Consider the following 55784-nt stretch of genomic DNA (forward strand, 5'->3'; position numbering starts at 1 on the left):
TAAGCCTCGTCCGCAAAAAGATGTATTTACAATATTGATTATAAAAATCCAGCGTGCTACATTATAGGTGCATTTTACTTACATCTTTAAGAATGTCCATGAAAACATGCAATGAATTGACTTCGCCGCAGGAAATCGCGGTGCGCGAGGCGCTGAAAAAAGTCATCGACCCCGAAATCGGCGAAAACATCGTCGACCTCGGCCTGATCTACGGCATCGAGGCGTCGGATGTCGAAGTCGGCATCCGGATGACGATGACCTCGCCGGCCTGCCCGATGGGCGAAATGCTGCTGGACGAAGTGCATGCGGAACTGGTGCACGCGTTTCCAGATGCCGAAATCGATATCCAGATGGTGTGGGAACCGGTCTGGAGCCCCGACATGATATCCGCCGAAACGAAAAAAAGCCTCGGCTGGAAATGATTCTTCACTCGCCGGAACCAGGAGAACATCAACATGAGCACCCCCACTATCAAAGCCACCGTGGACGTCCGCAACATCATCCCGCGCGAGCGCCATCCGCTGATTTTCGATACCTTCAAGCAGCTGACGCCGGGCGAGGCCATGCTGCTGATCAATGACCACGACCCCAAACCCCTGTTTTATCAATTCCAGGCGGAATTGGGCGATTTCTTTTCGTGGGATTACATCGAGCAAGGCCCGGAAGTGTGGCAAGTGCGCATCGGCAGAACCGCCCCCTGCTGCGCCTGATTGAATCATGAACCACGACGTTCCGGTGCCGTACCGCATCCCGCTGCTGATTGCAGGCTTCCTGAGCCTCGCGTTCGGCATCGGCACCGGGCTGTTGCGGCTGGGCTGGAATTTCCCTTTGCCCGCACCGGACCTTGCCGCCTGGCACGGTCCGTTGATGGTATGCGGCTTTCTCGGCACCGTGATCGCGCTGGAGCGCGCGGTTGCCATTGGGCGGCGCTGGGCGTACCTGGGGCCGCTGTTCGCGGCGCTGGGCGGCCTGGCTTTGCCGGCCGGCTTCAACTGGATGATCGGCGCGGGATTGCTTGCGCTGGCAAGCGCCATTCTCGTGCTCGCTTCGTTGAATGTTTTTCTGCGCCAGCGCGCGCTGTTCACGCTGACCTTGCTGCTGGGCAGCGCGTGCTGGCTGATCGGTAACCTGTTATGGCTGCAAGGGCTGGCGCTTCTCCAGGTGGTGCCGTGGTGGGCGGGTTTTCTGGTGCTCACCATCGCCGGCGAGCGGCTGGAGCTGTCGCGCATGCTGCCGCCTTCCCCGGCTGGCCGGATGGCCTTCATCGTCATCGTTGCCGTATTTCTGCTCGGCGCCACCATTGCCACGCTAACGGTACCGAGCAACGTAGCCGTGCTCTCGGCGTCGCTGCTGGCGCTCGCCTTGTGGCTGCTGCGCCAGGACATTGCGAAGAAGACCATCCGGCAACGGGGACTGACCCGGTTCATCGCCGCCTGTCTGCTGTCCGGCTATGCCTGGCTGCTGATCGGTGGTCTGGTCGGGCTGTGGTCGCCCATCCTTCAGCCAGGGTCGAGCTACGACGCTTTCCTGCATGCCATCTTCGTCGGTTTCGTGTTTTCGATGATTTTCGGCCATGCGCCGGTCATCTTTCCGGCGGTGGCGCGGGTCAAAATCCCTTACCACCCTACGTTTTACCTGCCATTGATCGTACTCCACGCCTCGCTGATTGCCCGCGTTGCCGGTGATGTGCTGGCTATCGCGCACTGCCGCAGCGCGGGCGGCGCACTCAACGCGGTGGCGCTTGCGTTGTTTGTCCTGAGCACGGTCGCGGCGGTCATTCGCGGCAAACGCCATTCTTGAACCACCTTTTCCAACCTCGCAAAATGAAAGGAAATACCATGTCCCAACCCCATGCTCACCTCCATCTGCAACCGGACCAGATCTATCCCTTCGACGCACGCGGCATCGCCAAGCGCTTCCGTCACGCGGCCATTTTCGGCGCACTCGACGCATTGACTTCCGGTGAAACCATGCGCTTCGTCAACGACCACGACCCCATCCCGCTGCTTAACCAGCTCACGCAACGCTATGGCGAGGCTGTTTCCATCCAGTACCTGCAGCGCGAGCCCGGCCAGATCGTGATCGATTTCGTGCGTACCTGATGCCGCTGCCCTTACAGGTTGCCATCTCCCTGCTGGCGTTCGTCGCTGCCGCATGCCTGTTGCTGACAGGCAAGGTTGCGGCGATTGCCGGCTATCACATCGTTTTCGCCGTCGGCATCCTGCCGCTGATCCTCGCTGCGATGGCGCATTTCGTGCCCGTGCTGACGCGAAGCGGCACTCCGCATCGTGCCGTTCGTTTCATTCCGCTGGCCGCCTTGGCGGGTGGATTCCTGGCCGTCCAGTATTTCGTCTTTCCCCAGATGGCTCCCGTCGGGCATTACCTCGGCGCCATCGTGGCAGGCAGCGCTGCCGCCACATTTGCCCTGTGGGCCTTGCATCTTCGCCGTAAATCCATAGGCACGCCCCATCCATGCCTGGACTGGTACTTTGCCGCGCTCGCCTGCCTGCTCATCGGGCTGTGCGCCATTCTTGCCGGATACTGGCTACCCGGCCAGCGCGCCGCGCTGCGCCTGTTGCATCTTCACATGAATACCCTCGGATTCATCGGCATCACCGCGCTCGGCACGCTGCAAGTATTGCTGCCGACCGCCGCGCAAAAACCCGATCCGGATGTCGGCATACGCATGCGCCTGCATTTGAAATGGGTCGTTGCCGGAACGCTGCTGACCGCCGTCACCGTCGCCTGGCAGCCCAAGCTCGCCTGGATCGGGCTGGCTGTTCTTGCACTTCCGCTGGCCGCTATTTTCGAAGCCTGGCTGCGACTGTATCGCCCTCGCATCTTCGCGCTCCATGGCGCCATACCTTCGCTGGCCGCCGCGCTGTTCGGCTATCTCATGGTGCTGTCGCTGGGCGCCGCGAATGGCTACTTTCATAGCGGATTCAATCTGATTGCGGCATTTATCGTCGCTTTTCTGATGCCGCTGGTGACCGGGGCGGTCAGTTATCTGTTGCCGCTATGGCTACGACCGGGGAAGCAGACCGAATGGCATCTGGCCATGCGCAGGAATATGGGGTTTGCCAGCAGCGCGCGTGCGCTGATATTGCTTGCCGGAGGGCTGATGGCCGGCCTGGGCGTCGAGGCCGGCTGGGCGCTGGCGCTATTCGCCCTTGGGACATTTGTTGCCCAGATCATTCTGGCGCTGGCCTCGGCCCCGCAGGTTGCAAAGTAGCGCGAAAATTGGGAGCGAACTCGCGCCGTTCCCGGCAGTCAAAGCGAGCGGAAGGTATTCGGACGGCCCGGGAAACAGGGGCGCTCCATCCCACCGGCACCACGGTCATGTGAACATACCCTTTCCCCGGATGGCAACGATCCCGGTTTTCCCTTGAGGCCGTACGACGACCGCTTTTTTCGTGGAGGGAACAACCATGTCACTATCAATCAAGCATTGGCAAGACCCGCTGAATCTCATCCTCGGCCTGTGGCTGATCGCATCGCCCTGGGTGCTGCCGTATTCAGCAGAAACCTACCCCACCTGGAACGCCGTCATCATCGGCAGTCTTGTCGTCCTGCTCGCGGTTTCCGAATTTTTCAGGCTCATGGCCTGGGAAGAATGGACGGATGTCGCACTGGGCGTGTGGTTGATGATATCCCCATGGGTTCTCGGCTTCAGCGACATCGCGATGCCCATGTGGAACGCCGTGGCCGTAGGCCTCGCCGTCGCAGTACTCGCACTCTGGGTGCTCAGCACCGACAAGCAGATTGGCGGCGGATGGTGGCATCCTGTAACGTAACAGGAAAAATTTGAAGGGCAGGCCACGCGTAATAGACATAGTTGCGTGGCCTGCCCTTCCGTCATTTGCCATCCCGACTGAGATGGCCCGAAGCTGTCATCAATAGCCTGAAAACTCTTCCGTGCGGATATTGCCCTTTTCGACACCCGCTTCGCTCAGCAATTGGCGCATGGCCTTGACCATCGCGGGCGGGCCGTCGACGTAATAGATGGGAAGCGTCAGGTCACTCATGAATTTCAGCAGCATGGCTTTATCGATGAACCCGGTCTCTCCATGCCACTCACGCTTGGACTTTTCCATCTCCGTCATCGTACCAATGAAGGTGTAGTTTGGATTTGAGTTCTGGCATTCCATCAACTCGTCCAGAAACGCCGCATCTTCCGGTCCGCGATTGGAATAAAAAACAAGAATCCGGTGAGGAAGATCGTCGTGCATCGCTTGCAGGACAATGCTTCTCACAGGCGTGACGCCAATTCCTCCGGTAAGGAAAACCGCTGGGAAGCACATATCTTCATGAAGCGTGAACGAGCCATGCGGAGCGTTCAGGGAAATCTCCGTACCAGGCTCCATTGCTTTCAATACCCGCTTGAACGCAGTATCGCGCATGCGCGTCGCAACCATAAGCTCGTTTTCGTAAGGCGCGCTCGCGAAGGAAAATAGTCGCGTGTTGCCTTCGGCGTCGGTCTCGGCGGGGTTGATCAGGGTGCACTCCGCGAATTGCCCGGCCTTATAGACAAAACCCTCGGGCTTTTCAAAATGAAACGCCATCGTTCCTTCAGCGACTTCCCGTTTTTCCGTTAATTTGACTTTGTAGACTGACATGGCGATTCTCCCTCCTGTTTTTGTTGACGATGCGGTTACGGCTTATTGCAAACATGGCTGAACTGCCGCCTTGGCTCACTCATCCGCCCTGGAATCGGTCGATATGCTTACCAGCCTGTCATTCCCCGATTCCGCCCCCCACACTTCTTTGGCCCGTCCCGCCAATTGCCGCACCCGGGCTCCTTCGCGATCCGAAGGAAAACTCTTGAATGTTTCGCTCACCGGATCGAACCGTATCAATGCGTTGCTAACAAAATCGGTGAGCCATACCTTATCTTGCTCATCGACCCAGACGGCATAGGCTTGCGCTTTTCCCGGCAGCTTCCATTCGCGCCATGCGCGGGTGGCAGGGTCGTATCTTCCGACCTGGCCGGTATTCCAGTAGCTGACCCAGAGCTTTCCCTTGGAGTCGGACCAGATGCGCCGGGCGCCCTGGCGGGCAGTGGGCGGTTCGATGACGGTGGCGGCACCGGTTTCAAGATTGACATGCGCAATGTGATTGCCGGCGAGCGAGGCGTAATAGATTTCTCCGGCGGGCGTCGTCGTGATGCCGTAAGGCCCGACGCCGCGAGGGGCTTTCCAGACTTTCATCATTCCGGTGGCGGGCTCCAGCCGTCCGTAAAAACCGCTTTGCCCGGTAAACCATACCCGTCCGCGTTGATCGAAAGTGAGCGTATTCAGATTGGCGTCGGCGGCCTCCTTCGGAAGCGCCCACGTTCTTACCGATCGGCTGCCGGCATCGACACGGACAATGGCGTTGAGCCCGCTGTCGGTCATCCAGACGGCATTGTCGGGGCCGATGATCACGCCGTGAGGGGCGGAATCGTCGCCGAGGGGGATTTCGTCAACCTTGCCGGACTTGGGGTCCAGCATTCCCAGCTTGCCGGTTTTCTGCGCGGTGTAATAGATGGGGCCATTTGCGGGTGCCGCCGCCACATCGTGCGGATGCGAGCCGCTCGTCACCGCAAAATAGCTGGGATCGGCAGCGATGGCGCCGGGGGCCTGAGTGAGAAAAGCGAGAGCAAACAACAGGAACGTCAGGTTGCGGATAGCCATGGCTGTCTCCTAGTTCAGTGCTCAATCATTTGTTGAGTCCCGCCTGCCATGTTGGAAGTTCCCATGGCGGGCAGCAAACATATGCTCGAAATAGTTCGAACTCACCTGGTTCATGGTGGTCCATCAAAATGTGCAGGTACCCTGGGGATGATCCAGGTAGAAACGACACTTGATCCATGTTTGTTGTAAGTGGATTCTGATCGCTCATTCCTTTCTTGCATATGGGCAATATTTCGTTGGCCTCACAAATTCTGCATTCCTGTGCGTGACTACACCGAGTGCGCAATTTCTACCGATATTCCGCTTGAATTCATGACACGCGCTCCTGATTTTTATCTTTGCAGGCACCCATGCATACGCACAGCTGAATCTATCTTTTAATTCTTCAGCAAGGAGAACCAAGATGAACCAGGCATATGCTTTTACAAACACGCCATTAAAGGCATCGGACATGATCGACACAGACGTGGTCAGTCCGCAAGGCGACAGTCTCGGAGAGGTCAGGGAAGTCGTTATCGACCCCAATAGCGGCCGCGTCGCTTATGCCGTGATATCGTTCGGCGGTTTTCTCGGCGTAGGAGAAAAACTCTTCGCAATTCCTTTCAAGGCGCTCACATACAACTGGACCGAAAACGAATATGTTCTTGATATTCCCAAGGAACGATTGGAGGAGGCACCCGGATTCGACGAGGATGACTGGCCTACGATGTCCGAGCAGTGGAACCGCGATGTGCACAAGTATTACGAGCTTCCGCCGTATTGGGAATAGCCAAACTTCCGGTCACGCACCAGGAAAGCTGGATATAGAAAATATTTTTAAACCTGTGCTCTTGCAAGCCTTCCTCGGTGATTAAGGGCCATTCACAAAAAATACTTGCGACAAACCCGAAGTACTATCTTGTTGAGTGGCCTTGCGTTTCGGCCTCATTCGCTTTCGTGCTGGGTGGCGCGGTTGCCGTGCCGGCCGGGGAATGCGCTTCCGAGGCTTCGAGCGGCTGGGATGACGCCGGGATGATCGGCGACACATACGGCCCGGGGTCGGCGCAAGGCGCAGTGGTTTCCGGCTGCGGGACTGCCTTTCCAGCCGTCTTGAGGCGTTCGTGATATTTGGCGGCCGTCCGGTCCATCGCCAGGCAAAGCTGATAGGCGCCGACCTTGTTGGTCCATGCATTCTTTGCTGCAATTTCAGCGGCCTTTGCCTTGTCTTCCTTTGTCGGTGGCGGCAATTGCGCGAAAGCAGTCGGGGTGAACAGGATGACGATCAGGGCAGCAGCAAAACGCATGACAGCTCCTTCGCACGATTGATCTCGATCCGAGAATACTAGCTTATCGCTTTCCGGCGTTCTGTGGGAAAGCGCGCCTCTTCCCTATCAGCGATATCCGACGCTGTTCGCAAGCAATTGCGCATTGATGCTTTTCACCAGCCCCGGCCCCGACTGCACCATGCCCGTATAAACCTGCAGCAGCGCCGCGCCCGCATCCAGCCTTTCCTGCGCATCCCGGGCAGTATGTATGCCGCCCACCGAGATCACCGGTATCTCATCCCACAAGGCGTTCGCAAATCGTTCCAGTGCGGCAAGCCTTGCCGATTTATCGCCCTTGCCCTCTCCGCTCAATATCAAGCCGTCGAAACCGTGTTCGCGCACGCAATCGATCAAGTCTGCGGTATGGCCCCGCCCCTGATCGATTTTTACGGCTATCGGTACACGGCGCCCGTCCATCGAGGCCAGCGCCCACCGCTCACGCTTGATCGCGGAAAAAACAACGTGAAGCAGGGCACGGTTTTCAGGCAGGTGCAGGTCGGGGCCCGCGCGCACGCCGAGGTTGAGGGTGATGTAATCCGCATATCGCCATAGCTTTTGCAGGCAATCCAGATAATCCATGGGAATCTGCTTCAGCGGGGTTGCGCGATTCATGCTGATACTGACGCCCAGCGGGATCGGACGCGGTGCGCGATAGCTTGCCAGACGCTGCATGACCGCCATGAGCCCGGGGCTGCGGCCGGGCTCCGGGCGGGGAATGACCGATCCGATCTCGGCAAAGCCGAAACCCAGGCCGGGCAATGCGGGGTACAGTGTTCCGCGTTTGTCGAAACCGGCCGCCAGACCTACCGGCGAAGGAAACGACAAGCCCATGACGGTGCGGCGCAGCCCGGGCGGAGGCGATGCGGATTCAAATGCTCCCGCCATGCGGATGGATGCAGCGGCCAGCTTGCGTGCATAAGGCGCGCCGAATCTGCCCGCCAGCGTGGAGAACGTTTCATACATACGCGGCATGCTCCATTGCAAATACGTCCATGAAAGCCGCGAGCGCGACTACGCCTTCGTCCGGCATCGCGTTGTAGAGGCTGGCGCGAATGCCGCCGATCATCGAATGTCCCTTGAGGTTAATCAGCCCGCGTTTCGCCGCCTCTTCAAGGAATCGCGGCGTAAGCGACTCATCGGAGAGCGTGAAACAGACATTGACCCGCGAACGATGCTCGGACTCGACCGGGCAGCGGTAAAAGCCTTCGCTCTTTTCGATAGCCCGATAAACCAGCCGGCTGCGGCGCAGGCTGTTCTGCTCCATCGCGGCTATCCCGCCTTGCTCTTCCACCCAGCCGAACACCAGCTCGGCCAGGTAAATCGAAAACGTCACCGGTGTATTGAGCAACGAATTGGCGTCGTTCTGCATGCGGTAGTCGAATACCATTGGCGTGGCCGGACGCGCCCGCCCGAGCAAATCTTCGCGCACGATCACCACGGTAAAACCTGCCGGGCCGATATTCTTCTGCGAGCTGGCATAGATCACCCCATAGCGGCTGACATCCAGCGGGCGACTGAGAAAATCCGAGGTCATATCGACGACCAGCGGCACCTTGCCGGTCTCCGGCACATAATGAAACTGCACGCCGTTGGCGGTTTCGTTGCTGGTGTAGTGGCAATAGGCAGTTTTGGAATAGACCTGCAACTCATGCTGCATCGGCATGCGGTTGAAATCGCTGCCGCGGCTGCTGCCGGCGACATTCACCAGGCAGTAGCGGCGGCCCTCGGTAATGGCGCGGCGCGACCAGTGGCCCGTTTCCAGATAGTCGGCACGCCGGTTGTCGCCGAGCAGGTTCAGCGGCACCAATGAAAACTGCGCCGAAGCGCCGCCGTGCATGAAAAGGATGCGGTAGTTGTCGGGCACGTCGAGCAGTTTGCGCAACCTGTCCTGCGCGCGTTGCTGTATGGCCTTGAAGTCGTCGCCGGTAAACGGCATTTCAAGCAGCGAAAACCCGTGTCCCTTCCAGTCGAGGAATTCGCGCTGCGCCTGTTCCAGCACTTGGGCCGGCATCATGCCCGGACCGGCGGCGAAGTTGTAGACGCCGGACATCAGCCGAACAGCGCCGAGCCGTGCGAGCTAGCAGCCATGAAGAACAGCAGCGGGATCGACAGCATGGTGTTGGTGCGCGACGACAAGTGCGTGATGCGCGAGCAGCGCACGCGCTCCTCTACCGTCGCGGGGACGAAACCGAGCAGCTTTTGCTGGTGAGGCCAGAGCACCAGCCACAAATTGGCCAGCATCAGCGTGCCGATCCAGAAGCCGGTGCCGATCACCGCGAAATAGCCGTTGAGCGCGAGCGCATCCACCAGCCAGCCGCGCTGCCACAGCATCATCACGCCTGTCACCCAGGCGATGATAGAGGCATAGCGGAACGTGCCGTGTTCGCGGTTGAGTACGGCCATGAAGGCGCTGCTTTCCGTGCTGACCAGATCGTCCCGGGTCAAGGGACGATAAGTCGGCCGTTGCACCACGCTGGCGTAGTTGTGGCCGACCCAGATCAACGCGGCGATGAAATGCGCCCAGCGCATCGTGAAATCGAAGGCGTGTTCCATCTCACCCTCCGGTCACGAGCTGCCGTACGAGCAGATACAGCACCAGCGTCAGCAGCAGACCGCAGACGATGGTGCCGGTCGCGGTATCGAAAGGCACTTTCATCGCCCGACTCCCGCAGCCGCACCTGCCAGGCGCGGAATCAACGGCTTGGGCTCATGCGGCTTGCTGGCGCGGCTGATCGCCATCTCGATCACGTGATGGTGTGGCGACTTGGCGCAGGCCGGATCGGTGTTGGCCGCATCACCGGTCAAAAGGAAGGCCTGGCAGCGGCAGCCGCCGAAGTCTTTTTCCTTCTCGTCGCAGGTGCGGCAGGGTTCGGCCATCCACGTGTCGCCGCGAAATTTCTGGAACAGCGGCGATTCGTCCCACAGCCATTGCAGGCTGTGCTCGCGCACCGTGGGAAATTCCAGCCCCTCGATCACGCGCACTTCCTGGCACGGCAACGCCGCGCCATCGGGCGCGATGGTGAGGTGGATCGTGCCCCAGCCGTTCATGCAGGCCTTGGGGCGCGTCTCGAAGTAATCCGGGATCACAAAGTAAATCGTCATCTTGCCGCCGAGGCGTTCGCGCGCCCGGTTGACCGCGGCTTCGGCGCGCTCCAGCTGCTCGCGCGTCGGCAGCAGTTCGTCGCGATTGAGCAGCGCCCAGTTGTAATACTGGATGTTGGCGAATTCGAGGTAATCCACACCGATGTCTTCCGCCAGCGCGAGGATTTCCTCCACCTGGTCGATGTTCTGCCGGAACACCGGCACATTGAGCACCATGGGGAAACCTTCCGCCTTGATGCGCTTCGCCACCTCCAGCTTGAGATCGTGCGCGCGGGCACCGACCAATCTGTCGGTGAGTGCGCGCTCGGCGGATTGCAGGCTGAGCTGAATCTGCTTCAGCCCGACTTCTTTCAGTTTTTTCAGGCGTTCCGGTGTCAGGCCGACGCCCGAGGTAATCAGGTTGGTGTAGTAACCCAGGCGTTCGGCCTCTTCGACCAGTTCTTCGATATCGTCGCGCAGCATGGGCTCGCCGCCGGAGAATCCCAGTTGCAGCGCACCCAGCTCGCGGCCGTCGCGCAATACCTGTTTCCACTCCTCGGTACTGAGTTCCTTGTCCGCGTATGTGTCGAAATCCAGCGGGTTATTGCACCACACGCACTTGAGCGGGCAGCGATAAGTGAGCTCCAGCACCAGCCACATCGGCTTGCCCTGCCCGTCGAGGCTAACGACTTCTGATCCATCCTTTGGCATGTGCCGTCTCCAGAAATTTATTGATACCGGTTTCGATTTCACCCGCGCCGACGTCAACGAACAGCGCCTTCAATTCGTCCACCATGCCGGCTACCGTGGTCTCGCCGTTACAGCGCTTGAGGATTTCCGCCGCGCTGCCGTTCAGCTTGATCACGCCCTCGGGATACAGCAGCACATGCGCGTCCTGTGTTTTTTCCCAGCGCAACAGGAACATCGGGCTAAGCGCAGGCTTATCCTGGGGCTGGAAGGTCAATTGTTCAGACATGAGCGTTCTCCATGCGGGCGCGACACGGGGCCGCGCCCGGTATTGCTTAGCGTACGTAAACGTAGGCGGTGACTTCAAAACCCAGACGTACGTCGCAGAATGCCGGCTCGGACCATTTCATTGTTGCTCTCCTTTTAAATTGAAAATTGACCATCGTTGGCGAGAATCGCCATAACAGGTGCAATTCTCATCAACACGAAACGGCAACTGCCGAATTCGCAGCGTCACTATGCGCCATGGCGGGCAATCGCCGGATCAGGGAAATACTGATAGAGCGATACGAAAATCGCTGATTCTCTATTAAGTAAATTCATGTTTTTTGAATATCTTGGACTTTCTTGACATGGATCAATTAAATTTAAAATAAAACATGCTAATAGGCTGATAAATATAGTTATTTATTAATTACAACCATTGTAGTCGATTTGCTCTCTCCGCAATATAGGATATGATAGTCTTATTTTTAAGTCGCACAGCGCCGCACAGGAAATGACCCAGAAAAACATCGATGTCACGCTCGCACACCGGCTGAACAGCTATGGGCAGGATTTGCTCAAACGTTACGGCGAGCGCGTGCACAAGATTGCGCTGGACGCGGGGTTCACCTGTCCCAATCGCGACGGAACCAAGGGCACCGGCGGCTGTACGTTCTGTAATAACGTGTCGTTCAGCCCGGCGGCGGATACGCGGCAAGCCGTCGTCGAGCAGATCGCACAGGCCAAGGCCAGGATTCACCGCCGCACGCGGGCCGATAAATTCATCGCCTACTTCCAGGCCTATACCAATACTTATGCCGATGTCGCTGAACTGGAAACCATGTACCGCGACGCGCTCCAACAGCCCGGCATCATCGGCATTTCGGTCGGCACCCGGCCGGATTGCGTATCGGCCGAAGTGCTGGATCTGCTCAACCGCTTGCGTGGCGAAGGCCACGAGGTGTGGCTGGAGCTGGGATTGCAATCCGCCTTCGACGAATCGCTGGAGCGCGTGAACCGGGGCCATACCTTCGCCGAATACCGCACCACGGCAATCGCGGCCCGGCAGCATGGCATTCCGCTGTGCACGCATCTCATCATCGGCCTGCCGGGCGAAACCGAACGGCATTACCACGCCACGCTGGATGCGGTGCTGGATGTCGGCGTTGACGGCCTCAAGCTGCATCCGCTGCACGTGGTCAAGCACACCATGCTCGCCTACCAGTGGCGGCGCGGCGGCTACCAGCCGCTCACCAAGACGGACTATATCCGCATCGCCGCCGACCTGATCGAGCGCACGCCGCAAGACGTGATTTTTCATCGCGTCACCGCCACCGCCTCGCGCGACATTCTGCTGGCGCCGATGTGGTGCGCGGAAAAATGGAACGTGCTGAACGGCATCGAGCAGGAGCTTCGCCGACGCGGCACCCGGCAAGGCAGCCGGACAGGATTGTCTTTTGAAATGATCGAGGAATTACATGTCGCTTGAACTGGTCTGTCCTGCCGGCAACCTGCCGGCCCTGAAAACCGCGATCGACCACGGCGCGGACGCCGTCTACATGGGCTTTCGCGACAACACGAACGCGCGCGCCTTTCCCGGTCTCAATTTCGACTTTGCGGCGGCACAGGAAGGCGTGCGCTACGCCCACGCCAAGGGCAAAAAAATACTGCTCGCGCTGAACACCTTTCCGCAAACCGCGACCTGGTCGCGCTGGCAGCAGGCAGTAGATATGGCGGCCGAAGTCGGCGTGGATGCCGTCATCCTGGCCGACCCCGGCCTGATGCGTTATGCCAGCCGCACCTGGCCGCAACTCCGTTTGCATCTCTCGGTGCAAGGCTCGGCCACCAATTACGAGGCCATCAACTATTACCACGAGCATTTCGGCATCCAGCGTGCGGTGCTGCCGCGGGTGCTGTCGCTGGCGCAAGTAGAACAAGTGGTGAAACACACGCCGGTGGAAATCGAGCTGTTCGGCTTCGGCGGGTTGTGCGTGATGGTGGAAGGTCGCTGCGTGCTGTCTTCCTATGCCACCGGCGAATCGCCGAACACCGCCGGGGTATGTTCGCCGGCCAAGGCGGTGCGCTGGGAACAAACGGGCAATGGACTGGAGTCGCGCCTCAACAATGTGCTGCTGGACCGCTACGAAGCCAATGAAAAAGCCGGTTACCCGACGCTATGCAAGGGCCGTTTCGAAGTGGAGGACGAAACCTATTACGCGATCGAGGAACCGACCAGCCTGAATACGCTGGAATTGCTGCCGGAAATGATCGCCATGGGTATCGCCGCCATCAAGATCGAAGGCCGCCAGCGCAGCCCGGCTTACGTGGAGCAAGTCACCCGGGTCTGGCGCACGGCAATCGACGCCGCCCGGCGGAATGCCGAAACCTATGCCGTGCAGCCCATCTGGGCCGCGCAGCTCGGCAAGCTGTCCGAAGGGCAGCAGCACACGCTGGGTGCCTATCACCGGCCATGGAAATAAGGATAGTCATGAAACTCTCACTCGGACCTCTCCTCTACTACTGGCCGCGCGACACGATGCTGGACTTTTACGCCCAGGCCGCGCGCTGGCCGGTGGATATCGTCTACCTCGGCGAAACCGTGTGTTCGCGCAGGCACGAGTTTCGCACCGACGACTGGCTGAAAACCGCGGAAATGCTCGCCGATGCGGGCAAGGAAGTAGTGCTCTCGACTCAGGCGCTGATCGAATCGGAATCCGACCTGAAAATGCTGCGACGCCTCGCCGACAATGGGCGCTTTCTTATCGAAGCCAACGACATGGGCGCAGTCGGGCTGATGGCCGGGCGGCCGTTCGTCGCCGGGCCGCACATCAATACCTACAACCCGCAAACACTGCAAATCCTTGCCGAAGCCGGTGCCGCGCGCTGGGTCATGCCGCTGGAAATGTCGCGCGACATGCTGGCGGAACTGCTGGCGCAAGATACCAGCGGCCTCGAAACCGAAGTTTTCGCCTATGGCCGCATGCCGCTGGCATTTTCTGCACGCTGCTTCACTGCGCGCCGCCATAATCTGCCCAAGGACAACTGCCAGTTCCGCTGCATCGAAAACCCCTACGGCATGACGCTGAAAACACGCGAAGGCCAGTCTTTCCTCGCGCTCAACGGCACGCAGACCCAATCCGCCAGCGTCTACAGCCTGCTCGCGGCACTCGAAAGCATGTCTGGATTGGTCGACGTGTTGCGCATCAGCCCGCAGCCCGACAATACCGGCGAGGTGGTGGCGCTGTTCCGCGCCGCACTGGACGGCGCTTCGGCGCCGCAGCAGGCCGCGCATGAACTTGCGCCGCTTCTGCCCGAACCCCCTTGCGACGGCTACTGGCACGGCCGGGCCGGCATCGAACAGACCGTCGCTTATTAAGGCGTGTTCACACTAAAGGAAATGACCATGCAACTGCCCATCTTTCATTTTCCCGCGCCGCTCGCCGCCGTGGTGTCGCGCCTGCCAACCTTGCCGCCTTCCTTCGTGCTGGCACGCATCCTCAACCTGGCGCTGCGGCGCTCCATCGACCGGCAGGATTTCCTGCCGCTCCATGGCAAGCGGATCGCGATACGCGTCAGCGACATCGGCGTCACATGCCATTTCACGGTGGGCGACGACGGGTTTCAGGCCATCGCGGACACGGAGCAGCCGGACCTTGCCATCGCCGCGACCGCGCATGATTTTTACCTGCTCGCATCGCGGCAGGAAGACCCGGACGCGCTGTTCTTCAGCCGCCGCCTGCTGGTCGAAGGCAATACCGAGCTGGGGCTGATCGCCAAGAACACGCTGGATGGACTGAATCTGCCCGAATGGCTGCAGGCATTGTTGTCGCCCGGAAGCCTGCTGGCCAGGTTGCGGCTGTAATCAGCACGCGTTGCGGCATTGCAGACCCTCTTCCCCTATTTTTTGATCCAGATCAAGGAAACAACGTTAATCCATATTCATAATTGTTTCACACAGAACAACAAGACGCAGATTTCGCTGCGATGCAATGAGGAGATGTTTTTTGGGTACCAGTCAGCTGGAAACCGGCAGAAATCTATTCTTTACAGAGTCTTGCTCAAGGATAGTCCTTGAGCTGATAGTGAAGCATCGGAAAGGAGTGATGATGGCACAACGCCAGGAGTACAAAAACCTGCCGCTCGTGTATTCCTGCTCCGGCTGTTCGAGCGCCGCGCAAACCGCCAATTACATCGCGCTCAAGCTGGATCGCGACGGCGAAGCCGAGATGTCCTGCATTTCAGGTGTGGGCGGCAATGTTCCGCATCTCGTCAATATTGCCCGCTCCGGCCGTCCGATCGTCGCGCTGGATGGCTGCCCGCTTGCCTGTACGCTACATTGCCTCGAGCAGCGCGGAATTTCGGCCGACTATCATCTGCTCCTGCATGAACAGGGCGTTAAGAAAAAATATCACGCGGATTTCGATCGCGAACAGGCCGACCGCATAGCGGATAAAGTGGCCATCGAGGCGCGTCGTTTACGAGGCGAAAATCCGCCGGAAATGCCCGACGCGCCGCCGAAGAAAATCAAATCCCAGTAAAAAAGGATATTTCCGACCTAATCATCCTATTTCTTGACCTTGATCAAGAAATCCTCCTATTCTGGCTGCTACAATGCCTCACGGTGCGACAAACGGTCGCATATTCGACCAAGAGTCAATGCATAGGAGAAGACAATGGACACCCGCGAACAGGACATTAACAACAACCAGCCGCATGTGCAGGATGAGAGCCGAAGGAAGTTCCTGGGCACGACGGCCATGGCCACGATTGCCGGCGCCGGCATGGCAATGGGCCTTGCAGCTTGCAAGAAATCCGACCCTGCCGCACCTGCTGGCACCGCCGCTGAAGCGCATGGCGATGCCAGCCGCTCGGTTGCCCCGGGGGAATTCGAAATTCACCCCGGCAAGCTCGACGAATACTATATTTTCTCCAGCGCCGGACACAATGGTGAGATGCGCATTTACGGCCTGCCCTCCGGCCGCACCTTGAAGCGCATCCCCGTATTTAATATCGACCCGATGGTAGGCTGGGGCATCACCAACGAGTCAAAGAAGGTCATTGGCACCAAGCCCGACGGCAGCCTCAAGTACATGACCGGCGACACGCATCACGTGCACGGTTCCTACAAAGATGGCACCTACGATGGCAAATATTTGTGGACCAACGATAAGCTCAATTCCCGCATCGCGCGCATCCGCATGGATCACATGGAGTGCGACAAGATCACGGAGCTCCCCAACGTGCAGGGCTTCCACGGCATTTTCCCGGATAAGTGCGACCCGGTCGATCCCAATATCAACTACACAACGCGTGTGTTCTGCGGTGCAGAGTTCCATATTCCTCAAGTCAATGATGGTCGTGACGTAGACGATCCTAGCAAGTGGTACGCCCTGTTTACCTGTGTCGATGCAGAAAGTATGGAAGTGCGCTGGCAGGTCAAGCTCGACGGCAACATGGAACTACTTGCCAGCTCCTACGACGGTAAACTTGCAGCCGCTACCCAGTACAATACCGAGGGGGGTGCAGTGCTGGCCGATATGATGTCTGCTGAGCATGACGCTTGCGTTTTTCTTAACATTGAACGCATCGAGTCCGCCGTCAAGGCCGGAAAAAGCTTCACTATCGGCGATTCCAAGGTGCCCGTTGTGGATGGTACCAAGGCGGCCAACCAGGATCCCAAGACTGCACTCACCTGCTACGTCCCGGTGCCGAAGAACCCGCACGGCGTGAACCTGTCCCCGGACGGCAAGTATTTTGTCTGCTCCGGCAAGCTGTCGCCGACCGCCACCGTGATCGCCACCGAGCTGGTGCACAAGTACTTTGCCGGCGAACTGAAGAATCCGCGCGACGCCGTGGTCGCCGAGCCGGAAATTGGCCTGGGTCCGCTGCACACCGCCTTCGACGGCAAGGGCAACGCCTACACTTCGCTGTTCCTCGATAGCCAGATCGTGAAATGGAACGTGGACGCATCGATTGCGCACTTCAAGGGCGACAAGAATGCCAAGCCAGTGCTGGATCGCATCGACGTACACTATCAGCCCGGCCACACCTACGCCTCCATGGGCGAGACCAAGGAAGCCGACGGCAAGTACCTCAACGCCGGCAACAAGTTCTCCAAGGACCGCTTCCTGCCGGTCGGCCCGCTGCACGTCGAGACCGAGCAACTGATCGACATCCGCGGCGACAAGATGCGCCTGATCCACGACCATACCGCGTATCCGGAACCGCATGATGCGATCATCGTCCGCGCCGACGTGGTCAAAACCAAGCAGATCTACAACATGGACGACTTCCCCAATGCGGTTAAATCGTTCGGTGACAGCCGCGTCGAGCGCCACGGCAAGAAGGTGAACGTGTACATGACCTCGCAGGCCCCGAACTACAGCCTGCAGGAAATCCGCGTCAAGCTGGGCGACGAGGTCACCATCACGCTGACCAACCATGACAAGGTGGAAGACTTGGCCCACGGATTCGGCCTCGAAAAACATAACATCAACTTCATCGTCAACCCGCAGGAGACGCACTCGGTCACCTTCGTAGCGGACAAGCCGGGCCTCTTCTGGTTCTACTGCACGCACTTCTGCCACGCACTGCACCTGGAAATGCGCAGCCGTTTCATTGTCGAGAAGTAATCGTAATTCCCTAGAGCGGCAATGGGGCGGGCCGCCAGGCCAGCCCCTTTTTTTTCGGGAGTCGCTCCAGCTCAAGGACTATAATCATGCACTACGACCATATCATCCAGCGGAGTTACAGCATGGTTCAGCGGCTGCATGAAAATGGGCCAGATCGTCCCTCCAGGGCAATGACGCAGGTGTTCGCAGTGCTGCTGTTCGGCTTCGCGCTCTTCCTTTCCGGCCTGGCCCTGGCGGATTCCGACGAAGGCGACAAGCCTGAACACCATGAGACCAGGCACGCGGGCTCCTACGAAGCTCCGCTGCCGGTCGAGCTTTCCACCGACCCGGATCTGTGCGCCTACGCCCCTTGCGAAGACGCCTTCCCCGGCGCCGAAAGCTTTTCGCTGCGCAAGGGCCGCCCATCCTACGTCGAAGCCTATGCGGACGATGACGGCAAGAAACTGCTGGGCTACGTGTTCCTCTCTACCGACATCGTCGACATCCCCGCCTATTCCGGCAAGCCGGTGGTTACGCTGATCGGCATGGACACTCTGGGCAAGATCGTTGGCATCCGCATCCTCAAGCACAGCGAACCCATCCTGCTGGTGGGCATCCCCGAAAGAGAACTCACCAAGTTCATCAAGCAGTTCCTCGGCAAGAACGCCGCAGACAAGATCGAGATCGGCAAGGCACGGGCCGAGGGCGGCTACATCGGCATCGACGCGATCAGCGGCGCCACCGTGACGGTAATTGCGGAAAACCAGGTGGTGATGCGCAGCGCACTGGAAGTCGCCAAGCAGGTCGGCATCATCAAGTCCAAGCCGCGCCCGCAGGCCGACTTCACTCCTGCCACGGGAAAGAAAAGCTGGGACGCGTTGCTGGATGAAGGCAGTTTGCAGCGCCTCACCATCTCCGCCGAAGATGTCGGCATCGAGGGCAACGGCCAGCCGTACCTCGATGCGTATTTCGGTTACCTGAATGCTCCTGACATCGGCCGCAGCATCCTCGGAGACCGTGTCTACGAGCGCCTGATGGGCGAACTCAAGCCCAACGAGCATGCAATCTTCATCGTCGCCAACGGCAGCGCCTCGTTCAAGGGCTCCGGCTTCGTGCGCGGCGGCATTTATGACCGCGTGCAGGTGTCGCAGGACATGGACACCTTCACCTTCCGCGACACCGACTATCTCAACCTGTACAACGTCGAGGCCGCAGGGGCACCGTCCTACAACGAATCCGCGATCTTCATCATACGCAGCCCGAGCTTCAGCGCGGCTTACCCCTGGAGCCTGGTGTTCCTTGGCAACAAGATCGACAAACAGACCGGCAACAAGACCTTCGCCAACTTCGACCATGAATACTGGACGCCCGAGCACATGCTGCAAGGCGGCCGTCCGGAAGTAATCAAGCCGGACCCGACCTGGCTCAAGATCTGGAAGGATAAAAAAGTCGGCATCGTGCTGTTCACGCTGCTGCTGGTCATCACCGCCCTCGTGCACGTGTTCCGCGACCACCTGGTACGGCGCGCCAATCACAAGGACAAGCGCTGGGTGTCGATCCCCAAGTACGCCATCTGGATCATCAGCATCGGCGTACTCGGCTTCGGGCTGATGGCACAGCCCAGCGTCACCCACATTCTCACCTGGGTCCATTCGCTGCTCTTCCAGTGGAAATGGGAGTTGTTCCTGTCCGATCCGTACATCTTCGTGTTCTGGTGGTTCATCATCATCACCGTCTTCATCTGGGGCCGTGGGCTGTTCTGCGGCTGGCTCTGCCCTTACGGCTCGATGTCGGAACTGCTGTACAAGATCACCAGTGCCACGCCGCTCCGCCGCTTCCAGTTCATGCTGCCAAAAACGCTGCACGACAAGCTGAAATGGCTGAAATACGCGATCTTCCTCACGCTGCTGGCAACATCGTTCTATTCGATGGGCATCGCAGAGAAAATGGCCGAAGTGGAGCCGTTCAAGACTACCTTCCTGGTCGGCGTATGGAACCGTTCATGGCCATTCGTCGCCTTCTGGCTGGCGCTGTTCGGGCTGTCGATGTTCACCGAACGGCCGTTCTGCAAGTACCTGTGCCCGCTGGGCGCCGGGCTGGCGATTCCCAGCCAGTTCCGCGGCATCGCGCTGAAGCGCAAATCGGAATGCACCAGTTGCCACGCCTGCGCCGCCGGCTGCGGCTCGCTGGCCATCGACGAAAAAGGCAAGATCGACCAGCGCGAATGCCTGCTGTGCCTCGACTGCATGGTGATGTATTACGACGACCACGCCTGCCCGCCGCTTTCCAAGGAACGCAAGCAACGTGCAAAGAACGGCCTGCCGCTGACGCCCATCAACGCGCAGGGCTATTTCATCCCGGTGGAAAGCATCGGCCGCCCGCCGAAAAAGGAAGCCAAACCGGCATGAGACATCCGGCCATCAGCTTCGGCCTGTCGGCAGCGTTGGCGGCGAATATCGCCTGCGCCGCAGAGTTAACGGTGCAGCCGGGGCAGTCGATTGCCACGTCCATTGCCGACGCGGTACCGGGCGATACAATATTGGTCGAGCGCGGCCACTACCGCGAGCGCCTGCTGATCGACAAGCCGCTGACGCTCAAAGGGGTGAACCGTCCAACGCTGGACGGCGGCAATGAGGGCGACGTGATCCGCATCAAATCGCCGGACGTGATCATCGAAGGCTTCATCGTGCGCAACAGCGGGCACAACCTCACCAAACAAAATGCCGGCATCTATCTCGAACCCGGCAGCGACCGCGCAGTGATTCGCAACAACGTGATCAACTACACGCTGTTCGGCCTGTGGATTGAAAAAGTGAAAAACGTGCAGGTGATCGCCAACAACATCACCGGCATGCGCGGCCTCGCCTCGGCCCAGCGCGGCAACGGCATCCAGCTCTACAATTCGCAGCATGCAGCCATCATCGACAATCACGTCAGCTTCACCCGCGACGGGATCTACGTCGACGTTTCCGACCATGCACTGTTTCGCGGCAACCGCCTGCACCACCTGCGCTACGGCACGCACTACATGAACTCCAACTTCAACGTGTGGGAGAACAACCAGAGCTTCAAGAATCGCGGCGGGCTGGCGCTGATGGAAGTGCGCAACCAGACCGTGCGCAACAACCAGGCCTGGGATAACTCCGACCACGGCATCATGCTGCGCACCATCCAGGACTCGGTGGTTGAAAACAACGTCGTCGCCGGCAACAGCCGCGGCTTTTTCATTTACGATGCCGAATACAACACATTGCGTAATAACCTGGTGATCGGCAATCGCGTGGGCATGCATGTATGGGCAGGCTCGATCAACAACACAGTCGAAGGCAACGACCTGATCCACAACCGCGAACAGATTCGCTACGTCGCCAGCCGCGATGAGCAATGGGGCGGCAAGACCGGCAACTACTGGAGCAATTACCTGGGCTGGGACCGTGACGGCGACGGCACGGGCGACATAGCCTACGAGGCCAGCGATATCGTGGACCGCCTCACCTGGAAATATCCGGCGGTCAAGCTGCTGCTGAACAGCCCCGCGGTGCAAACGCTGCGCATGGTGGCGCGGCAATTTCCGCTGCTGCGCGCGACCAGCATCGTCGATCAACATCCGCGCATGCGGCCGTTTCATTCGGACTGGAGGCCTTGGCTTGCCAAACAACGTCATTGAAATCCGCCACGTCTCACGCCACTTCGGCCCCGTGCACGCGGTCAACGGCGTCAGCCTGGATATTTTCGAAGGCGAGACCGTCGGCCTCATCGGTCATAACGGCGCCGGCAAGAGCACGCTGTTCAAGATGATGCTGGGCTTGATTCCGCCCTCTGCCGGCAGCATCCGCATCCACGGCACGCCGGTACATGGCAGCGCCTTCCGCGAGTTGCGTCGGGCCATCGGCTACCTGCCGGAGAATCTCGCCTTCTACGACAATCTCACCGGGTTGGAAACGCTGCAGTTTTTCGCTTCGCTCAAGGGCTGCGACCGCGACTCATGCCCTGCCCTCCTGAAAAAAGTCGGGCTCGGCCATGCCAGCCACCGGCGCGTGGACGGCTACTCCAAGGGCATGCGTCAGCGGCTGGGGTTCGCCCAGGCACTGCTCGGCAGCCCGCGCATCCTGTTCCTCGACGAGCCGACCAACGGCCTCGACCCGGAAGGCATACGCGAGTTCTACCAGATGCTGAACGAGCTCAATCAGACAGGCGTCACGGTGGTGATCACCTCGCACATCCTCTCCGAAATCCAGGAACGCGTGCAGCGTCTCGCGGTAATGAAATCCGGCAAGCTGCATGCGCTGGGCACGGTGCAGGAACTGCGCGAAGGCGTGAACCTGCCGCTCACCATCCGGCTGCGGCTGCAATGCACACCGCAGGCATTGAAAGAAGCATTGAACGGTACCGTCATCGAGTCGATGGACACGCAGGACGACACCACCGTCATCCGCTGCCAGCGCGCCCATAAAATGGAACTCCTGCGCCGCATCAATACGCTGGGCGAAAACGTCCACGACATCGTGGTGCGCGAACCGTCGCTGGAAGACGTGTTTCTCGGATATGCAAAGCCATGATCGAATTCGCACAGATTCGCACCATCGCCGCCAAGGAATTCCGCGACCGCATCCGCAATCGCTGGGTGATCGCCGTGGCCGCCATCTTCACGCTGTTCGCGCTCGCCATTACCTACTTCGGCGCGGCGCAGCAGGGCGAAGTAGGCTTCCGCAACATCGAGTTCACCATCGCCAGCCTGGTCAGCCTGGTCATCTACCTGATCCCGCTAATCGCGCTGATCCTGGGCTATGACGCCATCGTCGGCGAGCGCGAACGCGGCTCGCTCGATCTGCTGCTCTCCATGCCGATTACACGGCTGGAACTGCTGCTGGGCAAGTTTGCCGGCCTGTCGCTGGCGCTCGCCTCGTCCACGCTGGCCGGTTTCGGGTTGGTCGGGCTGTTGCTCGCCCGCCAGACGGACAGCACTGCGCTGTATCACTACGCCGGCTTCATGCTGAGCGCGATCCTGCTCGGCATGGTGTTTCTCAGCCTCGCGGTGATGGTGTCGGTGATCGCAAAGGACCGCGCCCGTGCCAGCGGCGCCGCGATCGCGGTGTGGTTCCTGTTCGTGCTGGTTTACGATCTGGGCCTGCTCGGCGTGCTGGTGCTGTCCGGCGGCACATTCGGCGAAGCGCTGTTTCCCGTCCTGCTGCTGCTCAATCCGGCGGACATTTTCCGCCTGCTCAATATCTTCAACATGCAAGACCTGAAGAATTTCTACGGACTGGCCACGGTGTTCCCGGCCAGCCTGTCCAACCCCTGGCTACTCGGGAGCATGATGGTCGGCTGGATTATCGCGCCCCTCGCCGTTGCTCAATGGAGATTCAAATGACGTTTACCCGCCTTGCCCTCGCGCTTTCCCTGGCCGCCGCGCTGGCCGCCTGCAGCAAACCCGAAGCCGCCGTCCAGCCGCTCGTCATCCAGACCGGCACGGCCTGCTCAATGGACGGCATGATCCTCGCCGATTTTCCCGGCCCCAAGGGGCAGATTCACTATGCGAGCGGCGAGCCGGATTTCTTCTGCGACACGACGGAAATGTTCTCCATCTACCTGCAGCCGGAACAGCAGAAGCGCATCACCGGCATCTTCACCCAGGACATGGCAAAAGCGGACTGGGAAAAGCCCGAAGACAACTGGATCGATGCAAAAAAGGCATGGTTCGTGGTTGGCAGCAACAAAAATGGTTCGATGGGCCCGACCATCGCCACGTTTGCCGAGCAGCAGGCAGCAACAGGCTTTGCCGGCCAGTATGGCGGAAAAGTGCTGAAATTCGAGGAAGTCACGCCTGAAATGGTGGATCTCACCGGCGGCGCGGGACACGACGAACACATGTAAGCCATCGGCCGCGCGCTCAGGGCGATTGCATCTGTAGCGCGCGACTCAGCCGACGGATTCCGGTCGCCAGTTCGCCCTGGTCCAGGCTGCCGTAACCGAGCCGGATTGCCGGAATGGAGCGGCCGGGGTCGGAAAACTCCGCGCCGGACAGGATGCGCACGTTCAGGCTCGCTGCGTCGCGTACCAGCCGGTCGATATCGTAGCGTTCGTCGAGGCGCAGCCACAGGGCGAGCCCGCCATCCGGCGGGTCGAATGTCACCGCGCGCCCCAGTTCTTTCGCGACCAGCTCGCCCGCGACAACCCTGCGTTCGCTATAAGTCTTCAGCGTACGGCGGACATGGCGCCGCACCTCACCCGAACTCAGCAGCTCCGCTGCCGCCAGTTCGGTCACGGCATTGCCCTGACGGTCGATCAGCATGATCTCCGACGCGCAGCAGTCGATGACCCTGGCCGGCGCGATCAGGTAGCCCACGCGCAAGCCCGGCGCCAGCACCTTGGAAAGCGAACCCACATAGATCACCCGCCCCCAGCGGTCCAGGCTGGCGAGCGGCATGACAGGATGATGCGAGAAATGAAACTCGTGGTCGTAATCGTCCTCGATGATCGCAAAATCGTATTGCTCGGCGAGCATCAGGAGCTTGAGCCGGCGATCCGCCGACATCATCACGGTGGTAGGAAACTGATGGTGCGGCGTCACATAGATGGCGCGGATACGCTGCCGGCGGCAGATGTCCTCCAATTCATCCACCCGCAGTCCCTGGGCATCCTGGCCGACACTCAACACCTGGGCGCCACACGCCCGGAACGCCTCCCTGGCCGGCGGATAGCTCAGTTCTTCCATGACCACGGCGTCGCCCTGTCTCGCCAGTAGGCGCGCGGCGAGGAATATGCCCATCTGGCTGCCGCGCACCGTACAGACATTCTGCAGACTTGCGTTCAACCCGCGTTCCATATTGACCATGGACACGATGGCCTCGCGCAGCGCCGGCGTGCCACGCGGATCGCCGTAGCCCAGCCGGTTGGCGCGCGCGGAGACGATCAGCGCGTGGCGAAAGGCGCGCGAGATGATTTCGTAGGGAATGAGCCGGGTGTCGGGAACACCGTCACCGAAATCGAGCATGTCGCGCGCCTGCGGCACATCGGCGGGCATTTCCGCGCCATAGAGGGTGTAACGGGGCGCCTCGCTCCTGGCTGCCGGCGGGGCTGAAACCGGAAAAACCTCGTCCAGCGCAGGAATGGCCGAAGACACGAAGGTGCCGCGCTTGCCCTCGGCCGACAACCAGCCTTGCGCCACCAGTTCGTCATAAGCCAGCACAACGGTCTTGCGGTTGATGCCGAGATCCTCCGCCAATTCGCGCGTGCCGGGCAGCGCTGTGCCGGGCACCAGTCTTCCTCGCTGTATTTCCTCGATGACGCGCTGTGCGATCTGCAGGTAGATCGCCGTGCCGGCATCGCGCCGGATGTCTACCTTGAGTTTCCATGGACGCAGCATAGCCCTCCCTGATCTGGCCCTTGATGCGGATGGCCTAACTTAACACAGCGACCCGGACTCAACGCCCTGGACCATCCATTTTTTCAAATCAGGAGGATTTTGGCCGGACTCGACTTGGATACAGTGGCTTCGCTTGCTGGAGAAGCATGCCTCGGGATCGGGCCAACGATACGGGACGGCGCCTCCGTCATGTGTCCGGCCTCCGGAGGCATGCAGGCACCAGGGAGTGACTCACGCATTGCGAGAGCCGGTTCGGAAGTCGATGCGGAGTCATGCTCACAGGCAGTCAAACACTATGGAGAAACGAGATGAACATGAAAAAAAGGGATCTGATCATTGGGCTTGCCGCAGGCTTGACCCTCGCTGCCCCGATGGCGGCGACAGCGGCGCCAGACCAGGAAAAAGCGATGGCCGATGCCAATAACTGGGCTCACCCGCGCGGCCAGCATAACAACCAGGCCTACAGCAAGCTGTCGCAAGTCAACAAGGGCAACATCAAGAACCTGAAGATGGCATGGACCTTCGCTACAGGCGTCAATCGCGGCCATGAAGGTTCCCCGGTCGTTGTCGGCAACATGTTGTATGTGCACACCGCGTTTCCGAACAACGTGTACGCGCTGGATCTGAACGACAACCAGAAGATCGTCTGGTCCTATTTCCCGAAACAGGATCCGTCCGTTCAGGCAGTTCTGTGCTGCGACAACGTGAGCCGCGGTCTGGGCTTCGGCGACGGCAAGATTCTCCTGACGCAAAACGACGGCACGCTGGTCGCTCTGGACGCGAAGACCGGCGCCAAGGTTTGGGATGTCAAGGTTGTCGATCCGAAAATCGGCGCCACGACCACCACGGCTTCGCATGTGATCAAGGACAAGGTGCTGATCGGCTGCTCCGGTGCCGAATTCGGCGTTCGCTGCTACATGTCCGCCTACAACCTCAAGGACGGTTCGCTGGCATGGCGCGCATACGGCACCGGCCCGGATAGCGATGTGCTAATCGGCAAGGATTTCAACAAGGATAATCCTCACTACAGCGCACTGTCCGTCTATCAGGACGTCAACGGCGGCAACAAGGAAGGCGGCTCCTTCAAGGCCTTGTCCAAGGAGCAGCTGAAATATCCGGAAACCGACCTGGGCGTGAAGACCTGGCTCAAGCCGCAAGCGGTCAAGGACGGCTGGCAGCACGGCGGTGGCTCCATCTGGGGCTGGTGGCCGTACGATCCTAAGTCCAATCTTGTCTACTACGGTACCGGCAACCCGTCCGTATGGAACCCGGACGTGCGTCCTGGCGACAACAAGTGGTCCATGACCATTTTCGCGCGTGACGTGGACACCGGTATCGCCAAGTGGGGTTATCAAATGACTCCGCACGACGAGTGGGACTATGACGGCATCAATGAAGTGATCCTGTTCGACAAGGGTGGCAAGAAATACGCCTGGCACCATGACCGCAACGGTTTCGCCTATACCTTTGAAGCCGATACCGGATCGCTGGTCGTGGCCGAGAAAGTGCACCCCTTCGTCAACTGGGCTACCCACGTCGACCTGAAATCCGGCGTGCCGCACAAGGACGGCAAGTACTCCACCCATCAGGATTACAACGCCAAGGGTATCTGCCCGGCCGCCCTGGGGACCAAGGATCAGCAGCCTGCCGCCTACTCCCCCAAGACCGGCCTGATGTACTCGCCGCTCAACCATGTCTGCATGACCTACGAACCGGTTGAGTCCAAGTACGTTGCCGGCCAACCGTGGGTGGGTGCGACCCTGACCATGTTTGCGGGTCCGGATGGCGTGATGGGCGGTTTTGCCGCTTACGACCCGATGACCGGCAAGAGTGTCTGGTACAACAAGGAGAAGTTCTCCGCATGGGGCGGCGCTCTGGCCACCGCTTCCGACCTGGTGTTCTACGGCACCCTGGACCGTTGGTTCAAGGCTGTTGACGCGAAGAACGGTAAGGAACTGTGGAAGTTCCAAGTGGGTTCCGGTGTGATCGGCAATGCCTTCACCTACGGCCACAAGGGTAAGCAATACGTTGGCGTGCTGTCCGGTATCGGCGGCTGGGCTGGCGTGGCGATGAACCTGGGCCTGACCACTGACACCGATGCACTCGGTGCCGCTGGCGGTTACAAGGAACTGACCAAGTACAACGCTGCTCCTGGCGGCGGTGCACTGAACGTGTTCGCCCTGTAAGAAGTATGTAGCAACCGCCCGGCCGGCCGCATGCCGAGTCGATCGGCCGGGCACTCAGGCTCCATGTTGAATCTCCATGCTCGGAGGTTTGACCCTCACCCTCTCCTTCACAGGAGGGGGTTTTTTCTTGGGAGTATTTTCAAATGCATCCACCAGAAAATTACAGTCAATATCTGGCCTTCGAAAAACCTCACGACACTTTTACCGCATCATGAAACTGGGCACCGTTAACACCGTACTTATCGGGCAGGCAGCACCTTATACAAGAGCTGGCAGCTGCAGCGCGATCAACAAGAAAGCTGTCGCGGGAACAGTGACGATTCATCATGCGGGCCTCGACGGCGACGAGCAAGGCGACCGTCGCGTTCATGGCGGCCCGGATAAAGCCGTCCACGTTTACCCCATCGAGCATTATAGTTATTGGCGCAGCCAACTGGGCGCGATGCCCTTGCTGAAAACTCCCGGGGCTTTCGGCGAAAACCTCAGCACGGAAGGCGTGACCGAAAACGGCTTATGTCTTGGCGATCAGCTACGGATAGGCAGCGTCTTATTTGAGATTTCTCAGTCTCGCCAGCCGTGCTGGAAGCTGAATGACCGCTTCGGTGTATGCGATATGGCACTGCGCGTACAGAAAAGCTTGCGTACCGGCTTTTATTGCCGGGTGCTGGAATCAGGAACCCTGGCTGCGGGCGATAAAATAACGCTCATTGCCCGGCCGTATCCCGAATGGACACTGTGGCGTTTGATGGAACTGCTTTATTACAAGACGCTTGATTTTCCTTCCTTGAAGCATGCTCTGGAGTTGCCGCTGACTCCGCCCTGGCGAAAGCTCATCGAGAATCGCTTAGCAAGCGGCCAGGTCGAGGATTGGGGCAAACGCATGAATGGGCCTTCCGGCGATCATGCATAAACAGTACCGCATCAATGTCTGGAAGAACAAACGTCTCTGGTGCCGCATCGATGTCGACAGCCCATGGGCGCATGAGGCTATCCAGGACCTCCTATTCCGCTTTTCCCCTGAAAAAGGATATTGTTCGGAATTGCTCGTGGCGACCGAAGATCGGCGCATTTTTGAAAGCGGCCCGGATGGCGTCCGTTTGCTGGCGTGCGAGCCCATCTACGAGCCCGTCATTCTTACGGATAATGAACATGGACCAGCAAAATAGTCCGGCCATGGCTGAGGCAGACTGAGGTGCCCACCTGAAATGGTGGACCTCATGGATGGCGCGGACATGACGAACACGTAACCAATCGACCGCGCGCTGGCAGAATCCGGATCGTTGCCGCTATCCGACAAGCATCCCGCCAAGCGGCGTCCGCGGTACACCCATATCATGCTTCAATGCATCCCCTGAAGCGCCGGACGCGCTATACTGAACAGCCATGGAGTATCAGTTTCATTCATTCCAGGCGCTTTTTGAACAACTTGGGCTCGACAGCAGCCCCGAGCAGGTTCGCCTGTTCCTGGAAACCCATGCCCCGCTCCCGCATGCTCTCGCGCTGCATGACGCGCCGTTCTGGACTCCTTCGCAAGCCAGCTTCCTGCGCGAGGCAGTGCAGGATGACAGCGACTGGGCCGAGATAGTGGATGCGTTGAATGCGGCGCTGCATGTGGCGCCTGGATGACATGCAAAAGTCCGCTCGGACTTCATAAAAAACGGCCACCGGAGTGGCCATTTTTTATGGGCCCCGGCTTTAATCCAGCCAGGGTTTTTGAGGATCGTTCCCTTTATAACCTGAACGCAGCCAGCCAATGATCTGAAGAATATCGTCCGTCGGCATCAGTTCAGGGTTGCCGCCCACCTGCTGATGCCAGGCCGGCATTCCTGCATCGGAACCACCCGCAATGATTTCGAACATGCCCTTGTCGTTCACGATCCTGGCATATTGCCAGGTATCGTCCAGGATGCTCGGGCCGGTTTGACCGCCTCCATTGCCGCCATGGCATTGGGTGCAGGACCAGAACCCGAATTTCTTCTTGCCGGCCTTGGCCTTTTCAGGGTTGGCCACATACAGTTTGGTATAAGGGTTGATGCACGTCTTCAGGAAGTGCTTCGCCTCCGGCGTATCGCTCTCAGTCGGCTTGACCTCGAACGGCTGGTTGCCTCCTCTGACCGACTCGAATTTACATTCCGCACCTGCTTCGAGCGGCATGATGCCTGCGCCTGCGAGCAGCGATACAAATAACGTCTTCTTGCCGACTGTCATCTTGCTTTTCATAACACCTCCCCGGTCGAGTATTGTTTCATTCCATGCATTTGCTGCCTTGCCCACCACTTCACAATGAATTTCGCTACGGTCGCGGGCGTATTCAAATCCAGTACAGGGCGTGAAGTCACGACCGGAAGATCGCTGGCAACGGCAATGATGTGCGCGTCGGTGGATGCCAGCAACGACTTGCCAAGGCTAGGGCGAAACACTTCGATCTTGGGAATCGGCGCATGCCGGAATCCTTCCACCAGCACCAGGTCGGCGAGCGTGGGATCGAGGTGCCTGACCATTTCCATCAGCCGGATATCCGATGGATCGTTTTTCTGCTCCGTCATCAGTACCCAGCGATTCTCGGAGCTCAGCAGCACCTGCCCCGCACCGGCTGCGCGCAGGCGATGGCTATCCTTGCCGGGGCGGTCGAGATCGAATTCCGCGTGCGTCTGCTTGATGATGGAGACTTTCACTCCATATTCAGCGAGTGCCGGCAACATGGCTTCAATCAGTGTGGTTTTGCCCATTCCGCTGGCCTGAGCGCAGATTCCGATTACAGGAATATTGAACATACAGAGACTCCTCAGAACGTATACATCACGGTCAGCCACAGCTTCTCGGTATCGCGCTTGCGAGCCGCACTGTAGATGTCGTCTTCCTGGAAACGGGCGTATTCGACCTTGCCCATCCACTTCTGGTAGGTATAGGCCGCCGCCAGATCCAGTTCCTTGCCATACTGGTCGCCAGTGCCGGCGCCAGCTGGCGTGGTGAAATCCTCATCCGAATTGATCCAGTGATATTCGCCGGTCAACTGGACATCCATCACCTTGCCGCCGAAAGAAACGAAGGTGTCCTTGATGCCCTGGTTGGGCGTCACCAGGAACAGGTCGGCCCAGCCCTGGAACAGGTGGTTGGTGCCGAGCGGCGTCTGGAATGCAGAGCGGCCATCGTTGCTGGACAGCACTTCATGGTCGAGACGCGCATACCAGGTGCCGAACTGGGCGCCGCCGCCCAGCTTCAGATAGTGCGAATCGATGTTGTCGTTGCCGTCGCGGTAGTCGTCCTGCTTGGCATACTCGGCGGTGTACAGCACCTTCCAGCCGGGGTTGACGGCATGGGCACCGTCGGCGCGCAGGCCCAATGTGCGATTGGAAGCGGTCTCGTTGAACGGTGCCGGATTGGTGGCCTTGAACTCGCCGTTCCAGTCGATGAAGTAGCCGTAGCCGGTAATGCTTTCGCTCGGGGAAAGGCTGTACTTCAGGTTAGCGATCTCGACATTGGCGCTGCGGTATTTGGTGGTGATCTGCTTGAGCCCGGCGAAGTGCGCCAGGTAGATCTGGGTGTCGGGCAGCAGGCCCTTGTTTTCCAGCGCGACACCGTCGAACACCTGCATCACCTGGCGGAACTCGATGTTGCCGATGAAGCGCACGTTGTCCAGCTTGACCGACTGGCGGCCCAGGCGCAGCTTGGTGTTGCGGAGCCCTGCCCATTCCACGAACAGCTGGTTGATGTCGGTATCGTCGGGATCGGCGACCGCAGGGAATCGCGTTTTATCCGAAGGAACCGCTGCGCTGCGTCCGAAAACGCCATTGGAAGTATCATAAAAATCGTCGTTGAACTGCGCCACGTTGATGATCTGCGCGGCCACACTGAAATCATGGAACGGCGCGGTCTGCCAGCCGATCAGGCTGCGCAGCGTCCAGGCGTCGGCATTTTCGGTATGTGCCGGCACATCGTCGTCCACGTGCTCGTAACGCAGGCGGAAGTTGGTCATCGGCTTGCCGGCCGTGATGGCTTCCATCAACGACCCCAGCGCAGCCGGCTGATCGGCCGCCAGCGCGGGCGCGGCCAAGGTGCAGACGGCCAGAGCAGCCAGCAGGCGACTCGTCGTTTTATAACGGCTCATGATGCTCTCCCATAGGATAGTGATTGTTTCTTAAATGCCCGGCGCCACGATCTGCTCGAACGATGCCTCGCCGTGCAGGTTGAGGTTGGGCACCAGCACTTCGAAGCGGCCGGTCGCGGGGCGATATTGCAGCAGCTCGCCGCGCTCCATGTCGAAATACCAGCCATGCAGCGCCAGGCTGCCCTCCTCTACACGTCGCCGGATCCAGGGATACGAAAGCAGGTTCTCCAGCGAGATGAGGATGGCGGCCTGCTCGCACGCCTGCGTCTGGATTTCCTCGGGTTTGCCCGGCAACTCCTGCAACACCTGCGCGCGCGCATCCGCTGCGATACCCAGCCATTTGGCGATCAGCTCCTCCTCGTCGCACTCCGGCGGCCGGTTGGCCATCAGCGTGCGTATCCCGCCGCAGCGGGCATGGCCCATCACGATGACGTGCTCGACCTCCAGATTACGCACCGCGAACGCCATGGCCGAACTGGTCGCGGCGAAGAACGTCGCCTGCACGTGCGGCGGCACGAGGTTGGCCACGTTGCGCACCACGAACATGTCACCGGGGTCGCAATCGGTCAGCAGTGCCGGGTCGCAACGCGAATCGCAGCAGGCGATCATCAGGGCCCGGGGGCGCTGTCCTTCCTCAAGCAGACGGTCGAACAGCGTGTGATGATTGCCCAGGTAATGATGCTGAAAACGCTTGAAGCCTTGTACGAACTTGCTGACGTCACGCATCGTTCGCTTTCTTTAGCGGAAGCTGCGTTTGCTGCGCACGATCTGGTAAGGCCGGCCGAGGTAGCCGAACGGCGCGCTCCATACGTGCACCATGCGGGTGAACGGAAACACCAGGAACACCGTCATGCCGAAGAACAGATGTACCTTGAAGATGGTGTCCACTTCCGCCAGCAGCGCCGGGTTCGGGTGCAGGTAGACGATGCTTTGCACCCATTCGGCCAGCGCGATCATCACGCCCGGATTGCCCTCGTTGGCATGCCCGATGGAGACCGGAATCGTCGACAGCCCCAGAATCAGCGTCAGCAGCAGCCAGCTCAGGATGAACTTGTCCGTACGGCGGCTCACCGCCGACACGCGCGCATTGAACATGCGGCGCAGCCACAGCATCGCGCCGCCCGTCAGCGCCAGCAGGCCGAAGATGGTGCCAGCCCAGATGGCGACCATCTGGTGCGCCATGTCCGATACGCCCAGCGCAGTGAACCAGCCATGCGGCGTCAGCAAACCCACCGCATGGCCGCCGAAGATCGCGAGCACGCCGATATGGAACAGGTTGCTGGAAACGCGCAGGTTACCCTTGGACAAGAGCTGGCTGGAATCGCTTTTCCAGGTGTACTGCTCGCGGTCGAAGCGCAGGATGCTGCCGAGCAGGAACACGGAAAGCGCGATATAGGGATAGACCCCGTAAAGAAAATTGTGCAGGTTCATGATGGTTCTCCTCAGGCGGCAAGGCGCGTCAGCGTCGCCCGCCCCTCGACGATGGAAAGCAGCGCCGCATACGGGCTGCCGGCTTTGTTCAGGTTGTCGGTCAGCACCTTGAACACCTTGTTGGCGTCCGAGAGAAAGACCATCGCCTCGTTGTCGTCCAGATAGGCGGCGAATTCCAGGATCAGCGGCAGGTAGTCCGGCAGTTCGTTACCCTGCACCTCCACGCCGTAATCCTTGTACAGCTCGCCCAGATCGATCAGCGCGGGCCCACGGTTCTTGTCGTCACCGAACAGATGATGCGTCAGGTGCAGGCTATGCTCGGCCGTCATGTCGAAGGTCTGCACGTAGTCTTCCTGCAACGCGGTCAGCGGCTTGCTCGCGAGGTGGTCGATGAATTCGCACAGTGCGGCCCGTTCCGCATCGTCGATGTCGGTGCATTCGGCGAGGCGTTCCGGCAACTCGGGCAAGTGGTCGATCAGCTCCTGCTCGGGGTATTCCAGCAGTACGGAAAGCAGTTTGTAGATTTGCATGATGTTCTCCTGATTACTCGTCTGCGGAAGGCGCCAGTTCCTTCGGCTCCATCGATTCCTTGCGGCGGCGCGGGAACAGCGTGATCTTGCTGACGCCCGCCGAAGTATCGTTGCCGAAAGTGAAGCCGTTCTGGCCCTGGAAGCCGTGGAAGTCGTCCAGCGTCACTTCCGCGTGGCCGGTCGGGATCACGAAACGGTCTTCGTAGTTGGCGATGGCGAGGTAGCGGTACATTTCCAGCGCCATTTCCTCGGTGATGCCCGCCTTCTCAAGCGCACGGGTGTCGGCCTTGCCTTCCACATGCACGGAGCGCTGGTAGCTGCGCATCGCGATCATGCGGTTGAGCGCGCTGATGATGGGCTCTTCCTTGCCTGCGGTCAGCAGGTTGGCGAGGTACTGCACCGGCAGGCGCATCGAGCCCGCCAGCGGAATCGCGCCGTCCGGGCCGACCGGCAGGTTGCCCTGGTCGATCTGCGACTGCACCGGAGAAAGCGGCGGCACGTACCACACCATCGGCAGCGTGCGGAATTCCGGGTGCATCGGGAAGGCGATCTTCCACTCGATCGCCATCTTGTAGATCGGCGATTTCTGCGCGGCGATGATCCAGTCCTCGTTGATGCCCTCGGCGCGGGCCGCGGCGATCACTTCCGGGTCGTTCGGGTCGAGGAAGATATTGCACTGGGCTTCGTAGAGATCCTGCTCGTTCTCGGTGCTGGCCAGTTCCTCGATGCGGTCGGCGTCGTACAGCATGATGCCGTTGTAGCGGATGCGGCCGACGCAGGATTCGGAGCACACCGTCGGCATGCCGGATTCCACGCGCGGATAGCAGCCGACGCACTTTTCGGCCTTGCCCGATTCCCAGTTGTAGAACACCTTCTTGTACGGGCAGGAGCTGACGCACATGCGCCAGCCGCGGCACTTGTCCTGGTCCACCAGCACGATGCCGTCTTCCTCGCGCTTGTACATCGAGCCGGAGGGGCAGGCGGCGACGCAGGCCGGGTTGAGGCAGTGGTTGCAGATGCGCGGCAGATACATGTGGAAGGTGTTCTCGAACTGCCCATACATCTCCTTCTGGATGTTGTGCATGTTCTGGTCTTTGCTGCGCTTGGAATACTCACCTGCCAGGTCGTCTTCCCAGTTCGGGCCCCAGGTGATCTTTTCCATCGTCTCGCCGGTGATCTGCGACAGCGGGCGCGCGGTCGGCGCGGCTTCCGATAGCGGCGCGTTCTGCAGACGGGCGTAGTTGTAGGTGAACGGCTCGTAGTAGTCGTCGATCTCCGGCAGGTCCGGGTTGGCGAAGATGTTCATCAGCTTGGAGCTCCGGCTGCCGGATTTCAGCTCCAGCTTGCCGTTCTTCAGCTCCCAGCCGCCGTTCCACTTGTCCTGGTCTTCCCACTGCTTGGGATAGCCGACGCCGGGCTTGGACTCGACGTTGTTGAACCAGGCGTATTCCACGCCCTTGCGGTTGGTCCAGACGTTCTTGCACGTCACCGAGCAGGTATGGCAGCCGATGCACTTGTCCAGATTGAAGACAAAGGCGAATTGTGCGCGTACTTTCATGGTGTATCTCCTAAAAATCTTTAACCACCGAGCACACAGAGCGCACGGAGAAAAACACGAAGACCATCAAGCATCTCTCCGTGTACTCCGTGTTCCCTGCGGTTCAGGCTCTTCATCTCAGCGGGATCCGACGCCGACGGGGTTGAGTTGCGCTTCGCGTTCCGGCGTCAGTTCGCGTTCCAGCCAGTCGATGTCCTGGTCTTCCACCTTGTGCAGCACCACCTGCTCGTCACGCTGGCAACCCACCGTGCCGTAGTAGTTGAAGCTGTACGAAAGCTGCGCGTAGCCGCCGATCATGTTGGTCGGCTTGACGATCACGCGGGTCACCGAGTTGAGAATGCCGCCCCGCTTGTTGGTGGATACCGAGCCCGGCACATTCACGTTCTTTTCCTGCGCGTGGTACATCATCGCCATGCCGCGCGGCACGCGCTGCGAAACCACCGCGCGGGCCATGGTCGCGCCGTTGGCGTTGACCGCTTCCACCCAGTCGTTGTCCTGGATGCCGATGGATTGCGCATCGGTTTCGGAGAGCCACACATACGGGCCGCCGCGGAACAGCGTCAGCATGCGCAGGGTGTCCTGGTACGAGGAGTGGATGCCCCACTTGGAGTGCGGCGTGATCCAGGAGAGCACCAGGTGCGGCTTGGCACGGACCGCAGCCGGCACGGTGTTCTGCGCCTTCATGTCCAGCGGGCCGCGATAGGCGCAGAAGCCCTCGCCGAAATCCAGCATCCACTCGTGATCCTGATAGAAGTGCGCGCGGCCGGTCAGCGTGCGGAACGGGATGTGCTCGTGGATGTTGGTGTAACCGGCGGTGTACGACACCGTTTCCGACTCGATGCCGGACCAGGTCGGCGCGGTGATGATCTTGCGCGGCTGGGCCTGGATATCCTTGAAGGTGATCTTGTCCTCGTGGCGTCCGGCATACAGGTGATGGTGGTCGATACCGGTCTTCTTCGAGAGCGCGCTCCACGACTTGTGCGCCACTTCGCCGTTGGTCTCCGGCGCCATGCGCATCACCGCATCGCACACGCCGATGTCCTCTTCCAGCGACGGCATGCCGAAGGAAATGCCCGGCTCCTTCACCGTGTAGTTGCACTTCTTGAGCTCTTCGTACTCCTGCTCGGTGTTCCAGTCGATGCCCTTGATGTTGTTGCCGAGCTTGGTCATCAGCGGGCCGAGCGCGATGAACTTCTTGTAGGTGTTGGCGTAGTCGCGCTCCACCACCTTGAGGATAGGCATGGTCTTGCCGGGCACCGGCGCGATGCCTTCCTTCTTCCAGTCGGTCACATAGCCGAAAGGCTGCGCCAGCTCGGCGGCCGAGTCGTGCTGCATCGGCAATGCGACGAGATCCTTCTTGGTGCCGAGATGCTTTTCGGCCAGCGTCGAGAACGCCTTGGCGATGGACTTGAAAATCTGCCAGTCGGACTTGGATTCCCAGCCTGGGCTGACCGCTTCCGACAGCGGGTGGATGAAGGGATGCATGTCGGTGGTGTTGAGGTCGTTCTTCTCATACCAGGTCGCGGTCGGCAGGATGATGTCGGAATACGCGCCAGTGGAATTGAGGCGGAAGTTGATGTCCACCATCAGGTCCAGCTTGGCCGTCGGTGCATTCTCGTGCCACTTCACTTCCTGGTTGTCGCGACCGGCGCCCCCTTCCTGCAGCACGCCGTTCTGCGCGCCCAGCAGGTGCTTGAGGAAATACTCGTGGCCCTTGGCGGAAGTGCCGATCAGGTTGGCGCGCCAGACGATCAGGTTGCGCGGCCAGTTGACCGGGTTATCGACGTCGGCGAAGGAGACATCCAGTTCGCCGTTCTGAAGCTTGTCGACCACATGCTGCGCGATGCCGGCTTCATCGGTCGCGCCGGCTTTTTCGGCCTCGGCCACCAGGTTCAGCGGATTCGCATTCCAGTGCGGCATGGAAGGCAGCCAGCCCATGCGCGTGGCGGCGACGTTGTAGTCGGCCAGCGAATAGCCTTTGTACTTGCCCTTGCCCGCCGGGGACAGCAGGTCGTCGGCCTTCACCGTCTCGTAGCGCCATTGGTCGGTATGGAAATACCAGTACGAGGTGGAATTCATGTGACGCGGCGGACGCTGCCAGTCGAGGCCGAACGCGATCGGCGCCCAACCCGCCTGCGGCCGCAGTTTTTCCTGGCCCACGTAGTGCGCCCAGCCGCCGCCGGTCTGGCCGACGCAGCCGCACATGTGCAGCAGGTTCATGATCGAGCGATAAGCCAGGTCGTTGTGGTACCAGTGATTGATCGCGGCGCCCATGATCACCATGGACTTGCCCTTGGTCTTGGAGGCGTTGTAGGCGAATTCGCGGCCGGTGCGCTCGATGTCGGCGGCCTTCACCCCGGTGACCTTTTCGGCCCAGGCCGGGGTGTAGGCGACATCGGCATCCGCATAGGATTGCGCCACGTTGCCGCCGCCCAAACCGCGGTCGATGCCGTACTGCGCCACCTGCAAATCGAACACCGAGGCGACCAGCGCTTCCTCGCCGCTGGCCAGTTTCACCTTGCGTACCGGCACGTTGCGGAACAGCAGTTCGTCTTCATCCTGGTTGAAATGCGGGAAGCCGACCGACGCCACTTCGGCGTGATCGCCGATGCAGGAGAGCTCGGCGACGATTTCGGCCTGGGTGGCGGCGTTCTTCGGCAGCAGGTTCCACTTGCCGTCCTCGCCCCAGCGGAAACCGATGGAGCCGTTGGGCGCAACGAAGGAGCGGCTGGCCTCGTCGTACACAATCGTCTTCCAGTCCGGATTGTTGGTTTCGCCCAGCGCGCCATCGAAATCGGAAGCGCGCAGGAAGCGGTCGGATACCCAGGCGTCACCATGTTGGCGCAGCATCACCTGCATCGGCAGGTCGGTGTACTTGCGGGCATATTCCTGGAAATACGGGTCCTGCCGGTCGATGTAGTATTCCTTCAGCGCGACGTGCCCCATCGCCAGGAAGGCGGCGGAGTCGGTGCCCTGGCGGATCGGCATCCACAGGTCGGAGAACTTGCAGAACTCGGCATAGTCCGGCGCCATCGCGACGATCTTGGCGCCTTTATAGCGAACTTCAGAGGCAAAGTGCGCGTCCGGCGTGCGGGTCATCGGCAGGTTGGCGCCGGTGATGATGATGTAGGTCGAGTTGTACCAGTCGGCCGATTCCGGCACGTCGGTCTGCTCGCCCCAGGTCTGCGGGCTGGCAGCGGGCAAATCACAGTACCAGTCGTAAAAAGAACCGCAGGCACCGCCGATCATCGACAGATAGCGCGAGCCTGCCGCGTAGGAAATCATCGACATCGCGGGGATAGGCGAGAAGCCGTAAATGCGGTCCGGACCCCACTTGTTGATGGTGTGCACGTTGGCAGCGGCGATGATCTCGGTCACTTCTTCCCAGCTGGTGCGGACAAAACCGCCGAGGCCGCGCACCGCCGTGTACTGCTTGCGCTTCTTCTCGTCGGCCTGGATTGCGGCCCAGGCTTCCACCGGGTCTTTTCCGCTCTTGCGCTCGGCGCGGTACAGGTCGAGCAGGCGGCCGCGTATCATCGGGTGCTTGATGCGGTGCGGGCTGTACAGATACCAGGAGAACGAGGCGCCGCGCTGGCAGCCGCGCGGCTCATGGTCGGGCAGGTCGTCGCGGGTGCGCGGGTAGTCGGTCTGCTGCATCTCGAACGACACCAGGCCGTTCTTCACGAAGATCTTCCAGGAGCAGCCGCCGGTGCAGTTCACGCCGTGGGTGGAACGCACCACCTTGTCGTGCTGCCAGCGGTGGCGGTAGGCGTCTTCCCACTGACGGTCTTCGTTGGTGACGATGCCGTGCCCGTTGGAGAAGGTCTCCTTGACCTTGTCGAAGAATTTCAGACGATCGAGAAAGTGACTCATGTTATTTGCTCCTGTTGAATTCGTGTGTAGCCAGCCATTACGGATTGCGGATTTCGGCGCCGGGGCGCAGGTAGAACCACCAGTTGAGTACCAGGCACAGCGCGTAGAACACGGCAAAGCCGTACATCGCCAGCTCAGGCGTGCCGGCCTTGATCTGGCCCTTGATGACTTCGGGGGCGATAAAAGAACCGTAGGCGGCTACTGCTGAAGTCCAGCCGAGGACGGGGCCGGCCTGCACACGGTCAAAAATGACGCCTACGGTGCGGAAAGTGGAGCCGTTGCCGATGCCGGTCGCTGCAAACAGGATCACGAACACCACCAGGAACTGCGTGAAGTAGATTTCAGGAGTAGCGGACTGGTAAGCCTGCATCATCACGAAACCGGCATAGGCCGAGGCCAGCACCATCACCGCCGAAATCATCTGCGTGACGATGGAGCCGCCCACCTTGTCCGAAATCCAGCCGCCCAGCGGGCGAATCAGCGCGCCGACGAAGGGGCCGATCCAGGCGTAAGTGAGTGCGGAAGGCGCGGCGGGATTCTTGACGTGCGCCCAGGTCTGGCTGACTGCGTCGTAGATGTGCTTGTCGCCGAAAATGATGGTGATGGAGAGCGGCAGCGCCATCGAAAAACCGATGAAGGAGCCGAAGGTCACCAGGTACAGCGCGGTCATCGACCAGGTGTGCTTGTTCTTGAAAATCGCGAACTGCTTGCTGATGTTTTCCTTCATCGTGCCGAAGGCGGCAGCCTTCATCAGCAGCAGCGTGCTCACCATCACCAGCGGCAGCGCCACCCACATGCTGAGCACACCCACCCCGGTCGGCGCCGGCAGATAGAGGTAGAGGCCGACAATCGCCGGAATAAAAGCCAGCGTGTACAGCCAGGTGATCTTCAGGAAGGCGATGATCGTGCCGCCGATGTTGGACGAGATCGACAGCAGGTTATTCATGCCGAACCAGCAGAGCGCGCCGAGCGGAATCAGCGACAGCGCCCAGGCGAAACCGGCGTTCTGGATGAAGGTCGGCGTGCCTGCGGGAATCTTGCCGAGAATCCAGCCGCTGGCTTCGACCAGCGCCTTTGCCTCGCCGCCGATGGCGCCGAAAATGCCCACCGTCATCACCAGCGGGATCAGAATCTGCATCGTCGTCACGCCGAAGTTGCCGAGGCCCGCGTTCAGGCCCAGCGCCGTGCCCTGCAAACGCTTGGGGAAGAACGTGCTGATATTGCTCATCGAGCTGGCAAAATTGCCGCCGCCCACGCCAGACCACAGCGCCATCAGCTGGAACACCCACAGCGGCCATTCCGGATGCTGCAGCGCAATGCCGGTGCCAATGGCCGGAGAAAGCAGCATCGCGGTGGTGAGGAAAATCGTGTTGCGCCCGCCGGCCAGGCGGATGAAGAACGAAGACGGAATGCGCATCGTCGCCCCCGCCAGCCCGGAAATCGCGGTCAGCGTGAACAACTCGTCCTTCGTGAACGGAAAGCCGAGGTTGTGCATCTGCACAGTGATGATGCCCCACATCAGCCAGATGGCGAATCCGCACAGCAGCGCCGGCACCGATATCCACAGATTGCGGTAGGCGACCCGCTTGGCGGTGGATTCCCAGAACGTCTCATCCTCGACGTTCCACTCCTTGATATTGGCAGACATTGATTGATCCCCTTAAATAATCGTGGCTTGACGCGCAACCTGGCGCTGGTTGTGGCGGCCCAGCTTGACCGGCCGCACCTCCGTCCAGTACATCCACAACAGCGATACCCAGACGACGCCGAACATCAGCATGAAGGCCGAGGAACGCACCCCGGTGAGGTCCACCAGCGCGCCGAACATGATGGGCAGGATGAAACCGCCCATGCCGCCGACCAGCCCCACCACGCCTGAAATCACGCCGATGTTGTGCGGATAGTCGTCCGCGATGTACTTGAAGACCGAAGCCTTGCCCACGGCGAAGGCGATGCCCAGCGTGAACATCACCACGGTGAACACCGTCGAATTGAGGCCGACATGGAAGATTTGCGGGCCGTTGATCGTGAGTATGCTGACCTGCGTTTGCGGATAAGAGAGGAAGAACAGGCAGATCATCGAGACCCACAGCACCCACCAGGTCACGGTATGTGCGCCGAATTTATCGGAGTAATAACCGCCGATGGCGCGCAACACCCCGCCCGGCAAAGAGAAACACGCCGCCAGCAGCGCAGCGGTCTTGATATCGAAGCTGTATTCGGTGATGTAGTACTTGGTCATCCACAGCGACAGCGCCACATAGCCGCCGAACACAATCGAGTAGTACTGGCAGTACTTCCAGACTTTCGGGTCTTTCAGCGCAGCCAGCTGCTCGGCCACGGTGACGCTCTTGCTCACCTTGTGCGAAGGGTCGTCGTAGGTAAACAGCCAGAACAGCACCGCGGTGACAGTCATCATCACCGCATACACCTTGGGCACCATCGCCCAGCCGAACGCCACCACAATGCTGGGCGCGATCAGCTTGGTCAGCGCGGCACCCGCATTGCCTGCGCCAAAGATGCCCATCGCCAGCCCCTGCTGGTTCTTGGGAAACCACCGCGCACAATAAGAAATGCCCACGGTAAACGAACCGCCCGCCACCCCGACGAACAGCCCCATCACCAGGTAATGCCAGTATTGTGTGCCGGAAGAAATGAACCAGATGGGAATGATGGTGGACACCATCAAGGTAAAGAAAACGATGCGCCCGCCGAACTTGTCGGTCAGCATGCCCAGCGGCAGCCGGATCAGCGAACCGGTCAACACCGGCATTGCCACCAGAATGCCGAACTGGGTCTCGTTAAGCCCCAGCGTCGTCTTGATCGGAATGCCGATCACCGCAAACATCATCCAAACCATGAAGCACACCGTGAACGAAACGGTGCTCGCGCCTACTACAGACCAAGCTTTATGCTTTTGTGTCGCCATGAGCCTTCTCCCCGGATTGATGCATGGGAGAAGGTTAGTCCCGCACTGAAGGCGGGGGTATTCGTCGGAAGACTAGGTGGGGTGAGGCAGAAGAACTAGTTCTTTGGAACTAGGTGAAATAAAAATGTAAGGCACGGAGGAATTCTAAATTGTGAACTCAGAAAATTCCGCTATATATTTTGAATTATGCTTATTTTTTGGTTTGAATTTAAATAAATAATTTTGTAGCCAAACATGCTTTAAACGTAATTGACAATCAGCATCAATAAGTGATTTAGATTTTTCATAAATTTGTTTGCAACCTTTATAAACTCGAGTCCAGTTTTCATCATCGAGTACATGGAGTTGTGTCGCATTGCCGTCCTGAAGCAACAAGTTTGCTGCAACAATATCATCCAAAAACGCTCCTCCCTCTTGTCGATGATTTCGCAATTTCTCGATAATTGATGGGTGGATCAAAATTCGTGGAAAAATTGCAGCTGACGATTCTAGTTTATAAGCATCTGTTAAGGCTAAGCTATATGTAATTTGTTGATTTTCAAAATGTCTATTGTAGGAAACTCCCCCTCTAATCAGAATTTCTTTTTCTACAAACGATACAAATATTTTCTTTAGAAGTTTGAAAAAGTCATTCGGATCTTCTGCATTGCAATGCAGAAATATGGAGTCACTTATAGATTTATGCCCATAATTCGCTCCATTCACATCATTAAAGACTTGAAAAGCAGATTGCAAGCGGTCTTTGAAATCTAGCGAATTATTGCGAATATCCTCTTCTAAATAGCTTTTGTAGCCGAGAACATCAATGAATGCAAAATAAACATAATCATTCATCTTCAGACTCAATTAAATGTGCAATTTTTGCAATTTCACTTTTGTAAGTTTTAATTTTCTTTTGCCAAGGCTCCCAAACAGTTCCGTAAAATTGAATACCGGAAGATGACGCAAGTGCAGTGTCTTCTTGTTTTAAATCAAAAACTGCCTTGCCTAACATTTGAGCTACAGGCGCCAACTGGCCAATATTCTCAATAGAACAAATAAATGGATCAGGTGTTGTTTTAAAATGTTTTGATATTCGAATAACTTCCGAATTTAGTAATCCAGATTTAATTTCCGTTCTAATCTTCCGCACCCACTTTTGATATGACTCTTTAATCTGTGAGCGATGAATCTGAAAGTTCTGATTGATAGCTCCTAAAAATACAGGACTCGAGTAATCATCTTCAATGCCATATGGCTTTAGTGTTTTTAGCACGACTCGATCATGCTCGATCCAACCTTCCATTAATTTGGGAAGAGTAGTCACTCCCAAATAACAAAAACGATCAGGAGTTACTGGAACGAAAAAACAATCAGAAGCAAGGAATGCCATTCGTGTTATAGCGCCGCTGCTAGGCCCAAGGTCAATGAAAATATAGTCATATCCTTTATGAGTGATCAAATCTCTAACTAATCTTCTAAATGCGACATAAGTATTTTTCTCATTCACATTGGTAGTGATTGCTTGATTAATTGCTGAGCCGAAATAGGGTTCGGCTTGTGCACTAAATTCAATATCACCTCGAATAATATCCAGATTACTGTAAATCTCTGATGTAGCAATATTGATGTCATCGACGTTTATCCTAGCCGCTGCTCCATCAAGTCGAGAGCGGAACACATCTAAGAGACTGTCACCTGGCAATGAATACGTCGGATCACTATAGAATTCGTCATCTGGCGCAAAAAATAACTCTGTCAAATTACATTGTGAATCGGCATCGATTAAAAGAACCTTTTTTCCTTTAATCTTGGCCATATATGCTGCAACATTAAATAATGTTGTCGTTTTTGAAACGCCGCCTTTGTTGTTATAAAAAGTAATCGTTTCCGCCATAGTTTTTCCTCGGACGTTTTTAACAGTAATCTAGAGGGTAATTATAATTACTAACACTAACAGCTAAAATCTTATAAGGATAATTAGCATACTGATAATAAATCAAAACTATCTATCCACCACCAACCCATGCTCCACCGCATACACCGCCGCCTGCACCCGGCTGGCGAGATTCAGCTTCCGCAATATCCCCTGTACATGAATCTTGACGGTGGATTCGGATAAATCCAAGTTCCCGCGCGATCTCCTTGTTGCTATCCCCCACGCCAGTTTCACGATGATTTCTTTTTCGCGCGGCGAGAGTTTCAGGCTACCCGCCGCATTGCCCTTAACCGGCGCTATCGCGGCGGATCGATTGCAACAAGACATCAGCATCGATGCTACCTCAAGAGATAGCCAAACGCACCAATGCTCAGAGATAAGCATCCCCTACCAATTAATACGAACCTGTATCCCCCACACCGGCTCCGCCCCATGAGAATACCCCGGTAGCGGATTCGAGACCCCCACTCCGCCGGCAAGTGCAGGCGCTCGAACGTTATTGACCAGCTGCCATTGCATCGTTGTTTTCACTCCCAGCATCCGGTCCGCTTCTGCATTGAGCACCCCGAGAGGATCGGTAATGAACAGGGCGGCCTTGTCCGACCAGTCGAGATTGCCGGATTTTGCGCGGATGCGTTCGCGCCATGGCGTAAACAGGTATTCGCCAACGAGGAAACCCACGACCGGCGTGACCACGACATCCTGGATGGAAACCGGCTCGTACAGTGCTTCCGCGCCGTATTCGAACATCGTCGAGAGCAGGGCCGAGTACCAGAACGCCTGGAGTCGGTCCAACCCGCGCTCCCGCCCACGGATGTAATACGCGCCGCCCCAGTAGGGATGCAATACGTAATTGAGCCACCAACGGTCTTCGTCCCACACCGGGTTGGTGACGTTGTCGCCCCATTTCTTGAAGCTGTAGTCGCTCTTTTCGTCGTCATCCCAGCCGGAAACGCTTTCCGGCGCGGCATACAGTGCGGCGACGGTGACGAACTGGTAGCCCACGAAATAGGCGGTATCGCGGCGTAAACCCGGCCAGTCCGGCTGGTCCGGGGGCGATCCCCGCCAGCGGTAACCGTACTGTTGCATATCGGCATCCCGCGCATCCGGCGTTTCGCCGAGGGCGGCCTGGTAGGCGGCGAATACCGAGGAGCGGTCGATGCGCATGTCGGCATAGCGGGTATGTCCGAACGCGTCGTCGCTCTCGGCTGCGGCGGGAGCGACGCAGATCAGGCAAAAGACGAAGCTCGCGATGCAGCGCATCGTTTGTCCTGAACGGAATGTGCCAGAGTGAACCGTCATTGTTGCACTCCTTCTTTTTTATTCCCGACATTGTGATCGGGCCGGCTACTTCTCCATTACCAACCCGTGTTCCACCGCATAAACCGCCGCCTGTACCCGGCTGGCGAGATTCAGCTTCCGCAATATCCCTTGCACATGAATCTTGACGGTGGACTCGGATAAATCGAGTTCCCGCGCGATTTCTTTGTTGCTATCCCCCCGCGCCAGTTTCACGATGATTTCGCGCTCGCGCGGCGTGAGTTTGACGGCGTCCGTGGCATTGCTGCCCTTGGCTGGCGCGCGCACCGCGTCGGCCAGTTTGCCGCCCATTTGCGGCGACATCACCGATTCGCCGGCGGCGGCGCGGCGGATGGATTGCAGCAGGAAGTCGGTATCGATGTTTTTCAGCAGGTAGCCGCGTGCGCCGATGCGCAAGGCTTCGAGCAGGTCTTCCGCGTCTTCCGACACGGTGAGCATGACGATCTGGGCGTTGGGGGCTTCGTCTTTCAGCAGCGGGATGGTTTCGAGGCCGCTCATGTCGGGCATGTGCAAATCCAGCAGGATGACATCCGGACTCAGGCGCTTGGCGTCCTTGACGCCTTCGAGGCCGCTGCCGGCTTCGCCTACCAGTTCGAAATCGTTTTGCCGTTGCAGCACCAGTTTGATGCCGCTGCGGAACAGGCTGTGATCGTCGATGATGAGGACGCGGATGGGAGTCATGCGGCCCCCGTGGTCATGGGCGTGGCGGCCCACGAAAGGCAGACGCGCGTGCCCTGCCCCGGCGCAGATTCAAGCGTGAGTTTGCCACCCATGCGGTGCGCGCGTTCGCGCATGATGCGGATGCCCACGTGCGTGTCGCCGGCGCTGCTTTCCGGGTCAAACCCGCGTCCGTTGTCCTTGACGATTAATCGGCATTCGCCTTCGGATACCAGTTCGACTTCCACCTTGGTTGCCTTTGAATGTTTGCGTATGTTGGAGAGGGATTCCTGCAGGATGTGCAGCACTTGCAGCACGGATTCGGGCGGTAGATCGAGGTTGGGCCCGACGCGGTTGTAGTGCGTGCCGATGCCGACTTGCCCTTCAAATTTTTCAAGGGCGCTGCCGATGGCGACATCGAGGTCGGCGTGGTCCAGCCGGGTGCGGAAATGCACCAGCAGTTCGCGCACGTCGTCGTAGCTTTCCTGCACGCCTTCGCGGATTTGCTCGACGACTTCGATGGCGTTGGCGACTTTCTGGTCGCTGAGATCCTGATGCAGCAATTGCACCTGGATATTGAGAAAAGCCAGCGACTGCGCGATGCTGTCGTGCAGCTCCTGCGCCAGCAGGTTGCGCTCTTCGGAGATCGCCATTTCCTTCTCGCGGGCGATGAGGCGCTGGTTTTCAATGGCGGTGCCGAGATGCAGGCCCACCGATTCCAGCAGCCGCACTTCACCCGGCGGCAGGATGCGCGTGGTCTCGAAGAACAGATTGAGCAGGCCCAGCATGCTCTGTTTGGAGCGGATCGGGATCGCCGCGATGGAGCGGAAGTTGTCGCGGCTGCAGGCATGCAGCAGCGGCCGCGGCGTCGGCACGGTGAAGTCGGAGCTGACGGCGATGCCGTCGCGCGCCACTTCGCCGCACACGCAGGAGCCGACCGCGAGATAGGTCTCTTCTGCCAGAAAGTGCTCCGACACGCCGCGCGCGGCAACCACTTTCAATTGCTCGCCCTTGGGGTCGGTCAGGCGGATGACGCCGCCGCTGGCGCCGAACAGCGCGATCATGCGTTCCAGCACGCTGTCGCATAGCGGCTCGGCAGCCGTGGAGGAATTCAGGAACGCCGCGATTTCATACAGCGTGCCCAACTCGCGGTTCTTGACTTCGACCCGGTGCGTTTTCTCCGCGATGCGCTGCTCCAGCGTGGCATAGGTATCCTGCAATTTCTCCGCCATCTGGTTGAAACCCTGCGCCAGCTCACTCAGCTCATCCCCGCCCGACACCGGCAGCCGTACACTGAAATCGGCCTTGCCCATGCTTTGCAAGCCGTCGTTGAGCCGTTTGACCGGACGCACCAGCAGCAGCGAGAAAATGTAATCGAGCAGGATGGTGCCCAACAGCGCAACCACCACCAGACCGATCTGGAACGAGCGCAACATGCCGGTGGCGTGGGCGTTGCTCTTCTCCACCAGCACCACCAGATCATTGATGCCCGCGACGAATCCTTCCAGCGAAATCTGATATTCGGACAGCAGCCGCACCTGCTCCGCCACGGAGGCGGCGTCCTGAATGCCCTGAATGCGCGGCTTCATCACACCCAGCCAGGCCGCCTGCAATTCGGCCATCTGCCGGGCGACTTCGGGTTCATCGGGAAGAAATAACGGGCGTTGCGGATTGCCGTGCTTGAGTTCGATCAGGGTACGCTCGAATCGCAGGGTTTCCTGTTCGATATCGGCCCGCAGGTTCAGCTCCGGCTGCCGCACCTGCTGTGCCAGCAGGAATGCAATGCGGTAAGAACGCATGCGCTCCTTGCCGGCATCGTTGATCGCCGCCGCGCTGCCTTCGAGCTGCCAGGAGACGAATAGCGTAGACCCGATGGCCACCACCGCCACAAGAAAATAAAACACCAGCAGGCCGGTGATTTTCTGGCTGATCTTGAGTTTCATCGTGTAGTGCCTTCGAAGCCCGAATCGCGGACGCGCAAGTCCTTTATGTTACTCCGAACGGTTCCGGCAATCCAAAGGAATCAGGCAGTGCTGCTCGGGCGACGCGTAAACAATCTCAGCGGCCACTTGATCCATCTTTGCGCCAACATCACCGCCAGCCGCAATATCTGCCCCGAACCCAGGCTCCGCGACTTCATCGCCACGTACAACGCCAGCGAAAAACTCACCGCCAGATTCACCAGTGCGATCAATATCACCCCGACAGCCGCCCACACGAGCGGCGCGACGAACTCCGAGACATTCAGCAAATCCAGCGCGATGCCGAGGTTCGCACTGCCGAAGGCAACGTGACGGATGTCGATGGGCAGCCCCGTCAACGTGCCGAACACGCCAACCAAACCGAGATACATGCCGAAGAACAGGTTGCCGAGAATCGCGCCATAGTGGGCATCGATGTAGTCGCCGAAGCGCGCCGCGCGTTTTTTGCCGAGCCGTGCCAGACCCGGCGCCGCGGCGATGCGCGTCGCCAACTGGTGATAGCGCGCCTGATTATCGAAATAGCCCGATACCAGCCCCGACAGGAACAGCCCCACTCCGGCCACGGCGGCAAAAAACAGTGCGGCGCTGTGCCAGGGATGCATGTCCTGCAATAGGTGCAGCGCCTTTTCAGGGGAAGCGGACGCATGGCCGAAGATAAACGGCCAAGCGAAGGCGAGCAGAAAGGCCACCGGCAGCGCCAGCCCGATGTTGCCCAGCACGGCGATGAATTGCGTGCGGAGGACGTCCTGCACCAGATCGACCAGGCGGTCGAGATCGCGCGGCTTGCTTTCTTCGAGCGTCGCGGCAATCGCGGCGGCGGTCATCGCGGGCTGCTTGGTGGCAACCGTAAAACCCAGCAGGTGAATCAGCACGAAACCGAGGCCGTAATTGAGGCCGAAGGCGATGCCTTCGGTGAGTTGCGGCAGATGCAGTTGCGTCAGCTGAATCTTGATCATCGCCATCATCCCGATGATCACCCCGCCTCCCGCCGCGCTGCGCGCCATCTCCCACCAGCCCGAGCGGTCGCGTGCGATGTAATGCTCGCCATGGCGGCTGGCGTGGTCGGTAATGTTGCGCGCCATCAGGCTGACGTTTTCGCCGACGAAACCGGCGACGCGATGCTGGTTCTGATACGCGGACACCAGCGTTTTCATCAGCCGGACGGCATTCGGCTGCGGATTTTCGGCGGCCGTGAGGTCAAGCAGCATGCGCAGGCGGGCGATCAACTGCCGCATGCGCGCCAGCAGGTAGGTGAGCCGAATGCTGACGCCGTTTTCGCCCGCCCGGCGCCGCACGCGTTCCAATACTTCGTCGCATTGGTCGAGCAAAACGTCGATATCGCGCACTTCTTCAAGGCTGGGGCCCTGCCCGCCGCTTCTGGCGCGCTCAAGCACGGGGATCAGCGCCGCATTTTGCGCAAGAAAAGGCGATTCGTAACGCTCCAGCGCATCGTCGGCGCGCAGCAGTTCGCGGTCCACCGCCGAACCGCTCAAGCGATAGGAAAGCACGCGCAAGGCTTCCAGCACATTGGTCATCGCCGCCTTGCCCGCATGCGAAAGATGCAATGCCGATGCCAGCGTCACCCAGGTCTCGTCGCTGACGGCGGACACCCATTCATGGTCATCCTTGCGAAACACCAGGCCCACCACATCGCGCAACTGCTCGCGATCCGGCGCGGGCGGCAGCAAGCGCTGGCTGAGACGCTGCGCCAGCTCCAGCCAGAACCCAAGGCTGGAGCGCACGCCGATTTCGCCGTAGAAAGGCGTCTGGTAAGGCAAGGAAAGCAGGGTCAGAAAATCGTCCGCCAACTCGGCGGCGAGTTCCGGCTGCTGCGTCAGATGCACCGCTTCGGCGCGGATGTTGCGCTCGGCTCCGGCGATATCGTCAGGCGCCGAAGGGCGCAGACGATCCACCAGCGCGGCGAGGCGCTCGATGATTGCTTGGGTTTGTTTCATAAGGGATTCCGTGTGTGTTCTTTTTATTATGGGGGGAAATAGTTATCGCAGGCGGATTCTGCCCGAGCAATGCTCCGACAGCCAACCGGCAGACTAGTTTGATGGGCGAACAATCGGGCCCAGCCTTGCATGCAATCGAAGCATGCCCTGCTACTGGCCTTTTTCTGCCTCATACGTCGAAACACTCACCCCCGCTTGCGCAAGAAACTCCCGCAAATGCTTGATCAGCTCTCGCGTGCATTCGTTGCTGTGGTGAGGGTGGTGCAGAAAATCGGTGACGCCGTTCAGCGTCACCTTGAAGCGCGCCCCGTGGGACGGCTCGACCTGGCCGCCCAGGTGCTTGAGCAGGGATTCCACTTCGCGCCAGTGAATATTGGCGCTGACGGGTTCATTGAAAATGGCATGCAACAGGTTGGCTTGTTTGTGGCTCATGATGGCTCCCGAACGTAACAGTGCACATTCACGCGGTCGCGCCCGCCTTTTCGGATCACGCGGCGGGCGGCTGACCGTCAGGCTCCATTGTAGCGCTGCGGCAATACTTGTCGAAACAACGATAGCGCCTACATCGACGAATATACCGGCCCGCTTCCGCCCTCCGGCGGCACCCACACGATGTTCTGCGTCGGGTCCTTGATATCGCAGGTTTTGCAGTGGATGCAATTCTGCGCGTTGATCTGCAAGCGGGCTTCCTCGCCGCTGCCGACAATTTCGTACACGCCAGCCGGGCAATAGCGCTGCTCGGGCGCGTCGAATTTCGGCAGGTTCAGGCGGATGGGGATGGCCGCGTCCTTCAACAGAAGATGGCACGGCTGGTTGGCGTCGTGTGCGATGTTGCTGAGGGCAATCGAACTCAAGCGGTCGAACGTCACCACGCCGTCGGGCCTGGGATAGCTAATTTCCGGCATGGCGGCGGCCGGACGCGTGCAATCGTGGTCGGCTTGCGCGTGACGCAAGGTCCATGGGAGGCGAATGCCGAACGCGGCCAGCCACATTTCAACACCGCCCAGCAAGGTGCCACCCCAGGTACCCAGACGCGACAGCCAGGGTTTGACGTTGCGCACGGCGTCGAGATCGCGCCATACCCACGAGGCACGCAGTTTCTGCGGATAGGCGGCCAGCATGTCGCCGGATACCGGGCGCGTTTCGTCGTTAAATGCCTCGAACGCGGCTTCGGCGGCGAGCATGCCGGACTTCATCGCGTTGTGCGTGCCCTTGATGCGCGGCACGTTGACCATGCCCGCGCTGCATCCGATCAATGCGCCACCGGGGAACACCAGCTCTGGCCAGGATTGCAGGCCGCCCTCGCTGATCGCCCGGGCTCCATAGCTGAGACGTTGTGCACCTGCGAGCAATGCGCGCATGGTCGGATGCATCTTGAAACGCTGGAATTCGTCGAACGGCGAGAGGTGCGGGTTGGCATAATCCAGGTGCACGACAAAGCCGACCGCCACGAGGTTTTCGCCATAGTGGTAAACAAAGGAACCGCCGCCGGTATCGGCCGTCAGCGGCCAGCCCAGGCTGTGCTCGACGCGACCGGGGTGGTGATTTTCAGGCGCGACGCGCCAGACTTCCTTGAAGCCGAGCCCGTATTTCTGCGGCGAGACGTTACGGCGCAAATCGTATTTTTCTTCCAGCTGGCGCGTCAGCGAGCCGCGCGTGCCTTCCGCAATCAGCGTATAACGCGCATGGATTTCGATGCCCGGCGTGAACTGCGGGGTTTCTTCGCCCTGGGCATTGCGGCCCATATCGCCGGTGACGATGCCGATGACGTGGCCGCGTTCGTCGTACAGCATTTCCTGCGCGGAAAAACCGGCGTAGATTTCCACGCCCAGCGCTTCGGCTTGGCCAGCCAGCCAGCGGCACACGTCGCCCAGGCTGGCAATGTAGGCGCGCTTGTTGCGCATCAGCGGCGGCAACAGCCAATGAGGGATCGACCGGGATTCCGTTTCATTCAGGATCAGGAAGTTATCCTCCTGCACCCGCGTTTTGAGCGGCGCGCCCTGCGCTTCCCAGTCCGGGATCAGCTCATCCAGCGCAACCGGATCGATCACCGCGCCGGAAACGATATGCGCGCCGACTTCCGCGCCTTTTTCCAGTACGCAAACGCCGATTTCCTTGCCGGATTCCAGCGCCAGTTGTTTGAGGTGTATCGCTGCCGCCAGCCCGGCGGGGCCGGCGCCGACGATCAGGATGTCATAGGTCATTACATCGCGTTGCATGTTCAGCTCACTTTTAAATCAAGCTATGGGTGGAATATCGATTTCGTCGCTGCGGCTCAAGCCTTCGGTCATTTCCCGGCAAAGCGCCAGGAATTCGCGCATGCCGGCGGTCTGGTATTTCTGCTTGTGCCAGAGAAAATAGAAATAGCGTCGCAGGTCGAGAGCCGGCGTGTCTATCGGCACCAGGCTGCCGCGACGGAAGGCATCCTTCAGCGCCAGCCGCGAAATGCAGCCGAGGCCAAGGCCGGATTCCACTGCCCGTTTGATCGCTTCGGTATGTTCCAGTTCGAGGCGGATGTTCAGCCGCGAATGGTGATTGTGCATCGCCCGGTCGAAGGTCTCGCGCGTGCCGGAGCCTTTTTCGCGTAATATCCACGGCTCCGTCAGCAACTGTTCGAGCGAAACCCGCTTTTTTCCCGCAAGCGGATGGCTGGGGGAACAGAACATCGCCAGCTCGTCCGCAATCCATGGCTGCACTTCGAGATCGGGGTGGCTGCAATCGCCTTCGATCAGCCCGAGGTCGAGGTCGTAACGCGCGACCTGCTGCACGATCGTGGCGGTGTTGTGCACCTGCAATTGCACCTGGCTCTGCGGGTGACATTGCAGGAACTTCGCGACGATCAACGTAGTCAAGTAATTACCGATGGTCAGCGTGGCACCGATGCTGAGCGGGCCGAATCCGGAACGGCCTTCGAGCAGGTCTTCGATCTCGTTCGCGCGGTCGAGCAGCTCCACGGCGCGGGGCAGCAATTGCCTCCCGATTTCGTTCAGGCGCAATGACTTCCCCATCCGGTCGAACAACTGCAAGCCGAATTGCCGCTCGAATTCGCCCAGCGCGGTGCTGGTGGCCGACTGCGACAGCGGGATCTCTTCTGCCGCGCGCGAAACATTGCCGCTGCGGGCGATGGCGACAAAGACTTCAAGTTGTCTCACGGTGAATTTCATATCTGTTTTATAGATAGATATTATCTAAATAATCCATTTAACAAATATTGTACCGGCGAATAGAATGCTTCGCAAATGCAGTCCTTATTGAAAGAGTCGTCATGAAAATTCTGGTCGCGGTGAAACGCGTGGTGGATCACAACATACAGGTGCGCATCAGGCCGGACGGTTCCGATGTGGATATCGCCGGGGTCAAGATGAGCATCAACCCCTTCGACGAAAACGCCGTCGAGGAAGCGCTGCGCCTGAAAGAGCGCGGCCTCGCCAAGGAAATCGTCGCGGTATCGTTCGGCACCGCCGCCAATCAGGATGTGCTGCGCCACGCACTGGCCATGGGCGCGGACCGCGCGCTGCTGGTGGAAACCGAAGCGCAACTGCAGCCGCTGGGCGTCGCCAAGCTGCTGAAAGCCGTGGTCGAGCGCGAACAGCCGGATATCGTGCTGCTGGGCAAGCAGGCTATCGACGACGATGCCGGACAGGCTGGCCAGATGCTGGCAGCGCTGCTGGGCGCAGGACAAGGCACGTTTATCTCCAGTCTGAATATCGAAGGCGATGAGGCCATCGTCACCCGCGAAATCGACGGCGGCACCGAACAGATCGCCGTGAAATTGCCAGCAGTGCTGACCGCCGACCTGCGCCTCAACGACCCGCGCTTCGTCAAGCTGCCCAACCTGATGATGGCGAAAAAGAAACCCATCGAAACGCTGAACGCCGCCGAACTGAGCACGGACACCGCACCGCGCCTGAAGCAGGTGAAAGTCTCCGAACCGCCCGCGCGCAAGCCCGGCGTCAAGGTCGGCAGCATCGAGGAACTGATTGAAAAACTTCACGAAGAAGGAATGCTGTCATGAGCGTACTGATACTCGCCGAACACGACGGCAAAGCGCTTAACCCGGCGGTGAACCATGCCGTGACCGCGGCGCAACACTGGGGCACGCCGGTACATCTGCTCCTCGCAGGGAACGACACGAATGTCATTGCGCAGGCTGCGGCGGAAATCTCCGGCGTGGCGCGCGTGATCCGCGTCGATGCCGCGCATCTTGAGCATGCGCTGGCGGAAGATCTCGCCAATATCCTCGTTGCCATTGGCCGCGACTACCAAGTGATTCTTGGCGTGCACGGTGCTTATGCACGCAACACATTGCCACGCGCCGCCGCGCTGCTTGATGTGGCGATGGTGTCCGACGCGGTTGAAATCCTGCCCGGCAACACTTACGTTCGCCCGGTGTATGCCGGCAGCGTGTACTCCACCGTGCAGAACGACGAAGCGATCCAGATCATCACCGTGCGCAGCAGCCGCTTCAAGGCGGCCGGACTCGACGGCAGCGCGGAAATCGTCACACTCGACGCCCCGCCCGCCTTCGGCAAATCGCGCTGGATAGGCCGCACGCACCAGCATTCGGACCGCCCGGCGCTGGGTTCGGCGCGCATCGTCGTCTCCGGTGGCCGCTCGCTCGGCAGCGCAGAGAAATTCGACGCCGTGCTGACACCGCTCGCGGACAAACTGGATGCCGCGCTGGGCGCCACCCGCGCCGCCGTGGATGCCGGTTACGCGCCCAACGATATCCAGGTCGGCCAGACCGGCGTGGTCGTCGCGCCCGATCTCTACATCGCCGTCGGCGTCTCCGGCGCAGTGCAGCACACCTATGGCATGAAGGACAGCAAGATCGTCGTCGCCATCAATCAGGATCCAGACGCGCCAATCTTCCAGGTGGCCGATTACGGTCTGGTGGCCGACCTGTTCGACGCGGTTCCGAAACTGACCGCAGCAATTCACTAGAAAACGAAAGCAAGACATGAGCGCACTCGCCACAGAAAAAGTACTAAGCGTCCATCACTGGAACGACACCCTGTTCAGTTTCAAGACCACGCGCGACCCCGGCTTGCGCTTCGAGAACGGACAATTCGTGATGATCGGCCTGCACGTGAATGGCAAGCCCCTGCTGCGGGCTTACAGTATCGCCAGTCCGAATTACGAAGAGCATCTGGAATTTTTCAGCATCAAGGTGCCCAACGGCCCGCTGACCTCGCGCCTGCAGCATCTGGAAGTCGGCCAGGACGTGCTGGTCAGCCGCAAGCCTACCGGTACGCTGGTGCTGCACGACCTGCTGCCGGGCAAGCATCTGTACCTGTTCTCGACGGGCACCGGCCTGGCGCCGTTCATGAGCCTCATCCAGGATCCGGAAGCCTACGAACGCTATGAGAAGATCGTGCTGATTCACGGCGTGCGCTACGTGAACGAACTGGCTTACGAGGATTTCATCACCAACCAATTGCCGCAAAACGAATTCTTCGGCGAAGAAGTCCGCAACAAGCTGATCTATTACCCCACCGTGACGCGCGAGCCATACCGCAACCAGGGCCGCCTCACCGACCTGATCGAATCCGGCAAGCTGTTCACCGACATCGGCCTGCCGCCGCTCGACCCCGCCATGGATCGCGGCATGATCTGCGGCAGCCCGCAAATGCTGGAAGACACCAGTGCGTTGCTGGATCGGCGCGGGTTCAAGATTTCGCCGCGCATCGGCGACCCGGGCGATTACGTGATCGAGCGAGCGTTTGTGGAGAAGTAGGCTAAAACCTTACACCACAGAGCACACGGAGAGCACGGAGAAGAGCAAAAGCTAAATCTCTCTGTGCTCTCTGTGTCCTCCGTGGTGGAAAACGCTTTCCTCAAATGACGGTAGAATGCGGTCCCTATGGACAAACGCATACCCATCACCCTCCTCACCGGTTTTCTCGGCAGCGGCAAGACCACGCTGCTCAACAAGCTGCTGCGTCACGAAGACATGCACGACACGGCCGTGGTCATCAACGAAATCGGCGAGGCCGGGCTGGACCACATCCTCGCGCGCACGGTCGAAGACACCTACATCGCCGACAATACCGTCCTGCTCGGCTCGGGCTGCCTGTGCTGCACGCTGCGCACCGAACTCGCCGACACCCTGCGCGACCTTTATTTCAAGCGCGCCTTGCACGCCATCCCCGAATTCAGCCGACTGGTGATCGAAACCACAGGCCTCGCCGACCCCGGACCCATCTTGGCAAATCTGCTCAATGAACCCTTGATCGGTACGAATTACCGTCTCGATGCGGTCGTTGTCGTCGTGGATGGCGTACACGGACTGGCGCAGCTGGAAGAACATGCCGAAGCGCGCAAGCAGGCGGCCGTGGCCGACGTGCTGCTG

Annotated in this window: 57 protein-coding genes (2 of these 57 cut by a window edge); 26 read left to right on the forward strand and 31 right to left on the reverse strand. The window is 59.3% G+C overall.

All coding sequences use genetic code 11. From position 1 onward, the window contains the following. On the reverse strand, position 1 holds a 1-nt sliver of the coding sequence (locus A7976_RS03255; RefSeq protein ID WP_067106775.1) for an Rrf2 family transcriptional regulator. Its footprint begins 449 nt before the window's first position; only 1 of the gene's 450 nt is visible here; the start codon is cut by the window's left edge — 1 of its three bases falls inside, at position 1; the stop codon falls past the left edge of the window. 97 nt (positions 2-98) lie between these two features. Between A7976_RS03255 and A7976_RS03260 the strand changes: the two genes are divergently transcribed. From A7976_RS03260 to A7976_RS03285, 6 genes are all read left to right on the forward strand, one after another. Beyond that, positions 99-422 carry a metal-sulfur cluster assembly factor gene (locus A7976_RS03260; RefSeq protein ID WP_205633431.1) on the forward strand — a complete coding sequence of 108 codons (324 nt, stop codon included), beginning with the start codon at positions 99-101 and terminating at the stop codon, positions 420-422. Between the two features lie 33 nt (positions 423-455). Next, positions 456-710 (forward strand): DUF2249 domain-containing protein, encoded by a 255-nt coding sequence (locus tag A7976_RS03265; protein WP_067106778.1) that lies wholly within the window; start codon positions 456-458, stop codon positions 708-710. Positions 711-717: 7 nt separating this feature from the next. Next, on the forward strand, positions 718-1800 hold the full coding sequence (locus A7976_RS03270) for a hypothetical protein (RefSeq protein ID WP_067106781.1): 1083 nt from the start codon (positions 718-720) through the stop codon (positions 1798-1800). Positions 1801-1838: 38 nt separating this feature from the next. Further along, complete coding sequence (locus A7976_RS03275) at positions 1839-2102, forward strand: DUF2249 domain-containing protein (RefSeq protein WP_067106784.1); 264 nt, start codon at positions 1839-1841, stop codon at positions 2100-2102. Beyond that, positions 2102-3232 (forward strand): hypothetical protein, encoded by a 1131-nt coding sequence (locus tag A7976_RS03280; RefSeq protein WP_067106787.1) that lies wholly within the window; start codon positions 2102-2104, stop codon positions 3230-3232. The genes A7976_RS03275 and A7976_RS03280 overlap by 1 nt, the downstream gene beginning before the upstream one ends. A gap of 196 nt (positions 3233-3428) precedes the next feature. Further along, on the forward strand, positions 3429-3794 hold the full coding sequence (locus A7976_RS03285; RefSeq protein ID WP_067106790.1) for an SPW repeat protein: 366 nt from the start codon (positions 3429-3431) through the stop codon (positions 3792-3794). Positions 3795-3893: 99 nt separating this feature from the next. Here the strand turns inward: A7976_RS03285 and A7976_RS03290 are convergent, their stop codons facing one another. Beyond that, a complete protein-coding gene (locus tag A7976_RS03290) occupies positions 3894-4616 on the reverse strand; it encodes a ferredoxin--NADP reductase (protein ID WP_067106793.1) in 723 nt (240 codons plus the stop codon). Between the two features lie 75 nt (positions 4617-4691). After that, positions 4692-5672 carry a lyase gene (locus A7976_RS03295; RefSeq protein WP_067106795.1) on the reverse strand — a complete coding sequence of 327 codons (981 nt, stop codon included), beginning with the start codon at positions 5670-5672 and terminating at the stop codon, positions 4692-4694. 451 nt (positions 5673-6123) lie between these two features. Here A7976_RS03295 and A7976_RS03300 point away from each other — a divergent pair, with 451 nt between their 5' ends. Further along, positions 6124-6441, forward strand: coding sequence for a PRC-barrel domain-containing protein (locus tag A7976_RS03300; RefSeq protein WP_205633432.1), 318 nt, complete (start codon positions 6124-6126; stop codon positions 6439-6441). Between the two features lie 124 nt (positions 6442-6565). Here A7976_RS03300 and A7976_RS03305 read toward each other — a convergent pair whose 3' ends face one another. From A7976_RS03305 to pqqA, 7 genes are all read right to left on the reverse strand, one after another. Next, a complete protein-coding gene (locus tag A7976_RS03305; RefSeq protein ID WP_067106801.1) occupies positions 6566-6955 on the reverse strand; it encodes a hypothetical protein in 390 nt (129 codons plus the stop codon). An 87-nt stretch (positions 6956-7042) separates the two neighbouring features. Then, entirely contained in the window at positions 7043-7939 is an 897-nt protein-coding gene (locus tag A7976_RS03310; protein ID WP_067106803.1) for a dihydroorotate dehydrogenase 2, read from the reverse strand. After that, positions 7932-9026 (reverse strand): 3-phosphoserine/phosphohydroxythreonine transaminase, encoded by a 1095-nt coding sequence (gene serC / locus A7976_RS03315; protein ID WP_067106806.1) that lies wholly within the window; start codon positions 9024-9026, stop codon positions 7932-7934. The genes A7976_RS03310 and serC overlap by 8 nt, the downstream gene beginning before the upstream one ends. Continuing rightward, positions 9026-9529, reverse strand: coding sequence for a urate hydroxylase PuuD (locus A7976_RS03320; RefSeq protein ID WP_067106809.1), 504 nt, complete (start codon positions 9527-9529; stop codon positions 9026-9028). The genes serC and A7976_RS03320 overlap by 1 nt, the downstream gene beginning before the upstream one ends. A gap of 99 nt (positions 9530-9628) precedes the next feature. Beyond that, on the reverse strand, positions 9629-10768 hold the full coding sequence (gene pqqE, locus A7976_RS03325) for a pyrroloquinoline quinone biosynthesis protein PqqE (RefSeq protein WP_067106811.1): 1140 nt from the start codon (positions 10766-10768) through the stop codon (positions 9629-9631). Further along, positions 10740-11033, reverse strand: coding sequence for a pyrroloquinoline quinone biosynthesis peptide chaperone PqqD (gene pqqD, locus A7976_RS03330; RefSeq protein WP_067106815.1), 294 nt, complete (start codon positions 11031-11033; stop codon positions 10740-10742). Before pqqD ends, pqqE begins: the two co-directional genes overlap by 29 nt. A 46-nt stretch (positions 11034-11079) precedes the next feature. Continuing rightward, entirely contained in the window at positions 11080-11187 is a 108-nt protein-coding gene (gene pqqA / locus A7976_RS15470) for a pyrroloquinoline quinone precursor peptide PqqA (RefSeq protein WP_082877952.1), read from the reverse strand. Between the two features lie 335 nt (positions 11188-11522). Between pqqA and A7976_RS03335 the strand changes: the two genes are divergently transcribed. The 11 genes from A7976_RS03335 (at position 11523) to A7976_RS03385 (ending at position 23493) form a co-directional block, all read left to right on the forward strand. Then, positions 11523-12497, forward strand: coding sequence for a TIGR01212 family radical SAM protein (locus A7976_RS03335; RefSeq protein ID WP_067106818.1), 975 nt, complete (start codon positions 11523-11525; stop codon positions 12495-12497). Continuing rightward, entirely contained in the window at positions 12487-13488 is a 1002-nt protein-coding gene (locus A7976_RS03340; protein ID WP_067106821.1) for a peptidase U32 family protein, read from the forward strand. Before A7976_RS03335 ends, A7976_RS03340 begins: the two co-directional genes overlap by 11 nt. A gap of 8 nt (positions 13489-13496) precedes the next feature. Beyond that, the gene (locus A7976_RS03345; RefSeq protein ID WP_067106824.1) at positions 13497-14384 is read left to right on the forward strand and encodes a U32 family peptidase; all 888 of its coding nucleotides are present in this window, start codon (positions 13497-13499) and stop codon (positions 14382-14384) included. Between the two features lie 27 nt (positions 14385-14411). Beyond that, positions 14412-14870, forward strand: coding sequence for an SCP2 domain-containing protein (locus A7976_RS03350; RefSeq protein ID WP_067106826.1), 459 nt, complete (start codon positions 14412-14414; stop codon positions 14868-14870). A gap of 244 nt (positions 14871-15114) precedes the next feature. After that, complete coding sequence (locus tag A7976_RS03355; protein ID WP_067106829.1) at positions 15115-15546, forward strand: putative zinc-binding protein; 432 nt, start codon at positions 15115-15117, stop codon at positions 15544-15546. Positions 15547-15681: 135 nt separating this feature from the next. Then, on the forward strand, positions 15682-17640 hold the full coding sequence (gene nosZ / locus A7976_RS03360; RefSeq protein ID WP_067106832.1) for a TAT-dependent nitrous-oxide reductase: 1959 nt from the start codon (positions 15682-15684) through the stop codon (positions 17638-17640). An 86-nt stretch (positions 17641-17726) separates the two neighbouring features. Then, on the forward strand, positions 17727-20027 hold the full coding sequence (locus A7976_RS03365; protein WP_240483774.1) for a 4Fe-4S binding protein: 2301 nt from the start codon (positions 17727-17729) through the stop codon (positions 20025-20027). Next, entirely contained in the window at positions 20024-21286 is a 1263-nt protein-coding gene (locus tag A7976_RS03370) for a nitrous oxide reductase family maturation protein NosD (RefSeq protein ID WP_067106835.1), read from the forward strand. The genes A7976_RS03365 and A7976_RS03370 overlap by 4 nt, the downstream gene beginning before the upstream one ends. Then, complete coding sequence (locus A7976_RS03375) at positions 21267-22178, forward strand: ABC transporter ATP-binding protein (protein ID WP_082877954.1); 912 nt, start codon at positions 21267-21269, stop codon at positions 22176-22178. The genes A7976_RS03370 and A7976_RS03375 overlap by 20 nt, the downstream gene beginning before the upstream one ends. Beyond that, on the forward strand, positions 22175-22990 hold the full coding sequence (locus A7976_RS03380) for an ABC transporter permease (protein ID WP_240483775.1): 816 nt from the start codon (positions 22175-22177) through the stop codon (positions 22988-22990). The genes A7976_RS03375 and A7976_RS03380 overlap by 4 nt, the downstream gene beginning before the upstream one ends. Beyond that, positions 22987-23493 carry a nitrous oxide reductase accessory protein NosL gene (locus A7976_RS03385; RefSeq protein WP_067106840.1) on the forward strand — a complete coding sequence of 169 codons (507 nt, stop codon included), beginning with the start codon at positions 22987-22989 and terminating at the stop codon, positions 23491-23493. The genes A7976_RS03380 and A7976_RS03385 overlap by 4 nt, the downstream gene beginning before the upstream one ends. A gap of 16 nt (positions 23494-23509) precedes the next feature. On the opposite strand, the gene A7976_RS03390 is transcribed toward A7976_RS03385, so the two are convergent. Then, positions 23510-24985: a PLP-dependent aminotransferase family protein gene (locus tag A7976_RS03390; RefSeq protein WP_067106843.1), complete on the reverse strand. Its 1476-nt coding sequence runs from the start codon at positions 24983-24985 to the stop codon at positions 23510-23512. Positions 24986-25299: 314 nt separating this feature from the next. On the opposite strand from A7976_RS03390, the gene A7976_RS03395 reads away from it, so the two are divergent. The 4 genes from A7976_RS03395 to A7976_RS03410 all read left to right on the forward strand — a co-directional run bounded on the left by A7976_RS03395 (position 25300) and on the right by A7976_RS03410 (position 28797). After that, the gene (locus A7976_RS03395; RefSeq protein WP_371440599.1) at positions 25300-27171 is read left to right on the forward strand and encodes a methanol/ethanol family PQQ-dependent dehydrogenase; all 1872 of its coding nucleotides are present in this window, start codon (positions 25300-25302) and stop codon (positions 27169-27171) included. A gap of 211 nt (positions 27172-27382) precedes the next feature. Continuing rightward, positions 27383-28081, forward strand: a complete 699-nt coding sequence (locus A7976_RS03400; protein WP_067106847.1) for an MOSC domain-containing protein — start codon at positions 27383-27385, stop codon at positions 28079-28081. Beyond that, a complete protein-coding gene (locus A7976_RS03405) occupies positions 28074-28337 on the forward strand; it encodes a hypothetical protein (RefSeq protein ID WP_067107385.1) in 264 nt (87 codons plus the stop codon). The genes A7976_RS03400 and A7976_RS03405 overlap by 8 nt, the downstream gene beginning before the upstream one ends. 217 nt (positions 28338-28554) lie before the next feature. Then, the gene (locus A7976_RS03410) at positions 28555-28797 is read left to right on the forward strand and encodes a DUF2789 domain-containing protein (protein WP_067106851.1); all 243 of its coding nucleotides are present in this window, start codon (positions 28555-28557) and stop codon (positions 28795-28797) included. A gap of 69 nt (positions 28798-28866) precedes the next feature. Here the strand turns inward: A7976_RS03410 and A7976_RS03415 are convergent, their stop codons facing one another. The 20 genes from A7976_RS03415 to A7976_RS03505 form a co-directional block, all read right to left on the reverse strand. Next, positions 28867-29391, reverse strand: coding sequence for a c-type cytochrome (locus A7976_RS03415; protein WP_067106854.1), 525 nt, complete (start codon positions 29389-29391; stop codon positions 28867-28869). Continuing rightward, on the reverse strand, positions 29388-29945 hold the full coding sequence (mobB, locus tag A7976_RS03420; protein ID WP_067106857.1) for a molybdopterin-guanine dinucleotide biosynthesis protein B: 558 nt from the start codon (positions 29943-29945) through the stop codon (positions 29388-29390). Before mobB ends, A7976_RS03415 begins: the two co-directional genes overlap by 4 nt. An 11-nt stretch (positions 29946-29956) precedes the next feature. Then, entirely contained in the window at positions 29957-31279 is a 1323-nt protein-coding gene (locus tag A7976_RS03425) for an alginate export family protein (protein ID WP_067106860.1), read from the reverse strand. Positions 31280-31309: 30 nt separating this feature from the next. Then, on the reverse strand, positions 31310-32005 hold the full coding sequence (locus tag A7976_RS03430; RefSeq protein WP_067106863.1) for a carbonic anhydrase: 696 nt from the start codon (positions 32003-32005) through the stop codon (positions 31310-31312). Positions 32006-32017: 12 nt separating this feature from the next. Further along, on the reverse strand, positions 32018-32710 hold the full coding sequence (narI, locus tag A7976_RS03435) for a respiratory nitrate reductase subunit gamma (protein ID WP_067106866.1): 693 nt from the start codon (positions 32708-32710) through the stop codon (positions 32018-32020). 11 nt (positions 32711-32721) lie between these two features. Next, complete coding sequence (gene narJ / locus A7976_RS03440; RefSeq protein WP_067106869.1) at positions 32722-33240, reverse strand: nitrate reductase molybdenum cofactor assembly chaperone; 519 nt, start codon at positions 33238-33240, stop codon at positions 32722-32724. A 13-nt stretch (positions 33241-33253) separates the two neighbouring features. Next, entirely contained in the window at positions 33254-34798 is a 1545-nt protein-coding gene (narH, locus tag A7976_RS03445) for a nitrate reductase subunit beta (protein WP_067106872.1), read from the reverse strand. A gap of 117 nt (positions 34799-34915) precedes the next feature. Then, positions 34916-38671: a nitrate reductase subunit alpha gene (locus A7976_RS03450; protein ID WP_067106876.1), complete on the reverse strand. Its 3756-nt coding sequence runs from the start codon at positions 38669-38671 to the stop codon at positions 34916-34918. A 37-nt stretch (positions 38672-38708) separates the two neighbouring features. After that, complete coding sequence (locus tag A7976_RS03455) at positions 38709-40319, reverse strand: antiporter (RefSeq protein WP_067106887.1); 1611 nt, start codon at positions 40317-40319, stop codon at positions 38709-38711. Positions 40320-40331: 12 nt separating this feature from the next. Next, on the reverse strand, positions 40332-41600 hold the full coding sequence (locus A7976_RS03460) for a nitrate/nitrite transporter (protein ID WP_067106890.1): 1269 nt from the start codon (positions 41598-41600) through the stop codon (positions 40332-40334). Between the two features lie 144 nt (positions 41601-41744). Beyond that, positions 41745-42434 carry a hypothetical protein gene (locus A7976_RS15050; protein WP_131800990.1) on the reverse strand — a complete coding sequence of 230 codons (690 nt, stop codon included), beginning with the start codon at positions 42432-42434 and terminating at the stop codon, positions 41745-41747. Beyond that, positions 42427-43476 (reverse strand): ParA family protein, encoded by a 1050-nt coding sequence (locus A7976_RS03465; protein WP_067106893.1) that lies wholly within the window; start codon positions 43474-43476, stop codon positions 42427-42429. Before A7976_RS03465 ends, A7976_RS15050 begins: the two co-directional genes overlap by 8 nt. Before the next feature lie 108 nt (positions 43477-43584). Beyond that, a complete protein-coding gene (locus A7976_RS03470) occupies positions 43585-43902 on the reverse strand; it encodes a LuxR C-terminal-related transcriptional regulator (RefSeq protein WP_082877956.1) in 318 nt (105 codons plus the stop codon). A gap of 3 nt (positions 43903-43905) precedes the next feature. Continuing rightward, a complete protein-coding gene (locus A7976_RS03475) occupies positions 43906-44820 on the reverse strand; it encodes a DUF3943 domain-containing protein (protein ID WP_082877957.1) in 915 nt (304 codons plus the stop codon). 45 nt (positions 44821-44865) lie between these two features. Then, positions 44866-45519: a response regulator transcription factor gene (locus A7976_RS03480; protein WP_067106903.1), complete on the reverse strand. Its 654-nt coding sequence runs from the start codon at positions 45517-45519 to the stop codon at positions 44866-44868. Next, positions 45516-47438: a type IV pili methyl-accepting chemotaxis transducer N-terminal domain-containing protein gene (locus A7976_RS03485; protein WP_067106908.1), complete on the reverse strand. Its 1923-nt coding sequence runs from the start codon at positions 47436-47438 to the stop codon at positions 45516-45518. Before A7976_RS03485 ends, A7976_RS03480 begins: the two co-directional genes overlap by 4 nt. Positions 47439-47518: 80 nt before the next feature. Further along, positions 47519-49432 (reverse strand): site-specific recombinase, encoded by a 1914-nt coding sequence (locus A7976_RS03490; RefSeq protein ID WP_067106915.1) that lies wholly within the window; start codon positions 49430-49432, stop codon positions 47519-47521. Positions 49433-49582: 150 nt separating this feature from the next. Then, a complete protein-coding gene (locus tag A7976_RS03495; RefSeq protein ID WP_067106923.1) occupies positions 49583-49864 on the reverse strand; it encodes a type II toxin-antitoxin system HicA family toxin in 282 nt (93 codons plus the stop codon). Between the two features lie 128 nt (positions 49865-49992). After that, positions 49993-51651: an electron transfer flavoprotein-ubiquinone oxidoreductase gene (locus A7976_RS03500; RefSeq protein ID WP_067106926.1), complete on the reverse strand. Its 1659-nt coding sequence runs from the start codon at positions 51649-51651 to the stop codon at positions 49993-49995. Positions 51652-51669: 18 nt separating this feature from the next. Continuing rightward, entirely contained in the window at positions 51670-52596 is a 927-nt protein-coding gene (locus tag A7976_RS03505) for a LysR family transcriptional regulator (RefSeq protein WP_067106929.1), read from the reverse strand. 101 nt (positions 52597-52697) lie between these two features. Here A7976_RS03505 and A7976_RS03510 point away from each other — a divergent pair, with 101 nt between their 5' ends. The 4 genes from A7976_RS03510 to A7976_RS03525 all read left to right on the forward strand — a co-directional run. Then, positions 52698-53447, forward strand: coding sequence for an electron transfer flavoprotein subunit beta/FixA family protein (locus A7976_RS03510; protein ID WP_067106931.1), 750 nt, complete (start codon positions 52698-52700; stop codon positions 53445-53447). Then, positions 53444-54376: an electron transfer flavoprotein subunit alpha/FixB family protein gene (locus A7976_RS03515; protein WP_067106935.1), complete on the forward strand. Its 933-nt coding sequence runs from the start codon at positions 53444-53446 to the stop codon at positions 54374-54376. The genes A7976_RS03510 and A7976_RS03515 overlap by 4 nt, the downstream gene beginning before the upstream one ends. Before the next feature lie 16 nt (positions 54377-54392). Then, on the forward strand, positions 54393-55169 hold the full coding sequence (locus tag A7976_RS03520; protein WP_067106938.1) for a ferredoxin--NADP reductase: 777 nt from the start codon (positions 54393-54395) through the stop codon (positions 55167-55169). 126 nt (positions 55170-55295) lie between these two features. After that, positions 55296-55784, forward strand: the 5' end (the start) of a protein-coding gene (locus A7976_RS03525; RefSeq protein WP_067106941.1) for a GTP-binding protein. Its footprint extends 528 nt past the window's final position; the window shows 489 of its 1017 coding nt (coding positions 1-489); it begins with the start codon at positions 55296-55298; the stop codon falls past the right edge of the window.

The organism is Methylobacillus sp. MM3, from assembly GCF_001645185.1.
Taxonomy (GTDB): domain Bacteria; phylum Pseudomonadota; class Gammaproteobacteria; order Burkholderiales; family Methylophilaceae; genus MM2.

What these genes read in the sequence shown, in the direction of transcription:
- A7976_RS03280 (WP_067106787.1), top strand. Translation starts at nt 2,102, where the DNA reads ATGCCGCTGCCCTTACAGGTTGCCATCTCCCTGCTGGCGTTCGTCGCT.
- A7976_RS03490 (WP_067106915.1), bottom strand. Translation starts at nt 49,432, where the DNA reads ATGAAACAAACCCAAGCAATCATCGAGCGCCTCGCCGCGCTGGTGGAT.
- A7976_RS03400 (WP_067106847.1), top strand. Translation starts at nt 27,383, where the DNA reads ATGAAACTGGGCACCGTTAACACCGTACTTATCGGGCAGGCAGCACCT.
- A7976_RS03505 (WP_067106929.1), bottom strand. Translation starts at nt 52,596, where the DNA reads ATGAAATTCACCGTGAGACAACTTGAAGTCTTTGTCGCCATCGCCCGC.
- A7976_RS03265 (WP_067106778.1), top strand. Translation starts at nt 456, where the DNA reads ATGAGCACCCCCACTATCAAAGCCACCGTGGACGTCCGCAACATCATC.
- A7976_RS03275 (WP_067106784.1), top strand. Translation starts at nt 1,839, where the DNA reads ATGTCCCAACCCCATGCTCACCTCCATCTGCAACCGGACCAGATCTAT.
- A7976_RS03405 (WP_067107385.1), top strand. Translation starts at nt 28,074, where the DNA reads ATGCATAAACAGTACCGCATCAATGTCTGGAAGAACAAACGTCTCTGG.
- pqqA (WP_082877952.1), bottom strand. Translation starts at nt 11,187, where the DNA reads ATGGTCAATTTTCAATTTAAAAGGAGAGCAACAATGAAATGGTCCGAG.
- A7976_RS03500 (WP_067106926.1), bottom strand. Translation starts at nt 51,651, where the DNA reads ATGCAACGCGATGTAATGACCTATGACATCCTGATCGTCGGCGCCGGC.
- serC (WP_067106806.1), bottom strand. Translation starts at nt 9,026, where the DNA reads ATGTCCGGCGTCTACAACTTCGCCGCCGGTCCGGGCATGATGCCGGCC.
- A7976_RS03300 (WP_205633432.1), top strand. Translation starts at nt 6,124, where the DNA reads ATGATCGACACAGACGTGGTCAGTCCGCAAGGCGACAGTCTCGGAGAG.
- A7976_RS03390 (WP_067106843.1), bottom strand. Translation starts at nt 24,985, where the DNA reads ATGCTGCGTCCATGGAAACTCAAGGTAGACATCCGGCGCGATGCCGGC.
- A7976_RS03430 (WP_067106863.1), bottom strand. Translation starts at nt 32,005, where the DNA reads ATGCGTGACGTCAGCAAGTTCGTACAAGGCTTCAAGCGTTTTCAGCAT.
- A7976_RS03395 (WP_371440599.1), top strand. Translation starts at nt 25,300, where the DNA reads ATGAAAAAAAGGGATCTGATCATTGGGCTTGCCGCAGGCTTGACCCTC.
- A7976_RS03510 (WP_067106931.1), top strand. Translation starts at nt 52,698, where the DNA reads ATGAAAATTCTGGTCGCGGTGAAACGCGTGGTGGATCACAACATACAG.
- A7976_RS15050 (WP_131800990.1), bottom strand. Translation starts at nt 42,434, where the DNA reads ATGAATGATTATGTTTATTTTGCATTCATTGATGTTCTCGGCTACAAA.
- narH (WP_067106872.1), bottom strand. Translation starts at nt 34,798, where the DNA reads ATGAAAGTACGCGCACAATTCGCCTTTGTCTTCAATCTGGACAAGTGC.
- A7976_RS03475 (WP_082877957.1), bottom strand. Translation starts at nt 44,820, where the DNA reads ATGACGGTTCACTCTGGCACATTCCGTTCAGGACAAACGATGCGCTGC.
- A7976_RS03305 (WP_067106801.1), bottom strand. Translation starts at nt 6,955, where the DNA reads ATGCGTTTTGCTGCTGCCCTGATCGTCATCCTGTTCACCCCGACTGCT.
- A7976_RS03355 (WP_067106829.1), top strand. Translation starts at nt 15,115, where the DNA reads ATGGCACAACGCCAGGAGTACAAAAACCTGCCGCTCGTGTATTCCTGC.
- narI (WP_067106866.1), bottom strand. Translation starts at nt 32,710, where the DNA reads ATGAACCTGCACAATTTTCTTTACGGGGTCTATCCCTATATCGCGCTT.
- A7976_RS03470 (WP_082877956.1), bottom strand. Translation starts at nt 43,902, where the DNA reads ATGCTTATCTCTGAGCATTGGTGCGTTTGGCTATCTCTTGAGGTAGCA.
- A7976_RS03285 (WP_067106790.1), top strand. Translation starts at nt 3,429, where the DNA reads ATGTCACTATCAATCAAGCATTGGCAAGACCCGCTGAATCTCATCCTC.
- A7976_RS03295 (WP_067106795.1), bottom strand. Translation starts at nt 5,672, where the DNA reads ATGGCTATCCGCAACCTGACGTTCCTGTTGTTTGCTCTCGCTTTTCTC.
- A7976_RS03340 (WP_067106821.1), top strand. Translation starts at nt 12,487, where the DNA reads ATGTCGCTTGAACTGGTCTGTCCTGCCGGCAACCTGCCGGCCCTGAAA.
- A7976_RS03415 (WP_067106854.1), bottom strand. Translation starts at nt 29,391, where the DNA reads ATGAAAAGCAAGATGACAGTCGGCAAGAAGACGTTATTTGTATCGCTG.
- mobB (WP_067106857.1), bottom strand. Translation starts at nt 29,945, where the DNA reads ATGTTCAATATTCCTGTAATCGGAATCTGCGCTCAGGCCAGCGGAATG.
- A7976_RS03365 (WP_240483774.1), top strand. Translation starts at nt 17,727, where the DNA reads ATGCACTACGACCATATCATCCAGCGGAGTTACAGCATGGTTCAGCGG.
- A7976_RS03520 (WP_067106938.1), top strand. Translation starts at nt 54,393, where the DNA reads ATGAGCGCACTCGCCACAGAAAAAGTACTAAGCGTCCATCACTGGAAC.
- A7976_RS03290 (WP_067106793.1), bottom strand. Translation starts at nt 4,616, where the DNA reads ATGTCAGTCTACAAAGTCAAATTAACGGAAAAACGGGAAGTCGCTGAA.
- A7976_RS03380 (WP_240483775.1), top strand. Translation starts at nt 22,175, where the DNA reads ATGATCGAATTCGCACAGATTCGCACCATCGCCGCCAAGGAATTCCGC.
- A7976_RS03345 (WP_067106824.1), top strand. Translation starts at nt 13,497, where the DNA reads ATGAAACTCTCACTCGGACCTCTCCTCTACTACTGGCCGCGCGACACG.
- A7976_RS03485 (WP_067106908.1), bottom strand. Translation starts at nt 47,438, where the DNA reads ATGAAACTCAAGATCAGCCAGAAAATCACCGGCCTGCTGGTGTTTTAT.
- A7976_RS03335 (WP_067106818.1), top strand. Translation starts at nt 11,523, where the DNA reads ATGACCCAGAAAAACATCGATGTCACGCTCGCACACCGGCTGAACAGC.
- A7976_RS03310 (WP_067106803.1), bottom strand. Translation starts at nt 7,939, where the DNA reads ATGTATGAAACGTTCTCCACGCTGGCGGGCAGATTCGGCGCGCCTTAT.
- A7976_RS03515 (WP_067106935.1), top strand. Translation starts at nt 53,444, where the DNA reads ATGAGCGTACTGATACTCGCCGAACACGACGGCAAAGCGCTTAACCCG.
- A7976_RS03450 (WP_067106876.1), bottom strand. Translation starts at nt 38,671, where the DNA reads ATGAGTCACTTTCTCGATCGTCTGAAATTCTTCGACAAGGTCAAGGAG.
- A7976_RS03480 (WP_067106903.1), bottom strand. Translation starts at nt 45,519, where the DNA reads ATGACTCCCATCCGCGTCCTCATCATCGACGATCACAGCCTGTTCCGC.
- A7976_RS03465 (WP_067106893.1), bottom strand. Translation starts at nt 43,476, where the DNA reads ATGGCGGAAACGATTACTTTTTATAACAACAAAGGCGGCGTTTCAAAA.
- narJ (WP_067106869.1), bottom strand. Translation starts at nt 33,240, where the DNA reads ATGCAAATCTACAAACTGCTTTCCGTACTGCTGGAATACCCCGAGCAG.
- nosZ (WP_067106832.1), top strand. Translation starts at nt 15,682, where the DNA reads ATGGACACCCGCGAACAGGACATTAACAACAACCAGCCGCATGTGCAG.
- A7976_RS03385 (WP_067106840.1), top strand. Translation starts at nt 22,987, where the DNA reads ATGACGTTTACCCGCCTTGCCCTCGCGCTTTCCCTGGCCGCCGCGCTG.
- A7976_RS03350 (WP_067106826.1), top strand. Translation starts at nt 14,412, where the DNA reads ATGCAACTGCCCATCTTTCATTTTCCCGCGCCGCTCGCCGCCGTGGTG.
- A7976_RS03370 (WP_067106835.1), top strand. Translation starts at nt 20,024, where the DNA reads ATGAGACATCCGGCCATCAGCTTCGGCCTGTCGGCAGCGTTGGCGGCG.
- A7976_RS03460 (WP_067106890.1), bottom strand. Translation starts at nt 41,600, where the DNA reads ATGGCGACACAAAAGCATAAAGCTTGGTCTGTAGTAGGCGCGAGCACC.
- pqqD (WP_067106815.1), bottom strand. Translation starts at nt 11,033, where the DNA reads ATGTCTGAACAATTGACCTTCCAGCCCCAGGATAAGCCTGCGCTTAGC.
- A7976_RS03455 (WP_067106887.1), bottom strand. Translation starts at nt 40,319, where the DNA reads ATGTCTGCCAATATCAAGGAGTGGAACGTCGAGGATGAGACGTTCTGG.
- A7976_RS03410 (WP_067106851.1), top strand. Translation starts at nt 28,555, where the DNA reads ATGGAGTATCAGTTTCATTCATTCCAGGCGCTTTTTGAACAACTTGGG.
- A7976_RS03270 (WP_067106781.1), top strand. Translation starts at nt 718, where the DNA reads ATGAACCACGACGTTCCGGTGCCGTACCGCATCCCGCTGCTGATTGCA.
- A7976_RS03495 (WP_067106923.1), bottom strand. Translation starts at nt 49,864, where the DNA reads ATGAGCCACAAACAAGCCAACCTGTTGCATGCCATTTTCAATGAACCC.
- A7976_RS03425 (WP_067106860.1), bottom strand. Translation starts at nt 31,279, where the DNA reads ATGAGCCGTTATAAAACGACGAGTCGCCTGCTGGCTGCTCTGGCCGTC.
- A7976_RS03320 (WP_067106809.1), bottom strand. Translation starts at nt 9,529, where the DNA reads ATGGAACACGCCTTCGATTTCACGATGCGCTGGGCGCATTTCATCGCC.
- pqqE (WP_067106811.1), bottom strand. Translation starts at nt 10,768, where the DNA reads ATGCCAAAGGATGGATCAGAAGTCGTTAGCCTCGACGGGCAGGGCAAG.
- A7976_RS03260 (WP_205633431.1), top strand. Translation starts at nt 99, where the DNA reads ATGAAAACATGCAATGAATTGACTTCGCCGCAGGAAATCGCGGTGCGC.